This window comes from Erwinia persicina NBRC 102418 (assembly GCF_001571305.1).
GTDB lineage: Bacteria > Pseudomonadota > Gammaproteobacteria > Enterobacterales > Enterobacteriaceae > Erwinia > Erwinia persicina.
In genome coordinates this window covers 1-57,416 of the sequence record NZ_BCTN01000018.1, presented here as the reverse complement: position 1 = coordinate 57,416, position 57,416 = coordinate 1, and the positions used below count along the sequence as shown (strand labels likewise).

General features: G+C 54.9%; 55 protein-coding genes (1 of these 55 running past the window's edge). 32 read left to right on the top strand and 23 right to left on the bottom strand.

The annotated features are described in order from the left end of the window. Positions 1–120, top strand: the 3' portion of a protein-coding gene (locus EPE01S_RS17910; protein WP_062747853.1) for a YaiA family protein. The gene continues 72 nt to the left of window position 1, outside the view; the window shows 120 of its 192 coding nt (coding positions 73–192); its start codon lies beyond the left edge, outside the window; it ends in the stop codon at positions 118–120. Between the two features lie 500 nt (positions 121–620). Continuing rightward, positions 621–911, top strand: a complete 291-nt coding sequence (gene ppnP / locus EPE01S_RS17905) for a pyrimidine/purine nucleoside phosphorylase (protein WP_062747851.1) — start codon at positions 621–623, stop codon at positions 909–911. 71 nt (positions 912–982) lie between these two features. On the opposite strand, the gene rdgC is transcribed toward ppnP, so the two are convergent. Further along, on the bottom strand, positions 983–1,894 hold the full coding sequence (gene rdgC / locus EPE01S_RS17900; protein ID WP_062747967.1) for a recombination-associated protein RdgC: 912 nt from the start codon (positions 1,892–1,894) through the stop codon (positions 983–985). Between the two features lie 146 nt (positions 1,895–2,040). On the opposite strand from rdgC, the gene mak reads away from it, so the two are divergent. Then, positions 2,041–2,946, top strand: coding sequence for a fructokinase (gene mak, locus EPE01S_RS17895; protein ID WP_062747849.1), 906 nt, complete (start codon positions 2,041–2,043; stop codon positions 2,944–2,946). 59 nt (positions 2,947–3,005) lie between these two features. Here mak and eat read toward each other — a convergent pair whose 3' ends face one another. Then, positions 3,006–4,370 carry an ethanolamine permease gene (gene eat, locus EPE01S_RS17890; RefSeq protein ID WP_062747847.1) on the bottom strand — a complete coding sequence of 455 codons (1,365 nt, stop codon included), beginning with the start codon at positions 4,368–4,370 and terminating at the stop codon, positions 3,006–3,008. Between the two features lie 279 nt (positions 4,371–4,649). Between eat and EPE01S_RS17885 the strand changes: the two genes are divergently transcribed. The 5 genes from EPE01S_RS17885 (at position 4,650) to EPE01S_RS17865 (ending at position 8,814) form a co-directional block, all read left to right on the top strand. Continuing rightward, positions 4,650–5,654, top strand: a complete 1,005-nt coding sequence (locus tag EPE01S_RS17885) for a phosphotransferase enzyme family protein (RefSeq protein WP_062747845.1) — start codon at positions 4,650–4,652, stop codon at positions 5,652–5,654. A 151-nt stretch (positions 5,655–5,805) separates the two neighbouring features. Beyond that, a complete protein-coding gene (qhpR, locus tag EPE01S_RS17880) occupies positions 5,806–6,864 on the top strand; it encodes an AraC-like transcriptional regulator QhpR (protein WP_373279687.1) in 1,059 nt (352 codons plus the stop codon). A 260-nt stretch (positions 6,865–7,124) separates the two neighbouring features. After that, entirely contained in the window at positions 7,125–7,799 is a 675-nt protein-coding gene (locus EPE01S_RS17875) for a CsgG/HfaB family protein (RefSeq protein WP_062747841.1), read from the top strand. A 17-nt stretch (positions 7,800–7,816) separates the two neighbouring features. After that, positions 7,817–8,167, top strand: a complete 351-nt coding sequence (locus tag EPE01S_RS17870) for a DUF4810 domain-containing protein (protein WP_062747839.1) — start codon at positions 7,817–7,819, stop codon at positions 8,165–8,167. After that, a complete protein-coding gene (locus tag EPE01S_RS17865) occupies positions 8,167–8,814 on the top strand; it encodes a DUF799 domain-containing protein (RefSeq protein ID WP_062747837.1) in 648 nt (215 codons plus the stop codon). The genes EPE01S_RS17870 and EPE01S_RS17865 overlap by 1 nt, the downstream gene beginning before the upstream one ends. Before the next feature lie 36 nt (positions 8,815–8,850). On the opposite strand, the gene EPE01S_RS17860 is transcribed toward EPE01S_RS17865, so the two are convergent. Together EPE01S_RS17860 and sbcD are read right to left on the bottom strand one after the other, a co-directional pair. After that, complete coding sequence (locus EPE01S_RS17860) at positions 8,851–12,210, bottom strand: AAA family ATPase (RefSeq protein WP_062747835.1); 3,360 nt, start codon at positions 12,208–12,210, stop codon at positions 8,851–8,853. Further along, a complete protein-coding gene (gene sbcD / locus EPE01S_RS17855) occupies positions 12,207–13,430 on the bottom strand; it encodes an exonuclease subunit SbcD (protein WP_062747832.1) in 1,224 nt (407 codons plus the stop codon). Before sbcD ends, EPE01S_RS17860 begins: the two co-directional genes overlap by 4 nt. A gap of 212 nt (positions 13,431–13,642) precedes the next feature. Between sbcD and phoB the strand changes: the two genes are divergently transcribed. From phoB to proY, 6 genes are all read left to right on the top strand, one after another. Next, positions 13,643–14,332 carry a phosphate response regulator transcription factor PhoB gene (gene phoB / locus EPE01S_RS17845; RefSeq protein WP_013200999.1) on the top strand — a complete coding sequence of 230 codons (690 nt, stop codon included), beginning with the start codon at positions 13,643–13,645 and terminating at the stop codon, positions 14,330–14,332. 23 nt (positions 14,333–14,355) lie between these two features. Next, positions 14,356–15,669, top strand: a complete 1,314-nt coding sequence (phoR, locus tag EPE01S_RS17840; RefSeq protein WP_062747828.1) for a phosphate regulon sensor histidine kinase PhoR — start codon at positions 14,356–14,358, stop codon at positions 15,667–15,669. Between the two features lie 19 nt (positions 15,670–15,688). Then, positions 15,689–16,612 (top strand): PstS family phosphate ABC transporter substrate-binding protein, encoded by a 924-nt coding sequence (locus EPE01S_RS17835; protein ID WP_062747825.1) that lies wholly within the window; start codon positions 15,689–15,691, stop codon positions 16,610–16,612. A 189-nt stretch (positions 16,613–16,801) separates the two neighbouring features. After that, entirely contained in the window at positions 16,802–17,902 is a 1,101-nt protein-coding gene (locus tag EPE01S_RS17830; RefSeq protein WP_062747822.1) for a cobalamin-independent methionine synthase II family protein, read from the top strand. A 416-nt stretch (positions 17,903–18,318) separates the two neighbouring features. Further along, positions 18,319–19,641 (top strand): branched-chain amino acid transport system II carrier protein, encoded by a 1,323-nt coding sequence (gene brnQ, locus EPE01S_RS17820; protein WP_062747818.1) that lies wholly within the window; start codon positions 18,319–18,321, stop codon positions 19,639–19,641. A 53-nt stretch (positions 19,642–19,694) separates the two neighbouring features. Beyond that, on the top strand, positions 19,695–21,047 hold the full coding sequence (gene proY / locus EPE01S_RS17815; protein WP_062747816.1) for a proline-specific permease ProY: 1,353 nt from the start codon (positions 19,695–19,697) through the stop codon (positions 21,045–21,047). 46 nt (positions 21,048–21,093) lie between these two features. On the opposite strand, the gene EPE01S_RS17810 is transcribed toward proY, so the two are convergent. Beyond that, on the bottom strand, positions 21,094–22,497 hold the full coding sequence (locus EPE01S_RS17810; protein WP_062747814.1) for an MFS transporter: 1,404 nt from the start codon (positions 22,495–22,497) through the stop codon (positions 21,094–21,096). 107 nt (positions 22,498–22,604) lie between these two features. Here EPE01S_RS17810 and EPE01S_RS17805 point away from each other — a divergent pair, with 107 nt between their 5' ends. Beyond that, positions 22,605–23,270, top strand: a complete 666-nt coding sequence (locus tag EPE01S_RS17805) for a helix-turn-helix transcriptional regulator (protein ID WP_062747812.1) — start codon at positions 22,605–22,607, stop codon at positions 23,268–23,270. 89 nt (positions 23,271–23,359) lie between these two features. Here the strand turns inward: EPE01S_RS17805 and EPE01S_RS17800 are convergent, their stop codons facing one another. The 3 genes from EPE01S_RS17800 to EPE01S_RS17790 all read right to left on the bottom strand — a co-directional run bounded on the left by EPE01S_RS17800 (position 23,360) and on the right by EPE01S_RS17790 (position 26,157). Then, positions 23,360–24,634, bottom strand: coding sequence for a histidine-type phosphatase (locus EPE01S_RS17800; RefSeq protein ID WP_240043867.1), 1,275 nt, complete (start codon positions 24,632–24,634; stop codon positions 23,360–23,362). A gap of 143 nt (positions 24,635–24,777) precedes the next feature. Then, positions 24,778–25,380 (bottom strand): peroxiredoxin C, encoded by a 603-nt coding sequence (locus EPE01S_RS17795; RefSeq protein WP_056233921.1) that lies wholly within the window; start codon positions 25,378–25,380, stop codon positions 24,778–24,780. 195 nt (positions 25,381–25,575) lie between these two features. Further along, positions 25,576–26,157, bottom strand: coding sequence for an ACP phosphodiesterase (locus EPE01S_RS17790; RefSeq protein WP_062747808.1), 582 nt, complete (start codon positions 26,155–26,157; stop codon positions 25,576–25,578). 161 nt (positions 26,158–26,318) lie between these two features. On the opposite strand from EPE01S_RS17790, the gene queA reads away from it, so the two are divergent. The 5 genes from queA (at position 26,319) to secF (ending at position 31,795) form a co-directional block, all read left to right on the top strand. Further along, on the top strand, positions 26,319–27,389 hold the full coding sequence (gene queA, locus EPE01S_RS17785) for a tRNA preQ1(34) S-adenosylmethionine ribosyltransferase-isomerase QueA (RefSeq protein WP_062747965.1): 1,071 nt from the start codon (positions 26,319–26,321) through the stop codon (positions 27,387–27,389). 74 nt (positions 27,390–27,463) lie between these two features. Then, on the top strand, positions 27,464–28,594 hold the full coding sequence (gene tgt / locus EPE01S_RS17780; protein ID WP_062747805.1) for a tRNA guanosine(34) transglycosylase Tgt: 1,131 nt from the start codon (positions 27,464–27,466) through the stop codon (positions 28,592–28,594). A gap of 18 nt (positions 28,595–28,612) precedes the next feature. Continuing rightward, positions 28,613–28,942 (top strand): preprotein translocase subunit YajC, encoded by a 330-nt coding sequence (gene yajC / locus EPE01S_RS17775; protein ID WP_062747803.1) that lies wholly within the window; start codon positions 28,613–28,615, stop codon positions 28,940–28,942. A 26-nt stretch (positions 28,943–28,968) separates the two neighbouring features. Continuing rightward, entirely contained in the window at positions 28,969–30,816 is a 1,848-nt protein-coding gene (gene secD / locus EPE01S_RS17770) for a protein translocase subunit SecD (RefSeq protein WP_072277477.1), read from the top strand. Between the two features lie 37 nt (positions 30,817–30,853). After that, on the top strand, positions 30,854–31,795 hold the full coding sequence (gene secF / locus EPE01S_RS17765) for a protein translocase subunit SecF (RefSeq protein ID WP_213014354.1): 942 nt from the start codon (positions 30,854–30,856) through the stop codon (positions 31,793–31,795). A 50-nt stretch (positions 31,796–31,845) separates the two neighbouring features. Here secF and EPE01S_RS17760 read toward each other — a convergent pair whose 3' ends face one another. Beyond that, a complete protein-coding gene (locus EPE01S_RS17760) occupies positions 31,846–32,409 on the bottom strand; it encodes a SadB/YajI family lipoprotein (protein ID WP_062747797.1) in 564 nt (187 codons plus the stop codon). A gap of 190 nt (positions 32,410–32,599) precedes the next feature. Between EPE01S_RS17760 and nrdR the strand changes: the two genes are divergently transcribed. The 6 genes from nrdR to pgpA all read left to right on the top strand — a co-directional run bounded on the left by nrdR (position 32,600) and on the right by pgpA (position 36,664). Next, positions 32,600–33,049: a transcriptional regulator NrdR gene (nrdR, locus tag EPE01S_RS17755; RefSeq protein WP_062747795.1), complete on the top strand. Its 450-nt coding sequence runs from the start codon at positions 32,600–32,602 to the stop codon at positions 33,047–33,049. A gap of 4 nt (positions 33,050–33,053) precedes the next feature. Continuing rightward, positions 33,054–34,157, top strand: coding sequence for a bifunctional diaminohydroxyphosphoribosylaminopyrimidine deaminase/5-amino-6-(5-phosphoribosylamino)uracil reductase RibD (gene ribD / locus EPE01S_RS17750; RefSeq protein ID WP_062747793.1), 1,104 nt, complete (start codon positions 33,054–33,056; stop codon positions 34,155–34,157). Between the two features lie 87 nt (positions 34,158–34,244). Next, positions 34,245–34,715 (top strand): 6,7-dimethyl-8-ribityllumazine synthase, encoded by a 471-nt coding sequence (gene ribH / locus EPE01S_RS17745; RefSeq protein ID WP_062747791.1) that lies wholly within the window; start codon positions 34,245–34,247, stop codon positions 34,713–34,715. Positions 34,716–34,731: 16 nt separating this feature from the next. Then, on the top strand, positions 34,732–35,151 hold the full coding sequence (gene nusB / locus EPE01S_RS17740) for a transcription antitermination factor NusB (protein ID WP_062747789.1): 420 nt from the start codon (positions 34,732–34,734) through the stop codon (positions 35,149–35,151). A 51-nt stretch (positions 35,152–35,202) separates the two neighbouring features. Continuing rightward, entirely contained in the window at positions 35,203–36,180 is a 978-nt protein-coding gene (thiL, locus tag EPE01S_RS17735) for a thiamine-phosphate kinase (protein WP_062747787.1), read from the top strand. After that, positions 36,158–36,664 carry a phosphatidylglycerophosphatase A gene (pgpA, locus tag EPE01S_RS17730; protein WP_167550587.1) on the top strand — a complete coding sequence of 169 codons (507 nt, stop codon included), beginning with the start codon at positions 36,158–36,160 and terminating at the stop codon, positions 36,662–36,664. Before thiL ends, pgpA begins: the two co-directional genes overlap by 23 nt. 71 nt (positions 36,665–36,735) lie before the next feature. Here the strand turns inward: pgpA and EPE01S_RS17725 are convergent, their stop codons facing one another. From EPE01S_RS17725 to xseB, 4 genes are all read right to left on the bottom strand, one after another. After that, the gene (locus EPE01S_RS17725) at positions 36,736–37,710 is read right to left on the bottom strand and encodes an aldo/keto reductase (protein WP_062747785.1); all 975 of its coding nucleotides are present in this window, start codon (positions 37,708–37,710) and stop codon (positions 36,736–36,738) included. Between the two features lie 91 nt (positions 37,711–37,801). Continuing rightward, a complete protein-coding gene (gene dxs / locus EPE01S_RS17720) occupies positions 37,802–39,667 on the bottom strand; it encodes a 1-deoxy-D-xylulose-5-phosphate synthase (RefSeq protein WP_062747783.1) in 1,866 nt (621 codons plus the stop codon). A 19-nt stretch (positions 39,668–39,686) separates the two neighbouring features. Continuing rightward, a complete protein-coding gene (gene ispA / locus EPE01S_RS17715; RefSeq protein WP_062747781.1) occupies positions 39,687–40,586 on the bottom strand; it encodes a (2E,6E)-farnesyl diphosphate synthase in 900 nt (299 codons plus the stop codon). Then, positions 40,586–40,828 carry an exodeoxyribonuclease VII small subunit gene (xseB, locus tag EPE01S_RS17710; RefSeq protein ID WP_062747778.1) on the bottom strand — a complete coding sequence of 81 codons (243 nt, stop codon included), beginning with the start codon at positions 40,826–40,828 and terminating at the stop codon, positions 40,586–40,588. Before xseB ends, ispA begins: the two co-directional genes overlap by 1 nt. A gap of 256 nt (positions 40,829–41,084) precedes the next feature. Here xseB and thiI point away from each other — a divergent pair, with 256 nt between their 5' ends. Continuing rightward, positions 41,085–42,533 (top strand): tRNA uracil 4-sulfurtransferase ThiI, encoded by a 1,449-nt coding sequence (gene thiI / locus EPE01S_RS17705; RefSeq protein WP_062747776.1) that lies wholly within the window; start codon positions 41,085–41,087, stop codon positions 42,531–42,533. A 153-nt stretch (positions 42,534–42,686) separates the two neighbouring features. Here thiI and yajL read toward each other — a convergent pair whose 3' ends face one another. Further along, entirely contained in the window at positions 42,687–43,283 is a 597-nt protein-coding gene (yajL, locus tag EPE01S_RS17700) for a protein deglycase YajL (protein WP_062747774.1), read from the bottom strand. Then, positions 43,237–44,157 carry a 2-dehydropantoate 2-reductase gene (gene panE / locus EPE01S_RS17695; RefSeq protein WP_062747772.1) on the bottom strand — a complete coding sequence of 307 codons (921 nt, stop codon included), beginning with the start codon at positions 44,155–44,157 and terminating at the stop codon, positions 43,237–43,239. Before panE ends, yajL begins: the two co-directional genes overlap by 47 nt. Positions 44,158–44,284: 127 nt before the next feature. Here panE and EPE01S_RS17690 point away from each other — a divergent pair, with 127 nt between their 5' ends. Beyond that, positions 44,285–44,776 carry a YajQ family cyclic di-GMP-binding protein gene (locus EPE01S_RS17690; protein ID WP_062747769.1) on the top strand — a complete coding sequence of 164 codons (492 nt, stop codon included), beginning with the start codon at positions 44,285–44,287 and terminating at the stop codon, positions 44,774–44,776. Positions 44,777–44,891: 115 nt separating this feature from the next. On the opposite strand, the gene EPE01S_RS17685 is transcribed toward EPE01S_RS17690, so the two are convergent. The 8 genes from EPE01S_RS17685 to EPE01S_RS17650 form a co-directional block, all read right to left on the bottom strand. Further along, a complete protein-coding gene (locus EPE01S_RS17685; RefSeq protein WP_062747767.1) occupies positions 44,892–46,259 on the bottom strand; it encodes an MFS transporter in 1,368 nt (455 codons plus the stop codon). Between the two features lie 131 nt (positions 46,260–46,390). Continuing rightward, on the bottom strand, positions 46,391–47,278 hold the full coding sequence (gene cyoE, locus EPE01S_RS17680) for a heme o synthase (protein ID WP_062747765.1): 888 nt from the start codon (positions 47,276–47,278) through the stop codon (positions 46,391–46,393). A gap of 13 nt (positions 47,279–47,291) precedes the next feature. Continuing rightward, on the bottom strand, positions 47,292–47,621 hold the full coding sequence (locus EPE01S_RS17675; RefSeq protein WP_062747763.1) for a cytochrome o ubiquinol oxidase subunit IV: 330 nt from the start codon (positions 47,619–47,621) through the stop codon (positions 47,292–47,294). Continuing rightward, entirely contained in the window at positions 47,621–48,238 is a 618-nt protein-coding gene (locus tag EPE01S_RS17670; protein WP_062747761.1) for a cytochrome o ubiquinol oxidase subunit III, read from the bottom strand. Before EPE01S_RS17670 ends, EPE01S_RS17675 begins: the two co-directional genes overlap by 1 nt. After that, positions 48,228–50,219, bottom strand: a complete 1,992-nt coding sequence (gene cyoB / locus EPE01S_RS17665) for a cytochrome o ubiquinol oxidase subunit I (RefSeq protein WP_062747758.1) — start codon at positions 50,217–50,219, stop codon at positions 48,228–48,230. The genes EPE01S_RS17670 and cyoB overlap by 11 nt, the downstream gene beginning before the upstream one ends. A gap of 4 nt (positions 50,220–50,223) precedes the next feature. After that, positions 50,224–51,162, bottom strand: a complete 939-nt coding sequence (cyoA, locus tag EPE01S_RS17660; RefSeq protein ID WP_062747756.1) for a cytochrome o ubiquinol oxidase subunit II — start codon at positions 51,160–51,162, stop codon at positions 50,224–50,226. Positions 51,163–51,688: 526 nt separating this feature from the next. Then, positions 51,689–53,173 (bottom strand): muropeptide MFS transporter AmpG, encoded by a 1,485-nt coding sequence (ampG, locus tag EPE01S_RS17655; protein WP_062747754.1) that lies wholly within the window; start codon positions 53,171–53,173, stop codon positions 51,689–51,691. 43 nt (positions 53,174–53,216) lie between these two features. Then, on the bottom strand, positions 53,217–53,795 hold the full coding sequence (locus tag EPE01S_RS17650; RefSeq protein WP_062747752.1) for a lipoprotein: 579 nt from the start codon (positions 53,793–53,795) through the stop codon (positions 53,217–53,219). Positions 53,796–54,083: 288 nt separating this feature from the next. Between EPE01S_RS17650 and bolA the strand changes: the two genes are divergently transcribed. The 4 genes from bolA to EPE01S_RS17630 form a co-directional block, all read left to right on the top strand. After that, complete coding sequence (gene bolA, locus EPE01S_RS17645; RefSeq protein WP_062747750.1) at positions 54,084–54,398, top strand: transcriptional regulator BolA; 315 nt, start codon at positions 54,084–54,086, stop codon at positions 54,396–54,398. Between the two features lie 324 nt (positions 54,399–54,722). Continuing rightward, positions 54,723–56,027: a trigger factor gene (tig, locus tag EPE01S_RS17640; RefSeq protein ID WP_062747748.1), complete on the top strand. Its 1,305-nt coding sequence runs from the start codon at positions 54,723–54,725 to the stop codon at positions 56,025–56,027. A gap of 331 nt (positions 56,028–56,358) precedes the next feature. Then, a complete protein-coding gene (gene clpP, locus EPE01S_RS17635; RefSeq protein WP_062747746.1) occupies positions 56,359–56,982 on the top strand; it encodes an ATP-dependent Clp endopeptidase proteolytic subunit ClpP in 624 nt (207 codons plus the stop codon). A gap of 107 nt (positions 56,983–57,089) precedes the next feature. Then, positions 57,090–57,416: ClpX C4-type zinc finger protein (locus EPE01S_RS17630; RefSeq protein ID WP_303621218.1), on the top strand; the 327-nt coding region annotated here is incomplete at its 3' end.

Below are 57,416 nucleotides of genomic sequence, written 5' to 3'. Positions count from 1 at the left end.
GTTATCTGGTTCGAGCTGCGTGCCGATCATCCGAAACCTGACACCTTGATCAGCGAGCATGAAACAGAGCAGGAAGCGCTGGATGCTAAAAAACGCTACGAAGATCAGTCTAAAGAGTAATGTCCACGGGCAAGGATGCCGACGGTCCCGCTCACCCCACTCACCACAGTCTGTTGATCACCTACTGGCTGAACCGGCTTGCAGCCGCCAGCAGGGATGAGCCCTGGCGCGTGAGGAAACGCTTCAGGGCATCAGTATCTTCCCCACGGCTATCGGTAATATACCCCGGGGGAAACTATTGCGCTTTTCCTCTCATGCCCCTCGCACCATCAGGCTCACCGTATAAGGCCACGGTACTCAATGCGTTACAGGATGATTATCTTAAACGCCCGCTCAGAGGCAGCAACATCATCTCAGAAAGATCGTTGAGTCTGTCAGGGGATCACACTCTTATCCCTGGAAAAAAGCAGGATACGTTCGGGGATGGTGGGGGCAACGGGCGGCAGAACTGCTGACCTGAATCACGATTGCTGCGCGTGGCGCGCAATAGTGCGTGACAGCCCGTTAATTATGGTTCTACACTGCAAACTTACCTTTGTCTCTGATTTTAAGGAATTTATATGCTCAACGTTAGTGAGTATTTCGACGGTAAAGTGAAGTCGATTGGTTATGAGAGCGCCAGTACCGGCCGCGCCAGTGTAGGCGTGATGGCAGAAGGTGAGTACACCTTTGGTACCGGTCAGGCAGAAGAGATGACCGTGGTCAGTGGTTCGATGAAGGTATTACTGCCGGGCGAGGTGGAGTGGAAACATTACCAGCCAGGCCAGGTGTTTAATGTGCCCGGCCACAGTGAATTCCATTTACAGGTAGCGGAGTCATCTGCCTATCTGTGCCGGTATCTGAAAGACTGATATTGTCAGGGCTGACCGGAATAAGGTCAGCCCCTGTATCGCCCGTTAAGTGTAACAAGGCAACCCGCACATTAACGCTGTGCTTCACCGCCCAGCGCTTCGACCGTATTACTGATCAGGGCCGCCAGCTCGCCCGTCATCAGCACAAAATCTGCATCAAAACGTCCGGTGACATCCTCACGATCGATATCATCATTCTGTTCGCGTAAAATATCAGAGAACTTCAGCCGCTTGATCGAGCCATCATCCGACAGGATCATCTGGATACGTTCCTGCCAGTCGAGGGCCAGTTTCGTCACCAGCTTCCCTGCTTCAATATGATTAGCGATCTCATCGCACACCAGATCCTGTTTCTTACAGCGGATCACGCCGCCATCTTCCAGAATCGCTTTGAGTTCGGCTTCGTCCATCAGGGCAAATCCGGCAGGCAGCTCACCAGAGCGCACCCATTCGGTCATGGTCAGCTCAATCGGGCTTTCCAGCGTCAGAGGAACCACAGGCAGCGAACCGAGGCTTTTACGCAGCAGGGCCAGCGTATCTTCTGCTTTTTTTGCACTGGCACAGTCGACCATAATCAGGTTGTTGACGGTGTCGATCCACACATAGGTCTGGCTGAAACGGCTGAAGGCGCGCGGCAGCAGGCTGTGCAGCACTTCCTCTTTCAGAGAGTCTTTTTCAGTCTTCTTCAGCTTGCGAGACTGTTCGGCTTCCAGCTTGCTGATTTTCGCATCCAGCGCCTGCTTAATCACCGGTGATGGCAGCATTTTCTCTTCTTTACGCGCACAAATCAGGATCTGACCGTTAGTGACGTGAGTCAGGTCTTCGCTGCGCGGACCAATCGGTGAAACCCAGCCGGTTTTAGACATATCCTGGCTACCGCAGGGGCTGAAAGAGAAGGCATCGAGCTGTTTTTCCATCTCGTCTGCCACCAGCGGAATGTCGCGATTGAGACGATAAACCATCAAATTTTTAAACCACAGCATGCTGCATTCCCTCTCAGGGCGCGCAATAAGGCGCGCGAGTTCAAAGTCAGCGCGCATGATAGCGAATCGGCGACGGCGTTTCATTGCCTTTCCGCACCGCACCTTCTAAGGTAATGATCTCCACGTTAAATAATGAGGAATAACAAGTGCGTATCGGTATCGATTTAGGTGGCACGAAAACAGAAGTGATTGCCTTATCTGACCAGGGGGAGGAGCTGTTCCGCTATCGCGTGCCCACGCCGCGTGACGACTACGCGAAAACCCTGGAAAATATCATCGGGCTGGTACAGCGCGCAGAGCAGGAGACCGGTCAGCAGGGCAGCGTCGGAATAGGGATCCCCGGCACGCTGTCGCCCTTTACCCGGCGCGTAAAAAACGCCAATTCCACCTGGCTCAACGGCCAGCCGTTGGATAAAGACTTACAGCAGCGGCTGGGCCGGGAAGTACGTATCGCCAATGATGCTAACTGCCTGGCGGTATCGGAAGCGGTTGACGGTGCTGCGGCGGGACGGCAGACGGTGTTTGCGGTGATTATTGGTACCGGCTGTGGTGCAGGCGTGGCGCTTAACGGTCAGGCACACAGCGGCGGCAATGGTAATGCCGGAGAGTGGGGGCATAACCCCTTACCATGGATGGATGAAGATGAGCTGCGTTACCGCGCTGAAGTTCCCTGCTACTGCGGTAAGCAGGGCTGTATTGAAACCTTTATCTCTGGTACCGGCTTTGCCACCGACTATCATCGCTTAAGTGGCATCGATCTGAAGGGCGCGGAGATTATGCAGCGGGTCGCACAGCAGGATCCGGTGGCAGAGCTGGCGATGAGTCGCTATGAGCTTCGCCTGGCCAAGTCGCTGGCTAACGTGGTGAACATTCTTGACCCGGATATGATTGTGCTGGGTGGGGGGATGAGCAACGTCGATCGGTTGTATCAGACGCTGCCGCTACTGATCAAAAAATGGGTATTTGGCGGAGAGTGTGAAACGCCTGTCCGCAAGGCGGTTCACGGAGATTCCAGCGGGGTACGCGGCGCGGCCTGGCTGTGGCCGTTATGATCTGAACAGGGGCCGGTCGTGATGTCGATCGGCCCCTGTAATGCGCAGATAAGTGGGCGTTATTCGCCCTGTAACATCGCATCATGCGGCGCATTTTCACGCTGGTTCCTGGTCATCAGGAACCACAGATAGCCCATCAGCATCAGTGCAGAAAAAACCGAAAAAATCAGAGCGTTAAACCATATCATGGCCACCAGGCACACCACGGCCAGTACCAGGGCAATGCCGGGGACAATGGGGTAGCCCGGCGCGTGGAAACTGCGATCCAGTCCGGGCGCAGTGCGACGCAGGCGAAACAGGCTCAACATACTCATGATGTACATCACAATGGCACCAAACACCGCCATGGTAATCATGGCCGCCGTCAGTGTCATACCCTGCAGGTTAATCCAGCTGTCGCTGAAGATGGCGGCAATACCGATAATGCCGCCCGCAATAATGGCGCGGTGGGGCGTCTGGAAGCGTGACAGCTTTGCCAGGCCCGCCGGCAAATAGCCGGCGCGCGACAGGGCAAAGAACTGGCGTGAATAGCCAAGTATTATGCCGTGGAAGCTGGCAATCAGGCCAAACAGGCCAATCCACACCAGCATATGCATCCAGTTAGAGTGTTCACCGACGATCATTTTCATCGCCTGCGGCAGGGGGTCGTTGATATTGGATAATGCGCGCCAGTCCCCGGCGCCACCCGCCATCAGCATCACGCCAATGGCCAGCACCACCAGCGTGATGATCCCGGCGATATAGGCGCGGGGGATGGTCCGTTTCGGGTCTTTAGCCTCTTCGGCGGCCATCGCCGCCCCCTCGATCGCCAGGAAAAACCAGATGGCAAAAGGAATGGCCGCAAAAATACCGGAAAGCGCAGGCATTCCGAAGTGCTCACCGCCTGCCCAGCCGTTTGCGGCAAAATTCGCCATACTGAAGCCGGGAGCGACAACGCCCATAAACACCAGTAGCTCAAGCACCGCCAGTACAGTCACCACCAGTTCAAACATTGCCGCCAGCTTAACGCCGAGAATATTCAGCGTCATAAAGACAATATACGCCCCCACGGCCGCATACTTCGGATTCAGGGTTGGGTACTGCACGTTGAGATAGGCCCCGATAGCCATCGCAATAGCCGGCGGCGCAAAAACGAACTCTATCAGGGTGGCCATACCGGCAATCAGACCGCCGGTTTCGCCAAAGGCGCGACGGCTATAGGCAAACGGGCCACCCGCGTGCGGAATGGCGGTGGTCAGTTCGGTAAAGCTGAAGATAAAGCAGGTGTACATGGTGGCAATCATCAGCGTGGTAAGCAAAAAACCGAGCGTACCCGCCACGCCCCAGCCATAGCTCCAGCCAAAATACTCCCCGGAAATGACCAGACCGACTGCGATGCCCCAGAGGTGTATGGTGCCCAGCGTGGGCTTTAATTTCATTGTCATGCTGTTATCCCCGTCAGTGTGTTTTCCCCATCGGACACGTCGTCGCTTACGGTCGCGTGAACCTTTGCAGAGGTGTGGTCTGATAATGACGCTGCCCGGTGGGTGAAACTTGACACCGGCATGAGGATTTTTGTGCTCTGTAGTCAACTGGCAGGCCAAAAAAGTGCCAGGGGTACGCTGTGGTCAAAACAGGATAGTCTGCGGTCAAGCCGGAGAAGGGCAAGCGATCGGATGCTGTCAGCCAGGACGTACTGACTGAAACTGACCCGGAGCCAGACTATGACTGCCAGACAATATGACACGCTGAACAACGCCGAGCTGCAACACCTTGCTGAGATGACACTGTTACGCTATCCGGTGGCGTTGCAGGGCAAACTCAGCCTGCTGTGTCGTTCTGAAAACGCCACGTTTTTACTGGAGGCGGGGGGCAGGCGTTATGCGCTGAGGCTGCACCGTGAGGACTATCATCAGCGTGCCGATATTGAAAGTGAGCTGCAGTGGCTGGATGCGCTGCGTGAAACCGGTATTGAGGTACCGCAGGCGGTGGCCGATCGCGAAGGGCAGACGGTGCAAACGCTGACGCTGAATGCGGGTTCCGTTCGTCATGCCGTATTGTTCCACTGGATAGACGGAGAGATGCCAGGCACCGACGTTGATCCCCGGGCCTTTCGCCAGTTGGGCAATATTACCGCCCGCCTGCATCAGCACAGCAGGAACTGGCAGCGTCCCGCGGGATTCCAGCGCATCATCTGGGATCATCACACGATGGTCAGCCCGCAGAGCCACTGGGGAGACTGGCGTGATGCACCGAATTTACGCGCGGAGGATGGCGTCATTGTTGAGGAAACCGTCGCCCGGGTGGGGGCGGCCCTGGCCGGATTTGGTCAGGATCCTCAGTATTATGGTCTGATCCACGCCGATCTGCGTCTGACGAATTTGCTGCTGCACAACGGGGAAACCCGGGTGATTGACTTTGATGACTGCGGTTTCGGCTGGTATCTGCATGATCTGGCGGCAGCGATCAGTTTTGTCGAACATCATCCGCGTGCGGCGGAGTGGATAGATCACTGGATCCAGGGCTACGAGCAGGTCGACCATATTACCGATGTTGAAATGGCGATGGTGCCCACGCTGCTGATCCAGCGTCGCATTCAGCTGCTGGCCTGGGTGGGATCGCATGCGGAAACCGGGATGGCACAGAGTCTGGGATCGCAATGGGCCGATCACTCCGTGCGCCTGTGCCGCCGCTATCTGGAAAGGCGCGAGCTGCCGGTCGGGGTGTGATCGGTTTGCACCGTTGGCGGGCAGCCTGCGCTCCGGCGGTGCTTAACGGTCCCGACTGACAGAATAAGCAGATGATTTTGCTGACTCTACCGCCTGGTATGAAACTTGCTGTATTCAGGATATTCATCGCAGCATACAGGCAATCACCATGATGCAAAATCACCTGATCCGGCCAGAAATGAGCCATGCTCTCGGCAACGTCAGCAATCGCGGCGTACTGGCCGCGGCTGCCAGCGGACTGAGCGAATTTATCAGCCACAGCGGCGGGGATGTTGATCAGATTTTTGGCGTTAGCGGTATCAACCCGGAGCTGCTGGCGCAGCCGACCCTCAGCCTCGGATTAATTAACTACTGCCGTGTCATGGAGGAGGCGGCACGCTATTCCGGTTGCGATAACTTCGGTTTGCATTATGGCCGGCAGTTCAAACCGCAGTCATTAGGCCTGATTGGTTATATCGGTCTGTGCAGTGCCACGCTGGAGCAGGCCCTGCACAACGTCGCCACTGCGTTTCCGTGGCATCAGCACGATACGCTCACGCGACTGGTCGATAAGGGCGACTGCTGGCGTATGGATTATCAGGTAAGACACGGCGCTATCCTCTGCCGCCGTCAGGACGCGGAGCTGACGCTGGGGATGTTCCTCAATCTGGTTCGCCACGTTGCGGGAAAAAACTGGGCACCGCGTGAAGTCCATTTCGAACATCCGCGCCCCTCCGAGTGGCACGAGCACTGCAAAGTCTTCGACGCCCCGGTCTATTTTGACCAGCCGTTTAACTCTTTGCTAATCCCGAAACGCGATCTGCTGCGCGCCATGCCGGACAGCGACCCGCTGTTACTGGGGGTTATGCAGGATGCCATACGCCGTCTGAATAACGGGTCGCCACAGCAAAATGTTGTCGACCAGACTCGGGCGCAGGTTCATCAGGCGATGCTGCAGGGGGAGCCGGTACTGGAGGACGTGGCGGAGAAAATGGGGCTGTCGAGCTGGACACTGCAGCGACGTCTGCGAGAGGAAGGTATCAGTTTTACCCTGCTGGTGGACAATGTACGCTGTGAGATGGCTAAACATTACCTGCAGCAAAGGCAACTGCCGATTTCTGAAATGGCGCTGTTGCTGGGCTATTCGGAGGTCAGCGCTTTCTCCCGCGCTTTCCGGCGCTGGTTTGGCATCAGCCCCCGACAGTGGCGGCAGGATGAACTGGCAGGGTAAAGGTTAAGTCGTGTTATTTACGTGCATCGGGAAAGACCTATTTGAATTAAGTTAGGATAATGCTTAGTGCTCTTATAATTTATGGCTGTGACAAATTAAAATAATTGAATGTTTACGTTTATTTTTGTAATTTCCTTGTGGTAATCTTCTGTGCCAGAGGCGCCCCGCCTTTATTTTATAATAATCCATTCTGGCTATAATCTGCGTGCTAATCAGGTTCAGGGTTATTATTTTAATACGAATTCTTTCAGGGAAATGAAATGAAATCCACAAGCCTTGTTGCTTTATCTTTATTAAGCGTGTCGGTGCTGTCCGGCTGTGCCACCGAATCTTCCCGTTCCATTGAAGCACCTCAGGTCGCTGCGGCTTCTCAGCCACAATATCAGGGAGCGAAAAGCCCGATTGCCGTCGGTAAGTTCGATAATCGCTCTTCTTATATGAACGGTGTCTTCTCTGATGGGGTTGACCGCCTGGGCAATCAGTCAAAAACCATCCTTATTACGCATCTGCAACAGACCGGCCGTTTTAACGTGCTGGATCGTGCCAACCTTGACGAGCTGAAAGCAGAAGCGCAGTACAAAGGCAGCCAGCAGACCATCAAAGGGGCCAACTATGTGATCACCGGTGATATTACCGAGTTTGGTCGTAAAGAAGTTGGAGACCAGCAGCTCTGGGGTATTCTTGGCCGCGGCAAGTCTCAGGTTGCCTATGCCAAGGTGAATCTGAATGTGGTAGATGTCGCCACTTCTGAAGTGGTTTATTCCGTGCAGGGTGCGGGTGAATACAGCCTGTCAAACCGCGAAGTGATTGGCTTCGGCGGTACGGCCAGCTATGACTCCACGCTGAATGGTAAGGTGATGGATTTAGCGGTACGTGAAGCCGTGAATCATCTGGTGCAGGGAATCGAATCAGGCGCGTGGCGTCCGGTAAAATAATCGACAGGGATGAGATAATGAACGTGATTAAAATGGCCAGCGTGACCCTGGTCGCGCTGCTGATGGTCGCCTGCGCCGAAAAAAAAGAAACCGTGTATTACTGGGGTGATTATCAGTCCACGATATACAGTTATTACAAAAATGATAAATCGCCTGAACAACAGATTGAATCACTGAATGCCATTGTTGAGCAGGCGAAGGCGAAAAATAAACCGGTACCGCCGGGTCTCCATGCCCAGACAGGTTTGCTCTATGTTGAAACCGGCCATCCGGACCAGGCCTTCCAGCAATTTAATATGGAAAAGACCCTGTTCCCTGAGTCAGCGGCCTATATGGATTTCCTGATGCGCAATAAGGTGAAAAAATAATGAAACTATGGACCCTTATTGCCGTAGCCGCGACGCTGGTGCTGAGCGGTTGTGCGAAACAAACGCCTTACGATTACAGCGCGTTCCGCGCCAGTAAGCCACGTTCTATTGTGGTGCTGCCGGCAAAAAACAGCAGCCCGGATATCACAGCAGCCCGCAGCCTGGTGTCCGTAGTCACCGCACCGCTGGCCGAGTCCGGTTACTATGTCTTCCCGGTCGCCGTGGTCGACAAAACCTTTGAGCAGAACGGGCTGACCAGCGGCGCGGAAGCTCAGGCAGTCAGCACCGCGAAACTGTATGAGATCTTCCATGCGGATGCGGCGCTGTATATTGATATCGACAGCTATGGTAGCCAGTACCGGGTCGTGGACAGTGTCACTGAGGTCAGCGCCACTGCACGGCTGGTGGATCTGCGCAGCGGTAAGCAAATCTGGTCCGGTAAGGGCTATGCTTCTGACGCGCAGGACAACAGCAATAACGGCCTGCTGGGGATGCTGATCACCGCGGCAGTGAAACAGATGTCCAGCAACATGTCTGACAAAAGCCATGATATTGCCATCATCGCCGGAGCGACCATGCTCACCGCCGATGGCCGCAACGGCAGCATTCTGCCAGGGCCGCGTGCAAAAGTGAAAACGGCGTTATAACGTCAATGCCGCTGGGGCGTTCGTCTTAGAACGCCCCTACGCCACAGGCGTTTCCAGCCTGCTGTAGCCCAGTCCGTTAATCTTCTTCACCCTGATCTGCACCGGAATGCGCTCTTTCATCGCCTCCACGTGGCTGATCACCCCAATCGTTTTCCCGCTGGCATTCAGTGCATCCAGCGCGTCAAGCGCACTGTCGAGCGTCTCCGCATCCAGCGTGCCAAACCCTTCATCCAGGAACAGCGACTCAATGCGGGTTTTGTGGCTGACCAGATCTGATAACGCCAGCGCCAGTGCGAGGCTGACAAGAAAACTTTCCCCGCCTGACAGCGTGCGGGTATCGCGCTGTGCATCCGCCTGCCAGGTATCGATCACCTGCAGTTCCAGTGCTTCCTGAGATTTTCGCTGCAGCAGATAGCGCCCGTGCAGACGGTTCAGCTGATTGTTCGCCAGCCACACCAGATGATCCAGCGTCAGCCCCTGTGCAAAACGGCGGAATTTATCCCCCTCTCTGGAACCAATCAGCTGATTCAGGTAGCTCCAGTCCTCAAGATGTTGCTCGTGAGCGGCAATCTCAGCCAGCAGCGCCTGCTGGCGAGTTCGCCTTTCGTTGTCATCGCGTAGCTGCTGACGCAGCTGGCCCTGCTGGCTGGCCAGCTCACGCAGTTGCTGGTTCAGCCCGTGCAGTTCAGCTTCCAGCAGGGCACGGCGGGAAGGGAGGTCGTCGACCTTGCCTGTTTTGGTTAAGGCATCGTCTAATTTCGACTGCAGAGTAATCAACTGTTCATTTAGTGATTTATGCTGTCCGGTCAGAGTATTTATCCGGTCCTGCTGCGACTGCCACTGCACCTGAGCCTGGCGCACGTCCCGATCGTGCTGCGTGGCGGCCGCCCGCAGCTGCTGCTGAACTTCTGCGACCTGTCGATCGCCAAACAGCGCCTGACGCTGCTGCTGCAGTTGGTTCAGCATCGACTGCTGCTGCTGCAGGCGCTGATCCCCTGCGTTCAGTCGTGTCTGCTGCTGCTGCAGTTCATCTTCCAGCGCCTGCTGGCGGCTGGCGATAGTGGCCAGTTCGGGCACCAGCGCGGCCAGCGCCTCGCTGTTACGTTGCCATGCCTGCCACTGCTGTTCGCAGCGCTGCAGCCAGCCCTGATAGTCGCCATCCTGCGGCAGTGACAGATCCAGCGCCCTCAGCGCTTCTGCCAGGCTGCTGAGGCGCTGTTGTGCACGCGCTTCATCCTGTTCAAGCTGCTGCTGTTGTGCGTTCAGGGCCTGCACGGCGGCGTCCCTCTCCTGTTGCTGCAGTTGGATCTGCTGTTGCAGGTGTTGCCAGGACTGCTGTTGCTGATAAAGCCCTTCCTTCTGCTGCTGACAGTGGCGCAGGGCCTGCTCCAGCTGCTGCAACTGCTGCTGCAGGGTGCTTTCCTGCTGCTCCTGCTCTGCCAGCCATTCACTGACCTGCGCAGGCTGTTGTGGGGTCAGCGTCAGTGAGAGCGCGCCCGCGGCGTTCTGCCACTGCTGTTCCAGTTGCTGCAGTTGACGACCCAGATCGTTCCGTTCCTCCTGCAGACGGGCCTCCTGCGCCTGCGCCTGTTTCAGCTGTGCGCCGAGGGTGCTTCCTTCCTCTTTCAGTTGTTCAACTTCGCGCCTGAGGGTGGCGAGCCGCTGCTGGTTTTCTGAAAGCTGTAATGCCTGATACGCCTGCACCGCCGGATGGGTTTCTGAACCGCAAAGCGGGCAGGGCTGGCCGGCTTCCAGCTGCGCCCGGTGCTGCTCCAGATCGGCAATGCGCCGTTCCAGCTCACAGCGTTTATCAAGATCCTGCTGATGCTGATACTTCTCTTTCCATAACGCACGCAGCGTAAGTAACTGCTCACTGTTTTTCTGGATCTGCTGCGTCAGCGCCTGATGTTCCTGTTGTAACCGGACCAGGCGGCCGTTCAGCTGCTGACCCTGCGGAAGCAGCGTTGCCAGCAGCAGGCGCTGGGGCCGCTGCCGGGCACACTGCGCCAGCACTGCGCGCAGGGTTTCTTCCGGGTGCTTCTGTTGCAGCGGCACCAGCTGCTGCCGGGCCTGAGCAAGTGCCTGTTCTGCGGCGGAGAGCTGCTGCTGTAGCGGCGTCTGCTGCTGCTGAAGCCGCTCGCAGGCCTGTTCATACTGCACCAGTGCCTGCTGGCGGGTCGCCACCTGCTGGCGCAAAGATGTGAGTGACTGCTCACTCTCTTGCTGCTGACGGAAACGTTCCCGCCACAGCGGCAGAGACTCTCCGTAACGTTCATACTGCGCATGGGCGCTGCGCCAGTCGTTAAGCTGTCGCTGCTGCAACTGTTTTTCCGTCTGCAACTGAAGGTTCTGCACGCTTTCCTGCTGACGGGAAGCGAAAGTCTGCTGATGCTCATTCTGCTCACGCGCCAGCTGCTGAACCTGCTCCCGCAGAGCGCTAAGTTGCAGATCGAGCGGCAGCACTTTTTCGGCTATCAGAGTGTCCTGCTGCAGATGCAGCGTCTGGTGCTGCTCCTGCGCCAGCAAAGCCTGCTGCTGTGCCGCCGCCACTGCCGTCAGTGCGGTGTGCGCCTGCTGCCGCTGTTCGTCCAGCTGCTGTGCGCGGGTGATCAGCAACTGCCGTTCCCGTTGCAGCTGCTCAAGCTGTTGCAGTTCATGCACTTTTTGCTGCCGGCCCTGCTGCTGCGAAGTAAGTGCCTGCTCCTCCGCAATGCTTTGTGCCAGCTGCGTATTCAGGCTGTCCTGCTGCGCTTCGCTTAACAAAGCCATGCCGCCGGACTGCGCCCTCAGGGTATCCAGTAACACCTTCGCCTGTTTGTGTCGTTCAAACACCGCCGAAGAGAGTCTTCCGTAAATTTCGGTCCCGGTCAGCTCTTCCAGCAGTTCAGCGCGTTTATTGGCATCGGCATTGAGAAACGCGGCGAACTGGCCCTGCGACAGCATCATGGACTTCGTAAAGCGCTCAAAGTCCAGTCCGGTCAGCGTGGCGATCATCTCCAGCTTGTCTTTGACTTTGTCGGCCACGATCTGATTATCATCGCAGCGCGCCAGTTCCACGCGCGGGGCCTGTAAATTGCCGTCAGCGGCACCGCGTGCACGGTTCTGGCTCCAGAAGGCGCGCCACGCCACCCCTTTTACCTCAAATTCCACCTCGGCCAGACATTCGGCAGTATCACGCGTCATCAGGTCATTTTGTGACTGGGTAATGCTCTTGAGCCGTGGGGTTTCGTGATACAGCGCGAGGCAGATGGCATCCAGCAGCGTGGTTTTTCCCGCACCGGTCGGGCCGGTGATGGCAAACAGCCCGTTGCTGGCAAACGGCTCAACGGTAAAATCAATTTTCCATTCACCTTTGAGCGAATTGAGGTTTTTAAAGCGTAAGGTCAGGATTTTCATCGGGGCTGCTCCTCATGGCGCACCGCTTCGAGCGTTTGAGCAAAGAGCGCGCTGGCCCGCGCCTGACGTTCCGGTTCATCGGTTTCCTGGGCCAGGCGGCGGGAAAAAACCTCCTCAACGCTCAGTTCGCTAAGGGTTTCATTATTTTGCCGGGCGATAACCTGCTCCCGCTGTTCGCGGCTGCGGCGCAACAGCACCACCTCCACCGGCAGCGGTGCGGTCAGCTCCTGAATGCGGCGCTGTAACTCACTGAGATAGGCCTCGGTGACGATTTCAATATCCAGCCAGATGGTTCTGCCCTGCGGATCGGGCGTCAGCGCCGCCAGCTGCTGTTCGATCTGCTCCAGCGATCCTTTAATCATCTGCATCGGCTGGAAGGACGGGATCGGCAGCGCCTCAGCGGCAACGAAACGGCCCGCGTCGAAGTCGACCTGAAACACGCTTTTGGCTTTACCCAACTCATCAAAACTGAGCGGAATGGGTGAGCCGCTGTAACGAATATGGTCGCTGTTGGCAATGCGCTGGGCACGGTGAATGTGGCCGAGGGCAATGTAGTCTGCCGGGGGAAAACAGTCGGCGGGGAAGGCGTCCAGTGTGCCGATGTAAATATCGCGCACGGCGTCGCTTTTGGTCACCCCCAGAGTGGTCAGATGGCCGGTCGCTATAATGGGCAGCGTCAGTCCCAGCGCCTCCCGCTGCCTCAGCGCCTCCTGCCAGCAACGTTGATAATGATCGGTAATGGCTTCCAGCAGGCTTTGCTGCTTCTCCCGCCCTGACTGTCCGCTCTGGCTACGCAGAATATCGCGTGGACGTAAAAAGGGGATCGCGCAGAGCAGCGCGCCGGGCTGGCCATCGCGGCGATTCAGCATCAGGACCTGCTGGCTGACATCGTCACTGGCAGCCGCGATCACCCGGGTATTCAGGCACGCCAGCAGCTCGCGCGATTCGTTCAGCATCGCCACCGAATCGTGGTTACCGCCCAGGATCACCAGCTGACAGCCGGTTTGCTGGAGTCTGACGACAAAGCGGTTATACAGCTCGCGTGCGTAGCTCGGCGGCGAACCGGTATCAAAAATATCCCCGGCGACGATAATGGCGTCCGCCTGCTGCGCTTCTGCTTTTTCCAGCAGCCAGTCAAGAAAGGCCTGGTGCTCAGCCGCCCGGCTTTTGGTGTAGAAAAACTGGCCAAGATGCCAGTCGGCAGTATGAATGATGCGCATGGGGGTCCTTTCATGGCGGAAATGCATGGCGGGAAGTATACCCGTCCTGCCTGCCGAATTATTCACGCCAGGCAGATTAATGCGGTGCGGGGGATTTTATTTAAGTCCATCAATGCCTTCAGGGGGTGCTTTTTTCATAAAAGTGTCATAAAACTGACGCATAATGGCGCCGCATATCCCCGTGACAACCTGTCACAGCAGCAGGAGCAATAATGGCCAAGCGAATTCTGGTGGTGGAAGATGAAGCCCCAATCCGTGAGATGTTGTGTTTCGTTCTGGAACAAAATGACTATCAACCGATCGAAGCCGAGGACTATGACAGCGCAGTTAACTTGCTGATTGAGCCCTGGCCGGATCTCATCCTGCTGGACTGGATGTTACCGGGCGGTTCAGGCATCCAGTTTATCAAACACCTGAAGCGTGAAGCCATGACCCGGGATATTCCGGTGATGATGCTGACGGCGCGCGGTGAGGAAGAGGATCGCGTACGTGGCCTGGAAGTGGGCGCGGATGATTACATCACCAAACCTTTTTCACCGAAAGAGCTGGTGGCACGCATCAAGGCCGTGATGCGTCGTATCTCCCCGATGGCAGTGGAAGAGGTTATCGAGATGCAGGGGCTGAGTCTTGACCCGTCCTCGCATCGCGTGATGTCCGACACGCAGCCGCTGGAAATGGGGCCGACGGAATATAAATTACTGCACTTCTTTATGACCCACCCGGAACGTGTCTACAGCCGCGAGCAGTTGCTAAACCACGTCTGGGGGACTAACGTTTACGTCGAAGATCGTACCGTCGACGTCCATATCCGTCGTTTGCGTAAAGCGCTGGAACTGACCGGGCACGATCGTATGGTGCAGACGGTTCGCGGAACAGGTTATCGTTTCTCTGCACGCTATTGATCGTTCGCGCTGGAGTCTGAACCGTGTTGGAACGCCTCTCCTGGAAGAGATTATTGCTTGAGCTGTTGCTCGCCGGTCTGCCCGCACTGATCCTCGGGCTGCTGGTGGGCGGGCTGCCCTGGCTGCTGTTAGTCTCAGTACTGTGTGTGCTGGGTTTTCATTTCAACAATTTACTTCGACTCTCTCACTGGCTGTGGGTTGACCGCAGCATGACACCTCCCAGCGGCCGTGGCAGCTGGGAACCACTGTTCTACGGCCTGTATCAAATGCAGGCGCGTAACCGCCGCCGCCGCCGTGAGCTCGGCCATCTGATCAAGCGCTTTCGCAGTGGTGCCGAATCACTGCCCGATGCGGTGGTACTGACCACCGAAGAGGGCACCATTTTCTGGTGTAACGGTCTGGCACAGCAGATGCTGGGGCTGCGCTGGCCGGAAGATAACGGCCAGAACATCCTGAATTTACTGCGTTATCCTGAGTTTACCCGTTATCTGCGCCAGCGCGATTTTACCCGTCCGCTGACGCTGGTGCTGAACAGCCACCGTCATCTTGAGTTCCGCGTAATGCCCTACAGTGAAGGGCAGTGGCTACTGGTGGCGCGAGATGTGACGCAGATGCACCAGCTGGAGGGCGCACGCCGCAATTTCTTTGCGAATGTCAGCCATGAGCTACGTACGCCGTTAACCGTGCTGCAGGGCTACCTGGAGATGATGAATGACTCCGTGCTGGAGGGCAGTCTGCGTGACAAGGCCTTGCATACCATGCAGGAGCAAACCAAACGCATGGACAGTCTGGTGAAACAGCTGCTGACCTTATCCCGCATTGAGGCGGCTCCCGCGCTCGATCTGCAGGAAAAAGTGGATGTGCCGATGATGCTCCGGGTCCTGCAGCGGGAAGCGGAAACCCTCAGTAATGGCCGCCATGAGATTCATTTTCACACGGACCCCCATTTGCGCGTGTTTGGCAATGACGAGCAACTGCGTAGTGCGATTTCTAATCTGGTGTATAACGCCGTCAATCATACGCCGGATGGGACGCGCATTGATGTCAGCTGGCTGCGCAACCCCCAGGGGGCCCAGTTTAAGGTGAAAGATAACGGGCCGGGCATCGCACCGGAACACCTGCCGCGGCTGACAGAGCGTTTCTACCGGGTGGATAAAGCGCGTTCCCGACAGACCGGCGGCAGCGGATTAGGGCTGGCGATTGTCAAACACGCGCTCAGCCACCACAATACGCGGCTGGATATCACCAGCAAGCCCGGCAGCGAAACCTGTTTCAGCTTTCAGCTACCACTCAGATTGATTGTCAGTGCCGGACTGGCTGAGAATGCGCTGCGTTAAGTCTTACGGAACCCATGCAATGAAAACGTTAATCGCGCTGGCGCTGGTGCTGGTGATGTCACCGGCGACGGCGAAAGAGGGAATGCTGGCAGGCAATCTGACCAGCGTCGGCTCTGACACGCTGGGTAACCTGATGGCCTTGTGGGGGGATAGCTTTAACCGGCAGTACCCTGGGGTAAACGTTCAGATCCAGGCGGCGGGTTCATCAACAGCTCCGACCGCACTGGCGGCCGGGGCCGCCCAGCTTGGGGCGATGAGCCGACCGATGCAGGCCACCGAGCGTCAGCTGTTTGAGGATAACTACGGCTATCCCCCACTGGCCGTTCCGGTGGCAATGGATGCGCTGGTGGTGGTGGTCAATCAGGACAATCCGCTTACCGGTCTGAATGCACAGCAGCTGGATGCCATTTTTTCTGTTACCCGCCGCTGTGGTGGCCTGTCGGTGCCCCGAACCTGGGGGGATTTACAGCTTACTCAGCCCGGCTGGGCGACACGGGGCCTGCAGCGCTTTGGCCGTAACTCGGCCTCCGGAACCTGGGGGTTTTTCAAACAGCAGGCGCTGTGTAACGGCGATTTTCGCCACGATGTCGGCGAGTATCCCGGATCGGCAGCCGTCGTGCAGGCGGTAGCAGGAACGCTGAACGGAATTGGTTATGCCAGCGCCGGGTTTCATATCAGCGGGGTAAAAACCGTGCCGGTGGCGCGAGAGGGCAACGACTGGATTGCGCCCAGCATCGACAATATCCGCAGCGGACGCTATCCCTATGCCCGTCCCCTCTATATTTACGTCAATAAAGCCCCGGATAAACCGCTGGAGCCCCTCACCGCCGCATTTCTGCGTTTAGCGCTCTCGCCGCAGGGGCAGGCGCTGGTCAGTCAGGCGGGCTATCTGCCGCTGTCGGAGCAGCAAATGCAGCGCGCCCGCGCGATGTTAGCGCCGTGACAGCAAGCGGCGACAATAAGCAAAGTTGAATTTTATTCATGTACGGTGAAATTTCCTCGTTTGCCCCTGAAAGATTCTCATGACACTCTTAGTGACAGACATGTAGACGTCCGGAAGTCTATGGATAACCTACGGTAACTATTTCGTCACTAAATTATGCGGCCACGCGCAGGCCAGGAGGCTTTCATCATGACAACATTCACCCCATACCGTGCCGAAGTGGTGGGCAGCTACCTTCGTCCCGCTGAAATTAAACAGGCCCGTAAGCAGTTCGAAACCGGTGAGATCGATGCCGCTGCGCTGCGCCGGGTGGAAGATGATGCGATCCGTCAGGTTGTGGCTCGCCAGCGTGAAAGTGGCTTGCAGGTGGTGACCGATGGCGAGTTCCGTCGCGCCTGGTGGCACTTCGACTTCTTTGACGGACTGGATGGGGTGGAGCGCTATGAGGCTGAACAGGGCATTCAGTTTAACGGCGTACAGACCAAAGCGCGCGGCGTGAAAGTGACCGGTAAGCTTGGCTTCAGCGACCATCCGATGCTGAATGATTTCCGCTTCCTGCAAAGCATCAGCGGTGATGCTGTCGCCAAAATGACCATCCCAAGCCCCAGCGTGCTGCATTTTCGCGGTGGGCGTAAAGTCATTGATGCTGATGTTTACCCTGATCTTGATGTCTATTTTGACGATCTTGCCCGGACTTATCGTGATGCGATTAATGCTTTTTATAAGGCCGGATGTCGCTATCTGCAGCTGGACGATACGGTCTGGGCCTATCTCTGTTCTGACGATCAGAAACAGCAGATCCGTGAGCGCGGTGACGATCCGGAAGCGCTGGCGCGCACTTATGCCCGCGTGCTGAATAAGGCGATTGAAGGTAAGCCGGACGACCTGGTGATCGGTTTGCATGTCTGTCGCGGTAACTTCCGTTCCACCTGGATTTCTGAAGGTGGCTATGAACCGGTGGCAGAAATTCTGTTTGGCGGAGTCAACATTGATGCCTTCTTCCTGGAGTATGATAACGAACGTTCAGGCGGCTTCGAGCCACTGCGCTTTATCAAGCCAGGCAAACAGCAGGTGGTGCTGGGCCTGGTGACGACCAAGACCGGTGAACTGGAAGCGGTGGAAACAGTAGAAAAACGTCTGCATGAAGCCGCTCGCTTTGTCAGCCTGGATCAACTCTGCCTCAGCCCGCAGTGTGGGTTTGCCTCCACCGAAGAGGGCAACAGCCTGACCGAAGAACAGCAGTGGGCAAAAGTACGTCTGGTCGTGGAGGCCGCCAGCCGCGTCTGGTAGGTCAGCATCATTCTGTGTACGGGGCGCGAGTTTGCGCGCCCTTTGTGCATCAGCAGTACATATAGTGCAGAAATTAACGCCGAGCCGGGCAAAAAAAATACAAATCATGTAACGCATTTTTTCTTATAACTAAATATATGCACTGGTTATGCAGTTTTTTGCACTATATCATCCTGCTTTTCCGATCCCGTATTGCCTTTCGCCGCTATAAACGTTCTACTTACCCCCGTTTTTTCGTCATCCCTCTGCATACAGAAAATAATCAGCTCACATTCGCTGTTGATAATCCTAATGTAAGTGATTTCCACTGCATAGGTTGCATCAGACCACGTATTTAGAGCCATCAGGGGCACAGGTCTTTATAAAAAAGCCTGATAACACGATTTTTCACACCATCACGGGCAACACGATTTCTTATGACACATCGTTTAACTTCCAAAGATATTCTGGCACTGGGCTTTATGACGTTTGCCCTGTTTGTGGGGGCCGGGAACATCATCTTCCCACCGATGGTGGGCATTCAGTCCGGCGAGCACGTCTGGATCGCCGCGCTTGGCTTTTTAATCACGGCCGTGGGTCTGCCGGTGATGACCGTCATTGCGCTGGCGCGCGTCGGCGGCGGTATTGATGCCCTCAGCTTACCGATCGGAAAAGCCGCTGGCGTGGTGCTGGCTACAGTGTGCTATCTGGCCGTCGGACCTCTGTTTGCAACGCCACGCACGGCGACCGTGTCGTTTGAAGTGGGGATTGCACCGCTGTCGGGCGATGGCGAATGGCCACTGGCCATTTACAGCATGGTTTACTTCGCTCTGGTCATTGGTATTTCCCTCTATCCGGGCAAACTGCTGGATACCGTTGGCCACGTACTGGCCCCGCTGAAAATTTTTGCCCTGACCGTACTGGGCGTAGCAGCGCTGCTGTGGCCAGCAGGGGGCCTTTCACCTGCCACGGTGGATTACCAGCGAGCGGCCTTTTCCAGCGGCTTTGTGAACGGTTATCTGACCATGGATACTCTCGGGGCGCTGGTGTTTGGGATCGTGATTGTGAACGCTGCCCGCTCACGTGGGATCAGCGATGCGAAACTGCTGACGCGTTACACCGTTATCGCCGGACTGATTGCCGGGGTGGGCCTGACGCTGGTCTACCTTGCACTGTTTAAACTCGGCTCTGACAGTGCCTCTATCGTTGCCCAGGATGCGAATGGTGCGGCCATTCTCCATGCCTATGTTCAACATACGTTTGGCAACATGGGCAGCCTGTTCCTTGCTGCGCTGATTTTTGTAGCCTGTATGGTGACGGCGGTGGGGCTGACCTGTGCCTGTGCGGAGTTTTTTGAGCAGTTATTGCCTCTAACCTACCGTCAGTTGGTGTTTATTCTGGGGCTGTTCTCCATGGTGGTGTCAAATCTTGGTCTCAGCCATCTGATTCAGATCTCAATTCCAGTGTTAACTGCGATTTACCCGCCTTGTATCGTGCTGGTACTGTTGAGTTTTACCCTGAAATGGTGGAAGAAAAGCACGATAATTATTGCTCCGGTCATGCTGGTCAGTCTGGTATTTGGCATTGTCGATGCAATAAAAAGCACCAACTTTAAGGCAATGCTGCCAGCAATTACCCAAAATCTGCCCTTAGCCGATCAGGGGCTGGCATGGTTGCCGCCTTCTCTGGTGATGCTGGTATTGGCGGCCGTGTACGATCGCGTTTCAGGCCGCCAGTCGGTTACTGCGCATCAGCAATAGCGTTGTAAAATCCCCCTTACCTTCTTGCCGGTAAGGGGCCGACAGGTGGAAATATGACAAGTACAACACTCAAAAAAGGACTGAGCACCCGCCATATTCGTTTTATGGCTCTGGGTTCTGCCATTGGCACTGGGTTATTTTACGGCTCGGCTGATGCCATCAGAATGGCTGGCCCAGGCGTTTTGATCGCCTACCTTATTGGCGGGGCCGCCGCCTATATTATTATGCGTGCGCTGGGCGAGATGTCAGTGAACAACCCGCAGGCCAGCTCCTTTTCCCGTTATGCACGTGACTACCTTGGTCCTCTCTCTGGCTATATCACTGGCTGGACCTATTGTTTTGAAATTCTTATTGTCGCGATTGCCGATGTGACTGCCTTTGGTATTTACATGGGCGTGTGGTTTCCGGATGTGGCGCACTGGATCTGGGTACTGAGCGTCGTGCTGATTATCGGCGCGCTGAATCTCGCCACAGTGAAAGTGTTTGGGGAAGTCGAGTTCTGGCTGTCGCTGTTCAAAGTCGCCACTATCATGGTGATGATCGTCGCCGGTTTTGGCATCATTTTCTGGGGCATCGGCAACGGTGGCCAGGCCACCGGGATCAGCAATCTGTGGACGCATGGTGGCTTTGTTCCTAACGGCTGGATTGGCGTGGTGCTGTCGCTGCAGGTGGTGATGTTTGCCTTCGGCGGCATTGAAATTATTGGTATTACAGCAGGTGAAGCAAAAGACCCTCAGGTATCCATTCCCCAGGCGATAAATACCGTCCCGCTGCGAATTCTGATTTTTTATGTCGGCACGCTGTTTGTGATTATGTCGATTTATCCATGGAATCAGGTGGGAACCAATGGCAGTCCGTTTGTGCTCACGTTCCAGCATTTGGGCATTGCGGCAGCGGCAGCCATACTGAACTTTGTGGTCATCACCGCTTCACTGTCAGCGATTAATAGCGATGTATTTGGCGTGGGGCGAATGCTTCATGGTATGGCTGAGCAGGGGCATGCGCCGAAGGTGTTTGCCAGCGTATCACGTCGGGGTATTCCCTGGGTGACGGTGCTGGCCATGATGATGGCGATGCTGGTGGCGGTATACCTGAACTACCTGATGCCAAAAAAAGTATTCCTGGTTATTGCCTCGCTGGCAACCTTTGCCACCGTCTGGGTGTGGATTATGATCCTCTTCTCTCAGATTGCCTTCCGTCGCACGCTGACCCCTGAGCAAAAGAACGCACTGAAGTTTGCGCTGCCGGGGGGATCGGCGACCGCGATGGTTGGCATCCTGTTCCTGATGTTTGTGATTGGGCTGATCGGCTATTTTCCGGACACCCGCATATCGCTCTATGTTGGGATGGGCTGGATCCTGCTGTTGCTGATAAGCTGGCAGTGGGTGAAACGCAAAAATCGATAAGCCCTCAGTGCTGGTCAGCTTAACTGACCAGCATTATCCTTCTTACTTATTGAGACAACGCTGCCCGTCTGGCACTGAAGAACGCCAGCAGCGGCGCGACAGCAAGCACGCTAAACACCATCCTTGCTGCACTGCTGGCACCTTCCACGCCGCCGGGTACATTCAATCCTCCCAGGTTGGCCAGCATCCCTGCCAGTGCCGCACCTAACGCGGTAGCAAAAAGTTGTACTGTGGAAATTGAGGCGGCAGCGGCATCCTGCTCGTCACGGGGGGTGACATCCAGCACGCGCGTCAGCAGATGGGGCCAGCCCAGACCAATGCCAAAACCCACCAGCAACAACCCCAGTGAAATGATCACCACCAGCATACGACCCGAGTCGCTTTGTAACGGAAAGAAGAAAGCCAGTATTACCATCCCGGCCAGCACAAGCAGGGGGCCGGCGACGATAGCCCGCGACACTTTTTTCGCTCGCCAGCCTGAGCTCCAGATTTCCGCCAGCGTCCAGCCTGCCGCCATCAGCGCGGCCAGATAGCCGGATATCAGCGGGGTCTGACCATGGAGGTTCTGCAGGAAATAGGGAACAAAGGTTTCGCTGGTCATGCCCACCACCAGCAGGCCGATGGTGAGATAAAGACTCAGCAGCGGGGAACGCAGGCGCAGTGCATTACGTGGCAGCAGGCAGGCCTCACTCACCCATTCCTGGCGGATTAACAGCGCTATCATCAGCATGGCCAGGGCCACCCCTGTGAGGTTGGCACTCAGTTGTGATTTCGTACTGCCGATACTGATGGCCAGGACTGCGCCGGTGAGCAGCAACAGCTGTATCAGTGGCAGGCGGCCGGCTGGCCTGCGTTGACGACTCTCCGCAGGCAAAGCCCGCCATACCACCCAGGCGTAGATCGCTGTCATGGGGAGCAGGAAAACAAAGGCCAGCCGCCATGCATCTATATCGGCAAAGATGCCCCCAATCGCCGGGCCGATCAGCGTGGCCACCCCCCACATCCCCGAGATCAGGGCAAAGGCACGCGGCCACAGCGCTCTTTCAAAGACCTCGTAAATCATGCTGTAGCCCAGGGCAAACATGAAACCACCGCCAAGGCCCTGAATGGAGCGCCCCACTAACATTGTCAGCATATTGGGGGCCAGCGCGCACAGCAGAGAACCGGCAACAAACAGCAGAATGGAGAGAGCGTAAGTCCCTCGTGACCCGGCGCGACTTAACGTCCGGCTGGTCAGCGCCGAACCGATAATTGAGGCAACCACAAACAGCGTGGTATTCCAGGCGTACAGAGTGAGTCCGCCGATCTCTTTAACGACGGAAGGCAGCACGGTGGTCGCGATGTAAATATTAATAGCGTGAAGTGCCACGCCACCAGATAGCGCGACAGAGCGCAGGGCATTCTTACCGGAAAGAAGATCCCCCCAGTTTCCTTCATGAGATGACATAATGGCGTCCTTAAACGACGATAGTGAGTCACTCAGGGTTGCCTGCTTTCATGCCCTGAGTTAAATTAATAAAACAAGAAAACGCTTGTTATATTATTTGAGGCAGAAAAATGTTGTCAACACATCCCTGGCCTGCCGAGGCTAAAGAGCATTTATCGACATCACAGAGACTGCTTCATTTGCTGAAAACGCGTGGACCGCAGCAGGCTTCTGAGGCGGGAAACGTGCTGGGCATGACCGCTGAAGCGGCACGTCAGCAGTTCAATAAGCTGGCAACGGAAGGGCTGGTGGCCGCATTTTCGCAGGCGCGAGGCGTCGGGCGTCCCTCCCAGTTCTGGCAGCTTACTCCGGAGGGGCAGAAACAATTTCCGGATACCCATCCTGAACTCACGGTACAACTGCTGGATGTGGTGCGTGAATCCTTCGGTGAACAGGCGATTGACATGCTGATTGCCAGACGCGAGGAGAAAACCCGTGAGTTCTATCGCCAGGAGCTGTCAGCCCTTTCAGACCTGACGGCGCGGGTGGCGCGTCTGGCAGAGATACGTTCTGCAGAGGGGTATATGGCGGAATACGCGGTGCAGGAAGATGGCAGCCTGCTGCTGATTGAAAACCACTGCCCGATTTGCGCGGCCGCAGCCAGCTGTCAGGGGTTCTGTCGCGCTGAGCAGGCCATTTTCAGTGAAGTCCTGGAGGCTGAGGTGGTTCGCGTGGAGCACATCCTCAGCCAGGCCCGCCGCTGTGCGTATCGGGTACAGGCTGTTACAGGAGCCTGACCAGCAGAGCACGCCTTTCGCGTGCTGAGGCGGGAAGCGGCACCGGCAATATCTTCCCGGCCTCAGGGCAGCATCACTGCGGGAATGATTTACTGCGCATAGCTGACCGGGCGCAGTAGCGATGGGTCGATGTGCTGGCGCAAGCGCTGAAGGGCGCTGTCGTACGGACAAAGGGTACCTGCCTCCGTTTTCTGACAGCCGGCATAGTGCCACTCGGTGGCCAGCAGTGGATGCTGCTCACCGAGTGGCGTCAGATTGCGTATCTGATTGAGGCTCTGTCCGCGGAACACGACGCGGATATAGCGTTTACCGCTGTCTGTATCCTGCCAGCGTTCAAATACCAGACTTCCGGCAGGCTGAACGGTGCCGCGCGGATAGTCCCCCTGCTGCCAGCTGAAGTTCAGCAGGGTACGCAGATAGGCGATATTTACGTCATGGGCAACGTACAGCAGCCAGCGGGTATCCGGCGGCGCATTGTCCTGAGGGGAAACCCCCTGCTGGAGCGCTTTGGCAATCTGATCCATAAACAGAGAGCCGCCGCGCTGCGCAACGTAGGGCTGATCGTTGGTGGCGTCATATTTCGGCGTCAGCATGGCCATCAGTTTCCCCATCTCCCTGGCGCTGGAGGCATGACCAAACGCTACCTGACTGAGAGGTTTATTCTCACTCCACTCCAGGCGCAGAGTTTCGGCCATCGCGGCCAGTGTATCCAGGCCGGTGATCATAATACGCCCGTCAGAGGCGAATTTAATTTCCCACGTCTTATCAAACACCGGGCAGGGCAGGTCTGGCAGGCAGACAGCTTTTTTCAGCAGGGAAATTTCCGGCTGAAGCCGTTTTTGTGCCTCGCTGAGGCTTCCCCCCAGGGCTTTAAGCGCGCCTGCACGTTGCTTCTGTGCATCCAGCGTGACGTCGCCCGGGCTGTCGTTCTGAAACAGCGGGTCGTTATGCACGGGTGAGAAATGCACGGTCAGACCGCAGCCGGGAAACGCGCCGTCCGTCAGCGCTTCGGCGGTAGCGCGTGTACGCTGCAGCGGGCTGGCCCAGACGAAAATATCCTTCTCAGTGGGACAACCGGCCCCGATCAGTCCGGCCCGGCGGTATTCATTGCCCTCATATTGCCCTTTTAACCAGGCTGCAGTATAGCCGTGGCCGGTCAACTGGCCGTCAGCTGTCAGCCACGTGGCCCAGGGGCGGCCACTGCCGGTTTCCATCTCTTTACGGTTGTCTGCCGTAGGGGGGCGCACCCCATGACGGCTGACTTCCACCACTTTTTCCAGCACGTAATGGGGCGCGGCCTGAGCGAGCAGGCTGAGCGAACTGAGCAGGGCGGCGAGGGAAAAACGCAAAGCGTGCTTTTTCATCAGGATCATCCTTGTTGTGGTGTCTGTACCAGTGGGCATCATTACAAAGTTTTTCATACAGGTGTGACGAAAGGTGCGGAGAAGGGGAGGACAGACGAAAAAAAAGCCCGCCGAAGCGAGCTTTATTGAAAACGCAGCGGTAATTACAGCTTCGCAGCATTCTCAGACAGGTATTTAGCCACACCTTCCGGTGATGCGCCCATACCTTCTTTTCCTTTTTCCCACTGAGCCGGGCACACTTCGCCGTGCTCTTCGTGGAACTGCAGCGCGTCAACCATGCGCAGCATTTCATCGACGTTACGACCCAGTGGCAGATCGTTAACCACCTGGTGACGAACCACACCGGCTTTGTCGATCAGGAAAGAACCACGCAGAGCAACGCCCGCATCCGGGTGCTCAATGCCGTAGGCTTTCTGGATTTCACGTTTGATGTCAGCAACCATCGCGTACTGAACTTCGCCGATGCCGCCTTTATCAACCGGCGTTTTACGCCATGCGTTATGCACGAACTCTGAATCGAAGGAAACACCCACAACTTCTACGCCACGCTTCTGGAATTCGGCATAACGCTTGTCGAAAGCGATCAGCTCAGAAGGGCATACGAAGGTGAAGTCCATTGGCCAAAAGAACACAACGGTGGCTTTACCAGCGGTGTGTTTTTTAAAGTTGAAGTTCTCTACGATTTCACCGTTGCCCAGGACGGCGGCGGCAGTAAAATCTGGGGCTGGACGAGTAACCAGGACCATGTTCACTCCTGTAAAAGTAAGTTGAAGTAAGGTGACAAGACGCAGGCAGTATACGGGGCGTGCCCGGTGTCGGGCCAGCGTGCTGTACCGATTATTCGGATAGGTTGTACCTATCAAAATTCGAGTAATTATAAAGCAGTATCATACAATAGCCCTTTTTTGAAAAAGGGCAAGGTGTAAAAGTGGCAATGACTTTTAGAGTTCACGCCGTACTGCCTGCGTCATCATGCGCGGATAAAGCTGCCAGAAAAACTCTTCAAGGCGCTGATAGTTATCGACAAAATCGCGGTAACTCTCTTCCAGTGCGGCCAGCTTAGGACGGCGGCTGGCCATACCCTGTAACACGTTCTGCAGGAACGGCGCTTCGGCGTAGCGCTCCATCCAGCGTCCTTTCCATAAGTGATGGTTAAGAGTCTGGAAGCGTTCCGGCGTGGGACCAAGTTGAGGTTCGATCACACTTCTGACATGTGACAAAAAAGCTGGCAAAGAAATTTCCGGCACCAGTGTATCCCAGTGAGATGACAGAAAATGATCCCAGATGACATCAAGGGTAATGGGGGACACACGGCGTGTTTCACTGCGGAAGAGCTGGCGCGCGCTGCGGACTTCCGGCAGTGCATCCGTCAGCGCGTCAATGCGGCGGTGCAGGGCAATGCCTTCAGCAACAGGCGCGGGCCACTGTTGGTAAGGATTACCGCGAACATAATCGGCCATCATATTGCCCAGCAGTGAGCTGTCGGCAAGGGTGGCAAGATGGAGGTGGGCAAGATAATTCATGGCGGGATTCTAACCTATAGCGGGCAGACTTCAAGCAGCGGGTGTGCCGGCGGCATTGGACTTATTTTGCCAATAGTTTTCAGGGATAGTCAGCAGATTGTTTAGCTATGAGCAGTTTTCAGCTAGAATGTGCGCCCTGATTTCCCGGATTGTAAATGACCATGCGCGTTGCCGATTTTAACTTTGAGTTACCTGAATCTTTGATTGCCCACTATCCGCAGGCCCAGCGCAGCGGTTGCCGTCTGCTGTCGCTCAATGGCCCGGATGGCGAACTGACGCATGGGGTCTTCACCGATTTGCTGGATAAGCTCAATCCCGGCGACCTGCTGGTGTTTAACAATACCCGGGTGATCCCGGCACGTATTTTTGGCCGTAAAGCCAGCGGCGGTAAAATCGAAGTGCTGATCGAGCGTATGCTGGACGACAAACGCGTGCTGGCACATGTGCGCGCGTCGAAAGCCCCCAAGCCCGGCAGTGAGCTGTTGTTGGGCGACGAGGAAAACGTGTCGGCCACCATGCAGGCCCGCCATGATGCCCTCTTTGAAATCGAATTTCACGATCCGCGTCCGGTACTGGATATCCTGAATGACATCGGCCATATGCCGCTGCCGCCGTATATTGATCGCCCGGATGAAGACGCTGACCGCGAGCTGTACCAGACGGTGTACAGCCAGAAACCCGGCGCGGTAGCGGCACCCACGGCAGGACTGCATTTTGATGAGCCCCTGCTCGCCGCCCTGCGGGAGAAAGGCGTTGAGACCGCGTTTGTGACCCTGCACGTCGGGGCCGGGACTTTCCAGCCCGTGCGCGTAGACACCATTGAAGATCACATCATGCACGCCGAGTATGCGGAAGTGCCGCAGGACGTGGTGGATGCCGTGCTGGCATGTAAAGCACGTGGCAACCGGGTGATTGCCGTGGGCACCACCTCAGTACGTTCACTGGAGAGCGCCGCGCAGGCGTCCCGGGATGCGCTGATTGCGCCATTCTTTGGCGACACCAGCATCTTTATCTATCCCGGTTATCACTATCAGATCATTGATGTGCTGGTGACCAATTTCCACCTGCCGGAATCCACGTTGATTATGCTGGTTTCGGCATTTGCAGGCTATCAGCATACGATGCACGCTTATCAGCAGGCCGTAGCTGAAAAATATCGCTTCTTCAGCTATGGTGATGCGATGTTTATTACCCGTAATCCGCAGGCTGTCAGCGAAATTCCGGGTCAGTAATCCTTTCCAGGGGGGCGGCACCGTCCGGCCCTTTTTAACCATTAACATCAGACTGTTTCTCTGATGGAGGCAATGTGAAGTTTGAATTAGACACAACTGATGGTCGCGCGCGCCGTGGCCGTCTGGTTTTTGAGCGTGGCGTGGTGGAAACTCCGGCGTTTATGCCGGTGGGCACCTACGGCACGGTAAAGGGAATGACGCCTGAAGAAGTGCTGGATACCGGTGCGCAGATCATCCTCGGCAACACCTTCCATCTGTGGTTGCGCCCGGGCCAGGAGATCATGAAACTGCACGGTGATCTGCATGACTTTATGCAGTGGAAAGGACCGATTCTGACTGACTCTGGCGGTTTCCAGGTGTTCAGCTTGGGTGATATCCGTAAGATCACTGAAAAGGGCGTGCATTTCCGCAATCCGATCAATGGTGATGCGATCTTCCTTGATCCTGAAAAATCGATGGAGATCCAGTTCGACCTGGGATCTGACATCGTGATGATCTTCGATGAATGTACCCCGTACCCAGCTGACTGGGATTACGCCAAACGCTCAATGGAGATGTCATTGCGCTGGGCACAGCGCAGCCGCGATCGCTTTGATTCACTGGGTAATAAGAACGCGCTGTTCGGTATTATTCAGGGCGGAGTTTACGAAGATTTACGTGATGTCTCAGTTAAAGGACTGGTAGATATTGGCTTTGATGGGTACGCTGTGGGCGGCCTGGCGGTCGGTGAACCAAAAGAAGACATGCACCGTATTCTGGAACATGTCTGCCCGCAGCTTCCCGAGGATAAGCCGCGCTACTTAATGGGCGTGGGTAAGCCACAGGACCTGGTAGAGGGCGTGCGCCGGGGTATCGATATGTTTGACTGCGTGATGCCTACCCGTAATGCGCGTAACGGCCATCTTTTTGTGACCGACGGCGTGGTGAAAATCCGCAATGCGAAATATAAAGATGATACGTCTCCGCTGGATGCCGAATGCGACTGCTATACCTGCCGCAATTACAGCCGTGCTTATCTGTATCACCTTGATCGCTGTAACGAAATTTTGGGTGCGCGTCTCAACACCATCCATAACCTGCGTTACTATCAGCGTCTGATGGCCGGGTTACGCCAGGCTATCGAAGCAGGTCAATTAGAGCAGTTTGTCACTGAATTCTACCAACGGACGGGTCTGGCGGTTCCGCCATTACCGTCTGATAATTAAACAAATGAGGGAAATTTAATGAGCTTTTTCACTTCTGATGCCGTAGCAGCCGCAGCACCATCTCAGGGAAGTCCTTACTCTCTGGTGATTATGCTGGTTGTGTTTGGTCTGATTTTCTACTTTATGATCCTGCGCCCTCAGCAGAAACGTGCGAAAGAGCACAAGAAACTGATGGACTCCATTTCTAAAGGTGATGAAGTGCTGACGACCGGTGGTCTGGTAGGCCGTGTGACTAAAGTCGCTGAAACCGGCTATGTTGCTATCGCACTGAACGAAACCACTGAAGTTGTGGTCAAACGTGACTTCGTTGCCGCCGTTCTGCCGAAAGGTACAATGAAGGCGCTTTAATTTTCGATTTCCCTAAGGGAACTGCCGTGTTAAACCGTTATCCTTTGTGGAAGTACATCATGCTGATCGTCGTGTTACTCGTCGGTCTGCTGTATGCACTGCCTAACCTGTATGGTGAGGATCCGGCCGTTCAGATCACTGGTGCGCGCGGAAGCGCCGCCAGTGAGCAAACGCTGGTTCAGATCCAGACCGCATTAAAACAAGATAATATTCAGGCCAAATCACTGGCGCTGGAAAATGGCGCTATTATGGCGCGTTTCGCCAACACTGACGTGCAGATGCGCGCGCGTGAAGCGATTATCAAAACGCTTGGCGATAGTTACGTTGTGGCGCTTAACCTCGCCCCTGCGACGCCATCATGGCTTGCCATGCTCAACGCTGAACCGATGAAACTCGGTCTTGATCTGCGTGGCGGTGTTCACTTCCTGATGGAAGTGGATATGGATACGGCTCTGGGTAAACTCCAGGAGCAGAATATCGACAGCCTGCGTAGCGATCTGCGTGAGAAAAGCATTCCTTACGTTAACGTTCGTAAAACCAACAATTACGGTATGGAAATTCGTTTCCGTGATGCCGCCGCACGCGATCAGGCCGTCACTTACCTGACAGGTCGTCACCGCGATATGGTCATCAACAGCAGCGGCAGCAATGCCCTGACGGCGGTAATGAGTGACGAACGTCTGCGTGAAGCCCGTGAATATGCGGTGCAGCAGAACATCAATATTCTGCGCAACCGTGTGAACCAACTCGGCGTGGCCGAACCGCTGGTACAGCGCCAGGGTTCTGACCGTATCGTGGTCGAACTGCCGGGTATTCAGGACACGGCTCGCGCGAAAGAGATCCTCGGCGCTACAGCGACTCTGGAGTTCCGCCTGGTGAATACCAGCGTGGATGCCACGGCGGCGGCCAATGGCCGTGTACCGGGTGACTCTGAAGTGAAAGACACCCGTGATGGCCAGCCTGTTGTGCTGTACAAGCGTGTGATCCTCACTGGTGACCATATCACTGACTCCACTTCCAGCACGGATGAATACAACCAGCCACAGGTTAATATCTCCCTGGACAGCGCGGGCGGTAACATCATGTCCAACTTCACCAAGGACAGCGTCGGTAAAGCGATGGCAACTCTGTTTGTCGAGTATAAAGACAGCGGAAAGAAAGACGCCAACGGCCGTGCCATTCTTGAGAAGCAGGAAGAGGTCATCAACGTCGCCAATATCCAGTCACGTCTGGGTAACAGCTTCCGTATTACCGGCATTAATAATCCGAACGAAGCCCGTCAGCTCTCGCTGCTGCTGCGTGCCGGTGCATTGATTGCGCCTATCCAGATTGTTGAAGAGCGTACGATTGGCCCGACAATGGGTCAGCAGAACATTACTCAGGGTCTGGAAGCCTGCCTGTGGGGCCTGATCGCCTCCATCATCTTTATGGTGGTGTGGTACAAGAAGTTTGGTCTGATTGCGACCAGTGCGCTGCTGGCAAACCTGGTGCTGATTGTCGGTATCATGTCCCTGCTGCCTGGCGCTACGCTGACCATGCCGGGGATTGCCGGGATTGTGCTGACGCTGGCGGTAGCGGTCGATGCTAACGTCCTGATCAACGAACGTATCAAGGAAGAGCTGCGTAACGGGCGTTCCGTTCAGCAGGCGATCCATGAGGGCTATAAAGGCGCGTTCTCCAGTATCGTTGATGCTAACGTCACGACGCTGATCAAAGTGTTGATTCTGTACGCAGTGGGTACAGGTTCAATTAAAGGCTTTGCGATCACCACGGGAATCGGTATTGCGACCTCGATGTTTACCGCAATTATTGGTACTCGCGCCATCGCCAATCTGTTGTACGGCGGCAAACGCATCAACAAGCTGTCTATCTGAGGAGTGCGTTGTGTCACAGGAACATAGTGTTGAACAAATGAACCACGGCCGTAAAGTCTATGACTTTATGCGCTGGGACACGCTGGCTTTCGCCATCTCGGTGCTGTTGTTGATTGCATCCGTAGCCATCATGGGCGTGCGCGGTTTTAACTGGGGTCTGGATTTCACCGGCGGTACGGTGATTGAAATTAACCTCGAGCAGCCCGTTGAGCTGGATCTGCTGCGCGACAGCCTGGTGAAATCAGGATTTGACGAGCCGCAGGTGCAGAACTTTGGCAGCAGCCGTGACGTGATCGTCCGTATGTCACCGCGTGAGGGGAATGCAGGTCAGGAGCTGGGCGCGAAAGTGCTGGCGACGATCAACCAGACCACCCAGCAGCAGGCCACGGTCAAGCGTATTGAATTTGTTGGCCCAAGTGTGGGGAGCGATCTGGCTCAGGCTGGCGGGATGGCGCTGTTATCCGCCCTGATTGCCATTCTGATTTACATCGGTTTCCGCTTTGAGTGGCGTCTTGCACTGGGTACGGTACTGGCGCTGGCGCACGATGTGATCATTACTGCCGGTCTGCTGTCGCTGTTCCACGTTGAGATTGACCTGACTATCATTGCGTCACTGATGTCAGTTATCGGTTACTCGCTAAACGATAAGATCGTGGTATCAGACCGTATTCGTGAGAATTTCCGCAAGATCCGTCGCGGTTCGTCTTATGACATCACCAACGTCTCCCTGACGCAGACCCTGAGTCGTACCATTATCACCTCGGTAACAACCCTGGCGATGGTCATGATCCTGTTTGTCTTCGGCGGCGCGTTGCTGAAAGGTTTCTCGTTAACCATGCTGATCGGTATCACTATCGGTACTATCTCGTCGATTTATGTCTCCTCTGCGCTGGCGCTGAAGCTGGGCATGAAGCGCGAGCATATGTTGCAGCAGAAAGTGGAAAAAGAGGGCGCAGACCAGCCTTCCATTCTGCCTTAATGGGTTAAACCTTCTCCAACTGAAAGGGCCACGCATCGCGTGGCCCTTTTTTATGGTGCTGTCACCGCAGGCGGCGGACTGACCACGACATCATGCACCCGCACATACCCTAACTGCTCAGGCGGAAGGTTGCTCAAGCGCAGGGGCAGCGTCACTTCCGTTTTGGGCAGCAGTTCACGGGCTACCGCGATCGGCTGTACCTGGCTGTTTACCGTCAGGGGTTTACCGGTGGTACTGTCAAGTTCTCCCCATTCCACCTGGGCCGTAAAGGCCGGAAGGGGAGCCTCTCCGGTGGCACGTATATGCAGGATGGCACGGGTTCCGTTGGCCTCCTGCTGCACATGACTCAGCGACAACTTCAGCTCACCGGCCTGACTTTTCAGGATCACGCCGGTATTGGCTGCAGGTAACAGCCAGGCACCCTGTGCCGAACCGCTGTTCAGATTGCCCTGTTGCTCAAGCGCGGCAGCCTGCTTAGTGAGCTTTCGCATCTCCTGGGTCAGTTTACCCACTTCGTTGTGCAACTGATTAATTTTTGGCTGAGGCGGCGCGCTGGCACAGCCCGCCAGCAACAGCAGCGAACCCAGTGACAGACGAAGATAAGTGCTTGTCATTGTTCATTTCCTTTTGATTAAAGCGAATGACATTATCTTAGAGCAAACGGGTCTTGATCGCCTGCAAAGAAATAAGGGATTTTGTTGCGTAAGCCGCATAAAATCAGGGCGGTTTTGCCGACGTGCCTTTGGCACACAGCCGGGTTCGCGGTACACTAGCCGTTACTCTTTAGAATTAACAGGACGCGTCATGTATTGCCCATTCTGTTCTGCCGTGGATACGAAAGTGATCGACTCCCGTCTGGTCGGGGAAGGCACCTCTGTGCGCCGCCGCCGCCAGTGCCTGGTGTGTCATGAACGGTTTACGACCTTTGAGGTGGCCGAACTGGTGATGCCGCGCGTGGTCAAGAGCAATGATGTGCGTGAGCCATTCAATGAAGACAAGCTGCGCAGTGGCCTGATGAAAGCGCTGGAAAAACGGCCGGTTAATTCTGATGCGGTCGAAACTGCACTCACCCATATCAAAAGCCAGCTACGGGCGACGGGGGAGCGTGAAGTTGCCAGTAAGCTGATCGGGAGCCTGGTGATGGATGAGTTAAAAAAGCTGGATAAGGTGGCCTATATCCGCTTTGCCTCTGTCTACCGTAGTTTTGAAGATATCCGCGAATTTGGCGAAGAGATCGCCCGCCTACAGGACTGACGTTATGCGTGATGAAATGTATATGGCGCGCGCGCTGGAGCTGGCGCGAAGAGGGCGTTTTACCACCACACCGAACCCTAACGTGGGCTGTGTGTTGGTTCGCGACGGCGACATCGTCGGTGAAGGCTACCATCTGCGTGCCGGTGAGCCACACGCGGAGGTGCATGCGTTACGCATGGCCGGTGAAAAAGCTAAAGGCGCGACAGCCTATGTGACACTGGAGCCGTGTAGCCATCACGGGCGTACACCCCCGTGCTGTGACGCCTTAATAAGCGCCGGTGTCAGCCGCGTTGTCGCGGCCATGCAGGATCCGAACCCGGAAGTCGCAGGGCGTGGCCTCTACCGTTTACAGCAGGCGGGTATTGATGTCAGCCACGGCCTGATGATGCAGGAGGCCGAAGCACTGAATCGCGGCTTTCTTAAGCGCATGCGTACCGGTTTCCCCTGGGTGCAGCTTAAACTGGGGGCATCGCTTGATGGCCGCACCGCGCTGGCCAGTGGTGAAAGTCAGTGGATTACCTCGCCGCAGGCGCGGCGTGACGTCCAGCGTCTGCGGGCACAAAGTTCCGCCATTCTCAGCACCAGTGCGACCGTACTGGCGGATAACCCGTCATTAACGGTACGTCACCAGGAGCTGGATGACGCGACTCAGGCTGATTACCCCGCTGACCTGCTGCGCCAGCCGGTGAGAATTATTGTCGACAGCCAGAATCGCGTCACGCCTCAGCATCAGCTTATTGCACAATCCGGTGAAACCTGGCTGGCGCGCACAACCTGCGATGAACTGGCATGGCCGGAAAATGTCACTCAGTTCAGTGTGCCGCGGCATAACCAGCGGCTGGATTTAGTGGCAATGATGATGCTGCTGGGCAGAAAACAGATTAACAGTGTCTGGGTGGAAGCCGGGGCGCAGTTTGCAGGGGCGTTGTTACAGACCGGGGTGGTGGATGAACTGATTGTTTATCTGGCCCCTAAACTGCTGGGTGATCGCGGGCGAGGCCTGTGTCAGCTGCCGGGCCTTGAGCATCTCGTCGATGCTCCCGCTTTTGCTTTTAGTGATGTCCGTCAGGTTGGGCCTGATTTACGCCTGACGCTGGCGCCGTTATAGCGGTTTGCGCAAAAACAAGCAGACCCATGAAGAGTATGATAGAATCCGCCCCCCTGCGGGGCCAAACAGAACCCTGAAAGGAAGAATATGAACGTTATCGAAGCTGCTGTTGCTACTCCTGACGCGCGCGTTGCTCTGGTTATTGCGCGTTTCAACAACTTTATCAACGACAGCCTGCTGAGTGGTGCCATTGATGCCCTGAAGCGTATTGGTCAGGTCAAAGATGAAAACATCACCGTCGTCTGGGTTCCGGGTGCCTATGAGCTGCCAATGACCGCACGTGCGCTGGCGAACACCGGTAAGCATGATGCCGTTGTGGCGCTGGGAACCGTTATCCGTGGCGGTACCGCCCATTTCGAATATGTGGCAGGTGAGGCCAGCTCTGGTCTGGCCAGCGTTGCCATGAACAGCGATATCCCGGTTGCTTTTGGCGTACTGACGACGGAAAACATCGAGCAGGCCATTGAACGCGCCGGAACCAAAGCGGGTAATAAAGGTGCTGAAGCAGCCCTGACCGCTCTGGAAATGATTAACGTATTGAAAGCCATCAAAGCCTGATTTTAAGGGGAATTTCGTGAAACCTGCTGCTCGTCGCCGCGCCCGTGAATGTGCTGTTCAGGCACTTTACTCCTGGCAAATCTCCAAAAACGACATCGCTGATGTCGAATACCAGTTTCTGGCGGAACAGGACGTCAAAGACGTCGATATTACTTACTTCCGTGAGCTGGTCGGCGGCGTTGCAACTAACAGTGCATACCTCGACGGCCTGATGCAACCTTACCTGTCACGCCAGCTGGAAGAGCTGGGACAGGTTGAGAAGGCCATCCTGCGCATCTCACTGTTTGAACTCAGCAAGCGTGCAGACGTTCCCTACAAGGTGGCGATCAACGAAGGGATCGAACTGGCTAAAGTGTTCGGTGCTGAAGACAGCCATAAGTTTGTCAACGGCGTGCTGGACAAAGCTGGCCCGTTTATCCGTCCCAACCGCAAATAATTCTCTGAGGCCGCTCATCACGGCCTCATCTTTTTACTCCCGGAATGCATTATGGCTTGTGGCGAATTTGAACTGATTGCACGTTATTTTGACCGTGTAACCAGTTCCCGTCGCGATGTTGAAAAAGGCATCGGTGACGACTGCGCATTACTCGGCGTACCGGAAAAGCAGACGCTGGCAATCAGTACTGACACGCTGGTGGAAGGCGTGCATTTTCTGCGTGATATTCATCCCGCCGACCTCGGATATAAAGCCCTTGCAGTAAACCTCAGCGACCTGGCTGCCATGGGCGCCGATCCTGCATGGCTGACGCTGGCCCTGACGCTGCCGGAGATCAATGAAGCCTGGCTGAAAGACTTCAGCGACAGCCTGTTTGAGCTGCTCGACTACTACGATATGCAGCTGATTGGCGGTGACACCACGCGTGGGCCCTTGAGTATGACGCTGGGCATTCATGGCCTGGTGCCGCAGGGACGGGCGCTGAAGCGCAGCGGTGCGCGCGTGGGCGACTGGATCTATGTCACCGGCACCCTCGGTGACAGTGCCGCTGGCCTTGAACTGCTGCAACACCACGTGAAGATTAACGATCCGGCAGCCCATGAGGCGCTGATCAAGCGCCATCTGCGCCCGATGCCGCGAATCCTTCAGGGGCAGGCGCTGCGCGATCTCGCCAGTTCGGCTATCGACCTGTCTGACGGGCTGATCTCCGATCTCGGCCATATCCTTAAAGCCAGTGACTGTGGTGCCCGCCTCCATCTGGATGCGCTGCCGATCTCCGCTGTACTGAAACAGCACTTCGAACCGGAACAGGCCGTACGCTGGGCGCTGAGTGGGGGCGAAGACTATGAGCTGTGCTTCACCGTTCCGGAGATTAACCGCGGCGCGCTGGACGTGGCGCTGGGCTATCTTGGCGTTCCCTTCACCTGCATCGGTCAGATTGCTCCGCAGTCGGAAGGGCTGACGTTGTTACAGGACGATAAGCCGGTAGAACTGAACCTGAAAGGATTTGACCATTTTGGCACGCGCTAAGGACGTGGCGAAAAGTCGCCTGAAGATGAGCAACCCCTGGCATCTGCTGGCGACCGGGTTTGGCAGCGGTCTCAGCCCCTGGATGCCGGGAACAGCAGGGTCCCTGGCGGCCATTCCGTTCTGGTATCTGCTTAACCTGCTGCCGCAGGATCTCTATTCACTGGTGCTGCTGCTGGGGATCAGTATCGGTGTCTACCTTTGTCACCGTACCGCGAAAGATATGGGTGTTCACGATCATGGCAGCATCGTCTGGGACGAGTTTATCGGCATGTGGATCACCCTGATGGCGATCCCGACCGACAGCTGGCAGTGGGTGCTGGCAGGCTTCCTGGTGTTCCGCGTTCTGGATATCTGGAAACCCTGGCCCATCCGCTGGTTTGACCGCAATGTGCACGGCGGCATGGGGATCATGGTCGATGATATTATTGCCGGGGTGATCTCTGCCGGCCTGCTCTGGGGCAGCGCACTCTATCTGGCGGGCTGATGCAGGGGGCCGGCCTGTTGTTGCGACCGGCCCTTTATAACGGTCAGCCCGGTGAACCCTTCACCCCGGGGTTATTCAAACCCGACGACCGGGTGCGGCTGATAGACGCTTTCCAGTTCAAAAATCTCTTCCTGCGTTAATTCAACGTCCACTGCTCTCACCAAATCTTCCAGTTGTTCACTGCGCGAAGCGCCAATGATCGGTGCAGCCACCACGGGTTTACTCAACAGCCAGGCCAGCGCGATTTGCGCACGACTCACGCCTTTATCCCGGGCAATGTTAGCCAGCCTTTCTGCAATTTCTGCATCATTCTGCTCACTCTGGTTGTAGAGCGTTTCGCCGTATTCATCCGATACGGAACGGGCGGTGGTTTCCCCCCATGGGCGTGTAAGACGGCCGCGGGCCAGCGGGCTCCAGGGCAGTACGGCAATATTTTCTTTCAGGCACAGAGGATGCATTTCACGCTCCTCCTCGCGCTGGATCAGGTTGTACTGATCCTGCATGGTGACAAAACGCGTCCAGCTGTTGCTGTCTGCCGTCTGCAGCGCGCGCTCAAACTGTTCCGGGTGCATGGAGGACGCACCGATGTAACGTGCTTTACCCGCTTTAACCACGTCATGCAGGGCTTCCAGCGTCTCTTCGAGCGGCGTCTCGTAATCCCAGCGGTGGATTTGCAGCAGATCGACGTACTCCATTCCCAGGCGCTGCAGGCTGTCATCAATGGACTGCATGATACTGGCGCGCGACAGGCCGCCGGCCAGGTTGCTCATCGGGAAATAGACTTTTGTCGCAACGACGACCTCATCACGCCGGGTAAATTCCCGCAGGGCCCGGCCCACAATTTCTTCGCTACTGCCGTCAGAGTAGCTGTTAGCGGTGTCAAAAAAGTTGATGCCGGCTTCCAGTGCCTGGCGGATCAGCGGGCGGCTACTCTCTTCGGGCAGCGTCCAGGCATGGCGGCCCCGGTCGGGTTCACCATAGGTCATGCAGCCCAGGCACAGGCGGGAAACGGTCAGATCGGTATTGGCTAACTGAAGGGTTTTCATGCGGACTCCTGCTATTAATCATTCATTAAGAATAGCAGGCAAAAAAAAGCTCCCGGGGAAGGGAGCACGTTGTAACACTTTAGCGGCAGAATTACTGTGCCAGCCAGGTCTCGATCTGCTGGCGGATACCGGCGGCATCCAGCAGGTAATCGGCACGGATTTCATCCTGCGTTCCCTGGGGAATAAAGGCATCCGGCAGGCCGATATTCAGCACCGGAACTGGCCGGCGCTTAGCCATCAGCAGCTCATTCACTCCACTTCCGGCTCCGCCTTTAATGGCCCCTTCTTCAAGTGTGATCAGCGCATCATGGCTGGCGGCCAGTTCGAGGATCAGCGCGTCATCCAGGGGTTTCACAAAGCGCATATCCACCAGCGTGGCATTCAGCGCCTCGGCAACAGCAGCGGCTTCCGGCAGCAGCGTGCCGAAGTTGAGAATTGCCAGCCCGCTTCCTTCACGCAGCGTGCGTCCCTTACCCAGCGGCAGTGAGGCCAGCGGCTCCAGCGCCGCACCGGTTCCGCTGCCGCGCGGGTAGCGTACCGCACTGGGTCCACTGTCGTGATGATAGCCGGTATACAGCATCTGGCGGCACTCGTTTTCATCGCTTGGCGTCATGATCACCATGTTTGGAATACAGCGCAGGAAGGCGATGTCGAATGCGCCCTGATGTGTCTGACCGTCGGCACCGACAATGCCACCGCGATCGATGGCAAACAGCACCGGTAGCTTCTGGATTGCCACGTCATGGATCAGCTGATCATAGGCGCGCTGCAGGAAGGTGGAATAGATCGCCACCACCGGCTTATAGCCGCCGATGGCCAGCCCGGCGGCAAAGGTTACCGCATGCTGTTCAGCAATCGCCACATCAAAATACTGCTGCGGATAATCGCGTGAGAAGCTGACCATACCCGATCCCTCACGCATGGCTGGGGTGACGGCCATCAGCTTACTGTCTTCTGCGGCGGTTTCACTCAGCCACTGGCCGAAAATTTTCGAGTAGCTTGGCAGACCTTCCGCACTTTTGGGCAGTAAACCGCTGGCAGGGTCGAATTTCGGCACCGCGTGCCAGCTAATCGGATCTTTCTCAGCCGGGGCGTAGCCTTTACCTTTTTTCGTCATCACGTGCAGGAACTGCGGGCCTTTCAGTGCACGCATATTGCGCAGCGTCTGTACCAGCGCCAGCACATCGTGACCGTCAACAGGGCCGATGTAATTAAAGCCCAGCTCTTCGAACAGCGTGCCCGGCACCACCATTCCTTTCAGGTGTTCTTCGGTGCGTTTGACCAACTCTTTGATCGGCGGCAGGCCGCCCAGTACTTTTTTGCCACCTTCACGCAGACGTGAATAGGTCTTGCCGGACAGGATCTGCGCGAGGCGGTTGTTCAGTGCTCCGACGTTTTCTGAGATCGACATTTCATTGTCGTTCAGCACCACCAGCAGGTCGGCTTTAATATCCCCGGCGTGGTTCATCGCTTCGAACGCCATGCCCGCGGTGATCGCACCATCGCCAATGACACAGGCGGTACGGCGATCTTTTCCTTCTTTCCCGGCGGCCACAGCCATACCGAGACCGGCACTGATGGAGGTGGACGAGTGGCCGACGTTAAGCACGTCATATTCACTTTCATCGCGCCACGGGAAAGGATGCAGGCCATTTTTCTGGCGGATGGTACCGATGCGATCGCGACGCCCGGTCAGGATTTTATGCGGATAGGCCTGATGGCCCACATCCCACACAAGATGATCAAACGGCGTGTTATAGACGTAGTGCAGGGCAACGGTGAGTTCTACCACACCAAGACCAGACGCAAAATGACCGCTGGAGCGGCTAACGCTGTCGAGCAGATACTGGCGTAGCTCGTCACAGAGTTTTGGCAGACTCTCTTTCGGTAGCAAACGTAATTCTTGCACCGTGCTTGCCAGAGCAAGCGTCGGGTATTTTGCAGGTTCAAAACTCATTCAGAGACTCATTTGGAAGTTATTTATCGCGTTCAATTATAAAGCCTGCCAGCGCCCTCAGTGGGGCGGTGTCGTAAGACTGTGCGGCAAGCGTTTCTAATGCGCTGAGGGATTCCTGGTAGAGATCCCATGCTTTTTTCCTGGCATTATCCAGCCCCATTAACGCCGGATAGGTACTTTTGCCTAACTGCTGATCGGCTCCCTGCCGTTTACCGAGTACGGCGGTATCGCCGATGACATCCAGAATATCGTCCTGTACCTGAAATGCCAGGCCAATCGCACTGGCATAACGATCGAGAGCGGGCAGGGCAGCGCGTCCGTGCTCACCGGCGGTCAGGGCACCCAGTCGCACTGCAGAACGGATCAGCGCGCCTGTTTTATGACGATGGATCTGTTCCAGCTCGTGCAAACTGACCTGTTTCCCTTCTGCGGCCAGATCCAGAGCCTGCCCGCCACACATCCCGGCCACACCGCTGGCCTGGGCCAGCTCTGACAGCATCGCGATACGGGCTTCCGCCGTTACACCGGGCATCGGCGTGTCGGCAAGAATAGAAAAGGCCAGAGTCTGTAAGGCATCCCCTGCAAGAATGGCAGAATCCTCGCCAAACTTTATATGGCAGGTGGGTTGTCCGCGACGCAGACTGTCATCATCCATCGCGGGTAAATCGTCGTGGATCAGGGAATACGCATGAATGCATTCCACGGCGGCTGCAGGCGCATCAAGCGCCGCATCGTCAGCGCGTAGCATTTGGCCCGTTGCGTACACCAGGAAGGGGCGTAATCGTTTACCCCCTAATAGTGCCCCATATTCCATCGCATTCACCAGAGGACTACTCTGAAAGGGCAATAACGAAATAAACCGTTGCAGTGCGGCATTCACCCGCTGATAGTGCGCGGTGAGTAACACATTGAAATCCATCAGTCATTTTCCGGCAGGTAAGGCGTCAGGTCAGCGTCTTTATCTTCGCTGAGTAAAATCTGTACACGCTGTTCAGCCTGCTGCAGTGTTTTCTGCCCGTTACGCGCCAGTTGCACGCCCCGTTCAAATTCATTCAGCGCTTCTTCCAGGGGAAGACTGCCGCTCTCAAGATGGGTAACAATCTGTTCCAGCTGCTGCAGTGATGTTTCGAAACTGACAGGCTGTTCGGCTTTTTTCGGCATGTTTAATCCTGACTTATCATTTTTCATCAGTAAAGGCTCATGGTAGCTGATGACAAATGATTAGCAAAATATCCCTGCATTTTTCACACATCAGGGAAGGGTAATCAGGGCAGCAGATGAAGAAGCAGCCACTGTACAAAGATGATATACTACTGCGCCTGGATGCAAAGGGCGTAAGCCAATTTGCAAGACTCTGATTTTATCAGTTAAGTGCCATGCTGTTCAGCACTTAATTACCTGACGAATACATGCCGCTATGAAGTTTATCATTAAGTTATTCCCTGAAATTACGATTAAAAGTCAGTCAGTACGCCTGCGTTTTATCAAAATCCTCACCGGTAATATCCGCAACGTTCTCAAACCCTTCGATGAAACCCTCGCCGTTGTGCGCCACTGGGACAATATCGAAGTGCGCGCCAAAGACGAAAATCAGCGTGAAGCCATCGTGGCTGAACTGACGCGAATCCCGGGTATTCACCATGTGCTGGCGGTAGAAGACCGTTCATATACCGATGTACATCATATCTTTGAGCAGGTTCTGGAAATGAACCGCGAGCGCATTGAGGGTAAAACCTTCAGTGTGCGTGTGAAGCGTCGTGGTAAGCACGCGTTCAGTTCGCAGGATGTGGAGCGCTATGTCGGTGGTGGCCTTAACCAGCACGTTGCGACGGCACAGGTGCAGTTAAATCGCCCTGATGTCACCGTGAATCTGGAAATTGAAGACGATCGCCTGATTCTGGTTACTGCGCGCTATGAAGGGATTGGCGGTTATCCGATTGGTACGCAGGAAGATGTGCTGTCGCTGATCTCGGGCGGCTTCGACTCGGGCGTCTCCAGCTATATGCTGATGCGCCGCGGCTGCCGTGTGCACTACTGCTTCTTTAATCTCGGCGGTGCCGCGCATGAGATCGGTGTTCGTCAGGTGGCCCACTATTTATGGAAGCGTTACGGCAGTTCGCACCGCGTGCGTTTTGTGGCGATTAACTTTGAGCCGGTTGTCGGGGAGATCCTCGAAAAAGTGGACGACGGCCAGATGGGCGTGGTGCTGAAGCGCATGATGGTGCGTGCGGCATCGAAAGTGGCCGAGCGCTATGGCGTACAGGCACTGGTGACCGGTGAGGCACTGGGCCAGGTATCCAGTCAGACGCTGACCAACCTGCGCCTGATCGACAACGCCAGCGATACGCTGATCCTGCGCCCGCTGATCTCTCATGACAAAGAGCACATCATCAAAGTTGCCCGCGAGATCGGAACGGAAGATTTTGCCCGTACCATGCCGGAATACTGCGGGGTGATCTCGAAAAGCCCGACGGTTAAGGCTGTTAAAGAGAAAATCGAAGCGGAAGAGCAGCACTTTGACTTCAGCATTCTGGATCGCATGGTCGATGAAGCGACGAACGTCGATATCCGTGAAATCGCAGAAAAGACCGAAGAAGAAGTGGTAGAAGTGGAAACTGTGGATTCGTTCGCTGAAAACGATGTGATCCTGGATATCCGCTCCAGTGACGAGCAGGATGCTCGTCCGCTGATGCTGACGGGGGTGGAAGTGAAACCGCTGCCCTTCTACAAGCTGGGTACTCAGTTTGGCGATCTCGATCAGCAGAAGACCTGGCTGTTGTACTGTGAGCGCGGCGTCATGAGCCGTTTGCAGGCGCTGTATCTGCACGAGCAGGGCTTCAAAAACGTTAAAGTGTATCGTCCTTAAGTCAGTGCCATTCTGGCTTACTGGCCATTTCGTGCCCGGGCAGTGCTCGCCCTCCTCACGTACTGATGTACGCTGTGGAGGCTGTGTGCTGACCGGATGCGAACGGGCTGCGCGGCCGGCATCGGGTGCGTCCGGCCGCAAACTGACAATATTTCAATCGCGGTAGTCGTAAATCCCGGCGGCCAGAACCATCTGCTCTGCCACCTCGCGCGCTTTCTCTTTTCCTGCCACTAAATCAATCAGCTTCAGGGCGAAATCGATCGCGGTGCCCGGCCCCTGGCTGGTCAGCAGGTTGACGCGACGATCCCACACCACGCGACGATCCATCCACTTTTCTTCAGGGATGGTCTCTTTCAGACCGGGATAGCCGGTCATATTGCCGACGGGAAAAAGATCGTGTGGGATCAGGACTGTCCCGGCTGCGGCGCAGATTGCCGCGACAATGCGTCCTGACTGATTAAACTGGCGGACCGTTTCGACCAGCAGCGGGCTGTCGCGAAAGCACTCTGCGCCTTTTAACCCGCCGGGCAGCACAATGGCGGCGTAGTCATCATCGGCAACTTCCACCAGTGGAGCATCGGCCAGCAGCCGGACGCCACGGGAACAGACTATTTCGCAGTTGCCATCATCCGCTACGCTGGCCGTGACCACTTTCAGCCCGGCGCGCACCAGTAAGTCAATGGTGGTGACGGCCTCGGTCTCTTCACTCCCAGGTGCCAGGCAAACCAGAACCGATGGTTTCGCGGTCATAATCTTGTTCCTTACGTTTAATAAATTCATAGAGGCGGCTGTTTTCCGGTGTTGTCAGCCCCTGCGCGCGTGCACGGCGGATGACATAGCCGTTGATGTAATCAATCTCGGTGCGGCGCTTTGCACGAATATCCTGCAGCATCGACGAGGTATTGCCTGCCGTACTGCGGATGACTTCCAGCACGTAATCAATCAGCCACTCTCGTGATGTGTGCTGGCCTTCACGCTCCATGACGCTGGCTACCTCGTTGCTCAGCGCTTCGATCTCCTGGCGATGTTCCGCCAGTTCACCGTTCGTACAGTTGTAAAACACACTCAGAGGGTTGATCACACAGTTGACCGCCAGCTTCTGCCACGCGGCGGAAGCCACATTATTGTGCCATGCCACGTCCGGCAGAGCGCGGTGCAGTATCTCTGCCAGTTCGCTCATCTCCACGCCTGCGGGGAGTGCCGGGCCAATATGGGTAATCCCGGAAGCGACATGGACAATGACCGTGCCGTCACGACGGGCAGCATGCGTCGTCACCCCTTTCAGCAGGGGCTGGGGCAGGCCCTTCAGCTCATCCAGCGTCCCCATGCCGTTGTGTAGCAGCAGCACCGGGCAGTGGGCGGGCAGTACAGACCGGAGATTTCTCACGGCTTCAGAAACCTGCCACGCTTTCAGCGTGACAATCAGCAGTTCACATTCGGCCAGAAAGGTCGGATCGTTAGCAATAAACGTTTTATTGAGCGTCAGACCATTCAGGCCGATAACATTCACCGAGCAATAGGGTTGCGGTACCCGCAGCCATCCCTGCACTTCATGTCCCTGTTGTTCCAGAGCCGCTAACCAGATTTGCCCCAACGCTCCGCATCCAAGTACGGTAATTTTCATTATTCCTCCCCGCACGCGGGTTGAGTTAACCGTCCTGCTCATTATTATAGCTTTCAGCGCCAGCGGTTTTATTTACCTGCGGCAAGCAGGTATTATGCCTGTCACTTTAGTATCAGGAGAATAGATCATGCCATCTTTCGATATCGTTTCTGAAATTGATATGCAGGAAGTGCGTAACGCGGTAGACATTGCTAACCGTGAGATTGCCACCCGCTTTGATTTTCGCGGTGTAGAAGCCAGCTTCGAGCTGAATGAAAAAAATGAATCCATCAAAGTATTAAGCGAGTCCGACTTCCAGGTGAAACAGCTGGTGGATATTCTGCGTGAAAAACTGCTGAAGCGTGGCATTGAAGGGGCTGCGCTGGACGTACCTGAGCAGATTGAACACAGCGGTAAAAGCTGGAGTGTCGAAGCGAAGATGAAAAAAGGCATTGAGTCCGACATCGCTAAAAAGCTGGTTAAGCAGATTAAAGACAGCAAAATCAAGGTCCAGACTCAGATTCAGGGTGATGAACTGCGGGTAACTGGCAAGTCGCGCGATGACTTACAAAGTGCAATGGCGCTGGTAAGGAAAGCGGATCTGGGGCAGCCGTTCCAGTTCAAAAACTTCCGCGATTAGGCACTCAGGCCGATCGTAAGAAAGACTGGCCCGGCCGTCGCTTAAGAATTAATAACCCGCGTCGGCCATGGCGGTATGAAGGGGCGGACCAATCGTTATGGTCCGCCTGCCGCACTTATACCCCTGCGGCGATCAGTTTCTCAATGTCGGCGCGGCTGGTGATTTTACTGTCAATTTTGACATAAGCGCTGCGCTCTTCAGGCACGATAAACACCGCAGCGACTCCCGGCTGCGCTTTCAGACGCTGTTCCAGCTGTTCTTTATCTTCATTATTCTGTTCAAGCGTGATACGCAGGCTACTGACGTAAGGCGGTTCCTGCATGGTCAGACTGACCATCAGCCAGGCGGCTGCAATCAACGCACCGATCAAAAATACCGTCTGCGCGTCAACGTGACCATAAATCCAGCCGCCCATGCTGCCACCAATCGCCACACCGATAAACTGGCTCGTAGAGTAAATCCCCATGGCTGTTCCCCTGTAACCTGGCGGTGACTCTTTGCTGACCAGTGAGGGCAAAATCGCCTCCATCAAATTAAAGCCGATGAAGAAAAGCTGCACGCCAACGACCAGCGTCCAGAAGTGATTCCCTGCGCCCCACAATACGACTTCCGCCACCAGCATCAGCGCCACGCAGCCAACAAACACGCGTTTCATCCGGCGCTTCACTTCAGCGTAAATAATAAACGGTAGTACGCTGGCGAAGGCGATCAGCATGGTAAACAGATACACCTTCCAGTGCTCGGCAGCGGGCAGACCCGCCTGCTCAAACTGTCCAGGCAGGGCGACAAAGCTCGACATCAGCAGAATATGCAGGCAGAGAATACCGATATTCAGTTTGACCAGCCGGGCGTTGGCGAGAACATCACGAATGCTGCCTTTCACGATGCCGGATTCGCGATTCAGCACGTGGCTTGAGGCCGACGGCACCACCAGCAGGGTGATCACGATGCCGCCGCTGGCCAGTAGCGCAATCATCCAGAACAGCGCGTGCAGGCCGAAGGCGTGGGTGATCACCGGTCCCAGCACCATGGCAATCGCGAAGGTGACGCCGAAGCTGATACCAATAAACGCCATCGCTTTGGTCCGGTTCTGCTCACGGGTCAGGTCAGACAGCAGGGCCATTACCGCTGCCGCAATCGCCCCGGAACCCTGCAGGGCGCGTCCGAGGATCACGCCCCAGATCGAGGTGGTCATGGCAGCAATCACGCTACCCAAGACAAAAATCAGTAAGCCCCCGACGATCAGCGGTTTACGGCCTATACGGTCGGAAAGAAGTCCGAAGGGGATCTGGAACACGGCCTGCGCTAAGCCGTAAATGCCAATGGCGAATCCAATTAACGCTTCACTTGCTCCCTGCAGTGCCATGCCATAAGTGGTCAGGACCGGTAACACCATAAACATTCCCAGCATACGCAGGGAAAAAACCGTCCCCAAACCCCAGGTCGCACGCAGCTCGACCGGAGTCATTTTATTATCGTTCATTACTACCTCAGTCTGTCGAATGCACATAGTTTATGTGTGAGGGGAGGGCGGGTAAAACATTACTTTTTAGTTAGTGGTAACAAAAAGAAAGGGCGCGATAATCGCGCCCTCAGTGTGATGTGTACGAACTGTTAGCTGACGTAAGTCAGAAAGTCTTTCGAGGCAGGGGTCATAAAGTCGACCGACATCATCACGCTTAATGCGGTGATGGCGACAATCGAAAACACAAACAGCTTACGGGCCCAGACGCGATCGTTCTGAGTTTTGTAACCTGACAGTGCCATTCCCAGCCACCAGACACTGACCGCCGCAGCAACAACCAGGTATTTATACCCGGCGTAGCCCACCAGCGTCAGCATCAGTGTGGCAACCATAAACGCGATGATATACAGCGTGATATGGTTTTTTGCCACCGAAATGCCTTTCACTACCGGCAGAACCGGAATATTGGCTGCCTGGTAATCTTTAAAGCGGAAGATCGCAATCGCATACGAGTGCGGCATCTGCCACAGGCTAAAGATCGCCAGCAGGATCAATGCACCGGCATCAAACTGGTTAGTCACAGCACAGTAGCCAATCACTGGCGGCGCAGCACCGGAAAGGCTGCCAATCAGAGTGCCATAGACGGAGTTGCGCTTCATGTACAGGCTGTAAACGCCGACATAAACCACAAAACCCATCACCGCCAGCCACATGGCCAGCGGATTCGCTCCGAAATACAGCATTGCGAAGCCAGCAATACCTAACACGGTTGCATAAACCAGGCTTAATTTCGGAGAGATGAGGCCTTTAACCAGCACCCGATTCTTGGTTCTCTCCATTTTTTTGTCGATATCACGGTCGATAAAGTTGTTATAAACACAACCTGATGCAACCACCAGCGAGACGCCGACTAAGGTGAAGAGAAACAGGGAATAGTCAATGCTGCCTTTAGAAGCCAGCAGGAATCCCCCGATGACAGAAATTAAATTCCCGAAAATAATTCCTGGTTTTGTTACTTGCAGGTATTGCTTAATCATCACAGTAGCTCTGTTAGTGGCTCATCATGTTGTAGTTGAGGTTCCACATAATCCATAGCGAGCCAACAACAACAATCAGGATGATAAGTGCTGCAAACACGATAGCAATCAGGTTCCAGCCGCCCTCAGACTTGCTGTCCAGATGCAGGAAGTACACCAGGTGAACGAGCACCTGGACGACTGCACACACCAGAACAACCGCGAGGATGGTCGCTTTAGAAGCGCCGCCGTCCATGACCATCCAGAATGGGATACCTGTCAGAATGATCGACAGGATAAAGCCGATCATATAAGACTTCACGCTACCGTGAGAAGCGCCATGTTCAGTTACTGAATGGCTCATTACATAACCCCCATCAGGTAAACAATGGTGAATACGCAGATCCACACCACGTCCAGGAAGTGCCAGAACAGGCTCAGACACATGATACGGGTGCGGTTGGTGTCCGTCAGACCGCGTGAAGCGACCTGATACATCAGTACCGCCATCCAGATCAGACCTGAGGTCACGTGCAGACCGTGAGTTCCCACCAGCGTGAAGAACGCAGAGAGGAAGCCACTGCGGTCAGGACCGAAGCCTTCTTTAATCAGGTGATGGAACTCATAGATTTCCATTCCGATGAAGCCCACACCAAACAGGAAGGTCATCGCTAACCAGCCAATGACGGCACCTTTCAGCTTGTTGTTCATGTTGATTACTGCCATACCATAGGTAATGGAGCTCAACAGAAGCAGGGCGGTTTCCACCAGAACGAATGGCAGTTCAAAGATGTCTTTGCCTGCCGGGCCGCCCGCGGTGTTATTAACCATCACACCATACGTCGCAAACAGTGTTGCGAAGATGATGCAGTCACTCATCAGGTAGATCCAGAAGCCAAAGACTTTATTGGCTCCTGCATCATGGTGATGCCCATGCTCCGCATGGGCGTCGTGGTGTTTAGTCACAGTTTCAGTCGACATTTTTCAGACCTGCTTTGCTAATTTCGTCAAAGTGCTGATTCTCGATTTTTTGAATCTCAGCAACAGGGACGTAGTAATCCACGTCTTCGTCAAAGCTCTTGACGATCCAGGACACGATAATGGCCAGGAATGACAGGCCTACCAGCCACCAGATATGCCAGATTGCTGCAAAACCAAAGACCACGCTGAAGAAACCAATTACAACACCGGCACCGCTGTTCTTCGGCATATGAATTTCTTCATAGTGAGCCGGCTGCTTATAGGCTTCGCCTTTTTCCTTCATTTCCCAGAACGCATCACGCTCATGGATTTCAGGAACGACAGCAAAGTTATAGAACGGTGGTGGAGAAGAGGTTGCCCATTCCAGAGTACGTCCACCCCACGGGTCACCGGTCACATCACGCAGCTGTTCACGGTCGCGGACCGAAACATAGAACTGAGTAATCTGGCAAATAACACCACAGGCAATCAGGCCCGCACCACATGCTGCAACAACCAGCATTGGGTGGAACTGAGGATCGATGTCCTGGCTGATACGACGGGTCATACCCATGAAGCCCAGCACGTACAGCGGCATAAAGGCAACGAAGAAGCCAATGATCCAGAACCAGAACGCGCGGATACCCCAGGTTTCATTCAGCTTGAAGCCGAATGCTTTCGGGAACCAGTAAGTCACACCAGCGAAGCAACCGAACACCACACCACCGATAATAACGTTATGGAAGTGAGCGATCAGGAACAGACTGTTGTGCAGCACGAAGTCAGCACCTGGCACGGCCAACAGCACCCCGGTCATACCACCGACAGAGAAGGTGACCAGGAAGCCGACGGTCCACAGCATACAGGAGTGCATTTCAATGCGGCCCTGATACATGGTGAACAGCCAGTTAAAGATTTTAACACCGGTCGGGATGGCGATGATCATCGTCATAATACCGAAGAAGGCGTTAACGTTGGCACCCGCACCCATGGTGAAGAAGTGGTGCAACCATACGATGAAGGACAGGATGGTAATCACCACCGTCGCCCACACCAGTGAGGTGTAGCCAAACAGACGTTTTTTCGAGAAGGTAGCAACCACTTCCGAGAACACACCGAAGACCGGCAGAACCAGGATGTACACTTCCGGATGACCCCAAACCCAAATCAGGTTGACGTACATCATCATGTTGCCGCCCATATCATTGGTGAAGAAATGGAAGCCAAGATAACGGTCAAGGGTCAGCAGCGCCAGGGTCACGGTCAGAACCGGGAACGCAGCGATAATCAGTACGTTGGTGCACAGAGATGCCCAGGTGAAGACAGGCATTTTGAACATGGTCATACCAGGCGCACGCATCTTCATGATGGTCACGAAGAAGTTGATACCTGTCAGGGTCGTCCCGATACCGGAGAGCTGTAGACTCCATATCCAGTAGTCAACGCCGACTCCCGGACTGTATTCCGCCCCCGATAATGGTGGGTATGCCAGCCAGCCGGTCTGTGCGAATTCGCCCACACCCAGTGACAGGTTAACCAGAACCACACCGACAGCCGTGAACCAGAAGCTCAGGTTGTTCAGGAACGGGTAGGCCACGTCGCGTGCGCCGATCTGTAAAGGAACAGCAATGTTCATCAGACCAACAACAAACGGCATCGCTACGAAGAAGATCATGATCACGCCGTGAGCCGTGAAAATCTGATCGTAGTGGTGCGGTGGCAAAATGCCCGCTTCACCGGCAGAGGCAAGCACCTGCTGGGTACGCATCATCACGGCATCGGCAAAGCCGCGCAGCAGCATGACGAAGGCCATGATGATGTACATGATACCGAGTTTTTTATGGTCAACGGAGGTCAGCCACTCGGTCCACAGATATTTCCACTTACCGAAGTAAGTCAGCGCGGCGACAAGCGCCAGGCCACCAAGAATAATGGCGGCAACAGTGACCATGATAATCGGTTCATGGTACGGCACTGCATCCAGTGTTAATTTTCCAAGCATCGTATTATTCCTCGGCTCCCGCGTGAGCGGTATTGCTCATATCCATGCCTTCATGGCCTTCGCCGTGAGACATGTCCATGCTTCCGCCGTGGTTCATCTGGAACTGACCAATGATGTCTTTAAACAGTCCAGGTTTCACACTTGAGAAGAATTCCACCGGGTGATTTTCGCTAGGCGCAGCCAGCTTATTAAAATCATCCATTGTCATGAGGGTGTCTGGAGACTGTTTAGCTTTGGCGACCCACTGTTCGAAGCTGGCTTCGTCAGGCGTTGCAATCGCTTTAAACTTCATACCAGAGAAACCACGACCACTGAAGTTCGAGGACATACCGTCAAAGGTACCGGCTTCATTCGCAATCAGATGCAGTTTAGTTTGCATCCCCGCCATAGCGTAAATCTGGCTACCGAGGGTAGGAATGAAGAAGGAGTTCATTACGGTGTTCGAAGTAATCTTGAAGCTCACCGGGCGGTTAGCCGGGAAAGCAATCTGGTTAACGGTAGCAATACCCTGTTCTGGGTAAATAAACATCCATTTCCAGTCAAGCGAGACAACTTCGATCACGACGGGTTTCAAATCAGATGCCAGTGGCTTGCTTGGTTCCAGCGCATGGGTCGATTTCCATGTCAGGATGCCAAGGAAGACAATGATCAAGATTGGCACAGTCCAAACCACGGCTTCCACTTTGTTTGAGTGTGACCAGTTCGGGCTGTATTTCGCATTGGTGTTGGATGCCCGATATTTCCAGGCGAACACCACGGCCATCAAGACTGCAGGGATCACGACGATCATCATCAGGCCAAAGGCCGTCAGAATCAGCGAACGTTGCTCCATTGCAATCTGTCCTTTGGGATTTAATAACGCACTATCACAACCACTTAACAAAATCATGCTTGTGATTAATGACAAAATCCCCAAACTTTTATTGTATTTCATGAGTCTCATTTAACGACCTCAATGACAAGGGCTCTATTGTCGTTTAAGTGTGGCGGCATTTTACGGGAAGGTTTCAGTACTGTAAACCTGCAACAGGTTGTGTCAGCGGAGTGTTGACACCTTTTGCGAACGCTGTCACATATGTTGCCGAGAGTGACAAAATATGAATGCTGGCAAAGGGTTGGCGTTAATATAACAAAACTTGATGGAAAAAACCGTACAAAAATTGTATCTGCTATAACCAGCCATTTATTGCTCCATTTATTTAACAAATCCTTATCAATTGCGTGATATTAATTAACCAAAACTAATTACGCACCGGTTTTTAATACTTGAAACTGACTCGCGTAAACACCTGAGAATTTTTTTACCGGGACGATAAATCGAGAAATTAATATTTTTCGTCAAAGTTTCGCATTTTCTGGCGTGTTACCTTCGGGTTGCCCATCACGTGCGATGAAAACAACCCGAATTTGTAAACACTTTGTTGAGCAAATAATTTCTTTAACATCCCAGCAGCGAAACGAAAAAGAGGTTATTTTGCCCGCGAATGCGCCTGGCGTAGCGCCAGGAAATCCAGCCATGTTCCGGTAACAATTCCACTCAACATCAGCAAGATACCCACCTCAAACAGGGGGGGGATCAGTTCTGTGAGTGCGACCCAGCCAAGCGTGTTAACGGTTAGCATCACCAGCCATAAGGCCAGTAACACCGCGCCAGCGATCACTCCGCGCAGCGCCCAACGGTAACCTGAAGCGTACGCGGTACGGGGCAGAAAGTCGGTATGGTGCTGCGCATACTCCAGTGTAGTACGGCAACCGAGCAGCAGCAAAAGACCGGGTAACGCCGCCAGTACTGAGAAGGCATAAAATGTCGGCCAGCCCCATGATTCTACAAACCATCCTGCTACAGGCCCGACGTAAACGCGGCCCACCGCAGAGAGTGCTGAGAGAAGTGCAAACTGAGTGGCAGAGAATGAGCGGTTGCACAGGGTCATCAGTAGCGCAACAAACGCGGCGGTGCCCATGCCGCCGCACAGATTTTCCACGGTAACCGCAGCCGCCATGGTGTAAAGATGCTTATCTGTGACCGACAGCACCCAATAACCGAGGTTAGAAACGGCCTGTAAGATGCCAAACAGCATCAGCGCACGGAAAAGGCTGAGACGTTGCATCAGCAGTCCCCCTGCCAGCGCACCGACGATAGTGGCGACCAGCCCCAGGGTTTTGTTGACCAGGCCGACATCACCTGCATCAAAGCCTACACCACGGATCAGGAAAATGGTCGTCAGGCTGGCGGCGAAAGCATCACCCAGCTTATAGAGAACGATCAGTGAGAGTATAAGCCAGGCATTATTACGGTTGAAAAAATCCCGCAGGGGGGCTATCACCGCCTCTTCCAGCGTATGGGGGCGGTCGGCCGTGGCTTCCGGCTCTTTAGCTACCAGGGTTGCGATCACGCCCGGGACCATCATGGCGGCCATCAACCACCAGATAGCCTGCCAGCCTAAGAACCGGTCGGCCAGCCACAGCGCCAGGCCGCCGGATACCAGCATGGCCAGACGGTAGCCAAGCACGCTGATTGCGGCACCGCTACCGCGTTCGCTGGCGGCCAGCACATCGGTTTTCCAGGCGTCAAACACAATATCCTGCGAAGCCGAACAGAACGCGATCAGGACCGCCAGCGCTGCCAGCAGAGTAAGGTCACGTGAAGGCTGCATAAAGCCCATCGACGCTATACCGACGATCAGCATTAATTGCGTCAGCAATAACCAACCACGCCTGCGCCCCAAAAAGGGCGGCGTATAGCGGTCCATCAGGGGAGACCAGAGAAACTTAAAGACATAGGCCTGGCCGACAAGAGAGAAGAAACCGATGGTTTTGATATCGATATTCTCTACCGCCATCCACGCCTGAAGCGTGCCCGAGGTCAGGGCCAGAGGCAGACCAGAAGCAAAGCCGAGGATCAAAAGAAGGGCGGAGTTACGTCGGGTGAAGATGTGCAGATAGTGATTGGACATACGGACCTTAAATCAGGCCCGGCGTCCTGCCGGGCCAGAGGGATTAACGCGCGTTTTGTTTAATAAATTCGTTAACGCTGGTGTCCTGAGCCATGTCGGCAATCACGTCACCCAGAGTGTTATTAACGACATTGGTGATTTTCTCATTGCTGGCAGAGAAGGCACCTTCAACACTGCTGGTCTGACGGTAGTTTTTGACCTGCTTACTGCCGTTTTTAGCGGTGGCAATAATGGAAATATCCGCCTTGGTGGTGATGCTGTAGCGGACATTACCCTGAGTAACATCAGCATACAGTCCGTTGACTACAATCTGGAGGTCTACTGCGCCATTAGGCCCGATCATATAACCGCGAGCGGTCATTTGTTTTTCCAGGGTTTCCTGTAACAGGAAGCGCAGGTCACGGGATGGCGTCAGTGTAATGAGTTGGCCATCGCGATTCACCTTCGCCAGGGCCTGATCGCTGCGCTGGTCGGCACCATTGATGCTAACCGTAATACCCATCAGGCTTGGATCACGCTGTGGCAACTGAATCTTGGGAGAGATGTCGAGTGTATTGCTGCTCCCTGCGCAGCCAGCCAGAATGAAGACGGCCAGCAGAGGGAAAAATAATTTTTTTAACATGCTTATTTTCTCGATTACGTGAGTAGTATTGCTGACAAAACTGCGGTCATCATATCATTGCCTGTCGACAGGGGAAGCCCCGATCGAGCGTAAATTCATCGCGTTGCGGAAATTTCAGACTCGTGAACGCTTGATCCTTCGACCACACCATTACCTCTCAGTTTCACGTCGTACGGTGCAAAGTGAACAAGCACAGGAAAAATTCGTTAAACTGCGTCGGTTTTAGATAAAAAGCGACTACGATTTAAAGAGATGGGGCGCAGTTCTCTGCATCAGAGGAGTCAAGGTATGATCCGTGAGCAAATTGAAGAAAAGTTACGTACGGCATTTTCACCGGCGCACCTTGAGGTGCATGACGAAAGTTATCGCCACAATGTTCCTGCAGGGGCTGAGAGTCATTTTAAAGTGGTGATTGTCAGTGACAGCTTTAAGGACCAGCGTTTTCTGACCCGCCACCGGGCGATTTACGGTGTACTGGCGGAAGAGCTGGCCGGAAGCGTCCATGCATTAGCCTTGCACAGCTATACCTTGAAAGAGTGGGAGGGCTTACAGGATACCGTCCCCGCCTCGCCAAACTGCCGTGGTGCCGGCACGCTGGCGTAAATCGGCATAAAATGCGAAAAACGGCCATTTGGCCGTTTTTTTTCGTTTACGCAGCCTGAAAATGCCTTCCGTGAGCAAATTCTTGCGATTTGTTGGCAAAAATGTAAAAAGTAGCAGGGTTCAGGCGAGAGTGTAGCCTCGACTCGTTAAGACGTTACCGCTATAATGCTGCGTCTATTTTTTCCGGAATGTCTTCGGGATGCTTCTGTAAACAGGGAATGCGGTTCTGACATCAGAAGCCGTCCCGGTTCTTAGATTTGCTCTGCTCACAGCAGCCGGGTATGTCTGAAGTTGACCGAGCACGTGATTTTTTGAGGTAATAAGATGCAAGTTTCAGTAGAAACAACTCAGGGCCTGGGCCGTCGCGTAACGATTACCGTTGATAAAGATGTGATCGAAAAAGCGGTGAAAAGTGAGCTGGCAAGCGTAGCTAAGAAAGTACGTATCGACGGCTTCCGCAAAGGAAAAGTACCGATGAACGTTGTTGAACAGCGTTACGGTGCTTCTGTTCGCCAGGACGTCCTGGGCGATCTGATGCAACGCAACTTTGTTGATGCGATCATCAAAGAAAAAATCAATCCGGCTGGCGCACCTAACTACGTGCCAGGCGAATACAAAACAGGTGAAGACTTCACTTTCGCCGTTGAGTTCGAAGTCTATCCGGAAGTTGAACTGCAGGGTCTGGATGCCATCGAAGTTGAAAAACCGGTGGTTGAAGTGACTGATGCTGATGTTGACACCATGCTGGATACCCTGCGCAAGCAGCAGGCCACCTGGAAAGAAACCGACGCAGCAGCGACCGCAGAAGATCGTGCGACTATCGACTTCTCCGGTTCTGTCGATGGCGAAGAGTTCGAAGGCGGTAAAGCATCCGACTTCGTACTGGCGATGGGTCAGGGTCGTATGATCCCAGGCTTTGAAGAAGGCGTTGTTGGCCATAAAGCCGGCGAAACCTTCACTATCGACGTTAACTTCCCGGACGATTACCATGCTGAGAACCTGAAAGGTAAAGCAGCGAAGTTTGAAATCGTCCTGAAGAAAGTGGAAGAGCGTGAGCTGCCAGAGTTCACTGAAGAGTTCATCAAACGTTTCGGCGTTGAAGATGGCTCTGTTGCCGGTCTGCGTGCTGAAGTGCGTAAAAACATGCAGCGTGAACTGAAAGGCGCTGTGCGTAACCGCGTGAAGACTCAGGCTATCGACGGTCTGGTGAAAGCCAATGATATCGATGTTCCTGCAGCACTGATCGACAGTGAAATCGACGTGCTTAAGCGTCAGGCTGCACAGCGTTTTGGCGGCAACGAGAAGCAGGCTCTGGAGCTGCCTCGTGAACTGTTCGAAGAGCAGGCTAAACGCCGTGTCGTGGTTGGCCTGCTGCTGGGCGAAGTGATTCGTACCCATGAGCTGAAAGCTGACGAAGACCGTGTCAAAGCGCTGATCGAAGAGATGGCTTCTGCGTATGAAGACCCGTCAGAAGTGATCGAGTTCTACAGCAAGAACAACGAGCTGATGAACAACATGCGTAACGTCGCGCTGGAAGAGCAGGCTGTTGAAGCCGTGCTGGAAAAAGCGAAAGTGACTGAAAAAGCCACTAACTTCCAGGAACTGATGAACCAGACCGCTACGGCCTGATTCTGAATTCTCTGGTTGACGTCAAGCCCGCTGCCTTCCGGCAGCGGGCTTTTGTCATTTATGGCTCAAGGTACTGCTGCTTTTACTGGTTATTTGCGCATTTAATCCGCAAATTATCGACTAAGCTACTTTTCCTGGTTAGCAGTTGATAAAAACGTTGTTATGCTTGAAACAGCGGGGGATCATCCCCAAATTGGTACAACGAAGTCATCAGACCCGATAACTGTCCGGACGGCATCGGGTGTAAGGCCTGGAATCATAGTGTTCCTGATCGCTCTCAAGTAAAATCACTGAAGAGTGTTGCCAAATGAAATTTATCCAGGAGACGATAATGTCATACAGCGGCGAACGTGAACAAACTGCACCTCATATGGCCCTGGTGCCAATGGTGGTCGAACAAACCTCTCGCGGAGAGCGTTCTTACGACATCTACTCGCGCCTGCTGAAAGAGCGCATTATTTTTCTGACCGGCCAGGTCGAAGACCATATGGCCAACCTGATCGTCGCGCAGATGCTGTTTCTGGAAGCGGAGAATCCTGAGAAGGACATCCACCTGTACATTAACTCTCCTGGTGGCGTCATTACTGCCGGGATGTCAATTTACGACACCATGCAATTTATTAAACCTGACGTCAGCACCATTTGTATGGGCCAGGCCTGCTCAATGGGTGCGTTCCTGTTGACCGCAGGGGCGAAGGGCAAGCGTTACTGTCTGCCCAATTCACGCGTGATGATCCATCAGCCGTTGGGCGGTTTCCAGGGCCAGGCATCTGATATCGATATTCATGCCCGCGAAATCATCAAAACTAAGCATATGATGAACGAGCTGATGGCAAAACATACCGGACAGACGATCGAAACTATTGAACGTGATACTAATCGCGACCGTTTCCTGTCGGCAAGCGAGTCTGTAGAGTATGGTTTAGTGGATTCTGTGCTGTCTCAGCGTAACTGATTTAATATGTTGTGACACGGTGCCGTTGCCTCCGCAGGGCGTGAGGGTGGCGGCCTGCGTAACTAACCCCTTGTGGGAAGGTGAGTGTGACAATGAGGGGGAAGTAAATGACTGATAAACGCAAAGACGGTTCAGGGAAACTGCTGTACTGCTCTTTTTGCGGCAAAAGCCAGCATGAAGTGCGTAAGCTGATCGCCGGCCCGTCGGTGTATGTCTGTGATGAATGCGTTGATTTATGCAACGACATTATTCGCGAAGAGATTAAAGAAGTTGCGCCGCACCGCGAGCGTAACTCACTGCCCACGCCGCATGAAATTCGCCACCACCTGGATGACTACGTTATCGGCCAGGAACGGGCGAAGAAAGTGCTCTCTGTTGCGGTTTATAACCACTACAAACGTCTGCGCAACGGCGACACCAGCAACGGCATTGAA

Excerpts from the sequence above, each read along its gene's own strand:
- ppnP (WP_062747851.1), top strand. The coding sequence starts at position 621 with ATGCTCAACGTTAGTGAGTATTTCGACGGTAAAGTGAAGTCGATTGGT.
- rdgC (WP_062747967.1), bottom strand. The coding sequence starts at position 1,894 with ATGCTGTGGTTTAAAAATTTGATGGTTTATCGTCTCAATCGCGACATT.
- eat (WP_062747847.1), bottom strand. The coding sequence starts at position 4,370 with ATGACAATGAAATTAAAGCCCACGCTGGGCACCATACACCTCTGGGGC.
- EPE01S_RS17885 (WP_062747845.1), top strand. The coding sequence starts at position 4,650 with ATGACTGCCAGACAATATGACACGCTGAACAACGCCGAGCTGCAACAC.
- qhpR (WP_373279687.1), top strand. The coding sequence starts at position 5,806 with ATGCAAAATCACCTGATCCGGCCAGAAATGAGCCATGCTCTCGGCAAC.
- EPE01S_RS17875 (WP_062747841.1), top strand. The coding sequence starts at position 7,125 with ATGAAATCCACAAGCCTTGTTGCTTTATCTTTATTAAGCGTGTCGGTG.
- EPE01S_RS17870 (WP_062747839.1), top strand. The coding sequence starts at position 7,817 with ATGAACGTGATTAAAATGGCCAGCGTGACCCTGGTCGCGCTGCTGATG.
- EPE01S_RS17865 (WP_062747837.1), top strand. The coding sequence starts at position 8,167 with ATGAAACTATGGACCCTTATTGCCGTAGCCGCGACGCTGGTGCTGAGC.
- EPE01S_RS17860 (WP_062747835.1), bottom strand. The coding sequence starts at position 12,210 with ATGAAAATCCTGACCTTACGCTTTAAAAACCTCAATTCGCTCAAAGGT.
- sbcD (WP_062747832.1), bottom strand. The coding sequence starts at position 13,430 with ATGCGCATCATTCATACTGCCGACTGGCATCTTGGCCAGTTTTTCTAC.
- phoB (WP_013200999.1), top strand. The coding sequence starts at position 13,643 with ATGGCCAAGCGAATTCTGGTGGTGGAAGATGAAGCCCCAATCCGTGAG.
- EPE01S_RS17835 (WP_062747825.1), top strand. The coding sequence starts at position 15,689 with ATGAAAACGTTAATCGCGCTGGCGCTGGTGCTGGTGATGTCACCGGCG.
- EPE01S_RS17830 (WP_062747822.1), top strand. The coding sequence starts at position 16,802 with ATGACAACATTCACCCCATACCGTGCCGAAGTGGTGGGCAGCTACCTT.
- brnQ (WP_062747818.1), top strand. The coding sequence starts at position 18,319 with ATGACACATCGTTTAACTTCCAAAGATATTCTGGCACTGGGCTTTATG.
- proY (WP_062747816.1), top strand. The coding sequence starts at position 19,695 with ATGACAAGTACAACACTCAAAAAAGGACTGAGCACCCGCCATATTCGT.
- EPE01S_RS17805 (WP_062747812.1), top strand. The coding sequence starts at position 22,605 with ATGTTGTCAACACATCCCTGGCCTGCCGAGGCTAAAGAGCATTTATCG.
- EPE01S_RS17800 (WP_240043867.1), bottom strand. The coding sequence starts at position 24,634 with ATGAAAAAGCACGCTTTGCGTTTTTCCCTCGCCGCCCTGCTCAGTTCG.
- EPE01S_RS17795 (WP_056233921.1), bottom strand. The coding sequence starts at position 25,380 with ATGGTCCTGGTTACTCGTCCAGCCCCAGATTTTACTGCCGCCGCCGTC.
- EPE01S_RS17790 (WP_062747808.1), bottom strand. The coding sequence starts at position 26,157 with ATGAATTATCTTGCCCACCTCCATCTTGCCACCCTTGCCGACAGCTCA.
- queA (WP_062747965.1), top strand. The coding sequence starts at position 26,319 with ATGCGCGTTGCCGATTTTAACTTTGAGTTACCTGAATCTTTGATTGCC.
- yajC (WP_062747803.1), top strand. The coding sequence starts at position 28,613 with ATGAGCTTTTTCACTTCTGATGCCGTAGCAGCCGCAGCACCATCTCAG.
- secF (WP_213014354.1), top strand. The coding sequence starts at position 30,854 with ATGAACCACGGCCGTAAAGTCTATGACTTTATGCGCTGGGACACGCTG.
- EPE01S_RS17760 (WP_062747797.1), bottom strand. The coding sequence starts at position 32,409 with ATGACAAGCACTTATCTTCGTCTGTCACTGGGTTCGCTGCTGTTGCTG.
- nrdR (WP_062747795.1), top strand. The coding sequence starts at position 32,600 with ATGTATTGCCCATTCTGTTCTGCCGTGGATACGAAAGTGATCGACTCC.
- ribD (WP_062747793.1), top strand. The coding sequence starts at position 33,054 with ATGCGTGATGAAATGTATATGGCGCGCGCGCTGGAGCTGGCGCGAAGA.
- ribH (WP_062747791.1), top strand. The coding sequence starts at position 34,245 with ATGAACGTTATCGAAGCTGCTGTTGCTACTCCTGACGCGCGCGTTGCT.
- thiL (WP_062747787.1), top strand. The coding sequence starts at position 35,203 with ATGGCTTGTGGCGAATTTGAACTGATTGCACGTTATTTTGACCGTGTA.
- EPE01S_RS17725 (WP_062747785.1), bottom strand. The coding sequence starts at position 37,710 with ATGAAAACCCTTCAGTTAGCCAATACCGATCTGACCGTTTCCCGCCTG.
- dxs (WP_062747783.1), bottom strand. The coding sequence starts at position 39,667 with ATGAGTTTTGAACCTGCAAAATACCCGACGCTTGCTCTGGCAAGCACG.
- ispA (WP_062747781.1), bottom strand. The coding sequence starts at position 40,586 with ATGGATTTCAATGTGTTACTCACCGCGCACTATCAGCGGGTGAATGCC.
- xseB (WP_062747778.1), bottom strand. The coding sequence starts at position 40,828 with ATGCCGAAAAAAGCCGAACAGCCTGTCAGTTTCGAAACATCACTGCAG.
- thiI (WP_062747776.1), top strand. The coding sequence starts at position 41,085 with ATGAAGTTTATCATTAAGTTATTCCCTGAAATTACGATTAAAAGTCAG.
- yajL (WP_062747774.1), bottom strand. The coding sequence starts at position 43,283 with ATGACCGCGAAACCATCGGTTCTGGTTTGCCTGGCACCTGGGAGTGAA.
- panE (WP_062747772.1), bottom strand. The coding sequence starts at position 44,157 with ATGAAAATTACCGTACTTGGATGCGGAGCGTTGGGGCAAATCTGGTTA.
- EPE01S_RS17690 (WP_062747769.1), top strand. The coding sequence starts at position 44,285 with ATGCCATCTTTCGATATCGTTTCTGAAATTGATATGCAGGAAGTGCGT.
- EPE01S_RS17685 (WP_062747767.1), bottom strand. The coding sequence starts at position 46,259 with ATGAACGATAATAAAATGACTCCGGTCGAGCTGCGTGCGACCTGGGGT.
- cyoE (WP_062747765.1), bottom strand. The coding sequence starts at position 47,278 with ATGATTAAGCAATACCTGCAAGTAACAAAACCAGGAATTATTTTCGGG.
- EPE01S_RS17675 (WP_062747763.1), bottom strand. The coding sequence starts at position 47,621 with ATGAGCCATTCAGTAACTGAACATGGCGCTTCTCACGGTAGCGTGAAG.
- EPE01S_RS17670 (WP_062747761.1), bottom strand. The coding sequence starts at position 48,238 with ATGTCGACTGAAACTGTGACTAAACACCACGACGCCCATGCGGAGCAT.
- cyoB (WP_062747758.1), bottom strand. The coding sequence starts at position 50,219 with ATGCTTGGAAAATTAACACTGGATGCAGTGCCGTACCATGAACCGATT.
- cyoA (WP_062747756.1), bottom strand. The coding sequence starts at position 51,162 with ATGAGACTCATGAAATACAATAAAAGTTTGGGGATTTTGTCATTAATC.
- ampG (WP_062747754.1), bottom strand. The coding sequence starts at position 53,173 with ATGTCCAATCACTATCTGCACATCTTCACCCGACGTAACTCCGCCCTT.
- EPE01S_RS17650 (WP_062747752.1), bottom strand. The coding sequence starts at position 53,795 with ATGTTAAAAAAATTATTTTTCCCTCTGCTGGCCGTCTTCATTCTGGCT.
- bolA (WP_062747750.1), top strand. The coding sequence starts at position 54,084 with ATGATCCGTGAGCAAATTGAAGAAAAGTTACGTACGGCATTTTCACCG.
- tig (WP_062747748.1), top strand. The coding sequence starts at position 54,723 with ATGCAAGTTTCAGTAGAAACAACTCAGGGCCTGGGCCGTCGCGTAACG.
- clpP (WP_062747746.1), top strand. The coding sequence starts at position 56,359 with ATGTCATACAGCGGCGAACGTGAACAAACTGCACCTCATATGGCCCTG.